We start from the raw sequence: 57671 nt of genomic DNA, 5'->3' as shown, positions 1-57671 counted from the left end.
TGAAAAAAGCCCAGCGTCTGGCGGCCGAGCTGGTTCAGTTCGGAAAACCCGTCTGGATCGTTCAGGCGGAAATCAAGCCAGGTCTCCATATCTACGCCGGCCAGCATGAAGCCCGTATTGGCAGAATGGTGGACGTCACCTTCCTCGATATCGTCCTCGTATTCGCCGCCGGCGCGGGCAAAGACGTCACCGTCGCCGGTGCAATCTACCACGGCCTTGGCGAGCAGCGCCTGGCGGCCCTCCTTCGACTCGAAGGCCACACCCTTCACGCAGCCATCTTCGACGATCGTGTTGGCCATCCAGGAATGGAAGACCAGCCGCACGCCGGCTTCCAGCAGCATTTCCTGGCTAAGCAGCTTCAGCCTCTCCGGGTCCAGTGTTGGGGCCCAGGTAACGATGCCGTGGAAGGCCGAGGTGCGCAAACGCCAGTACTTGGCCAGCGCTTCGTCCTTCACGCCCCAAAGTTTCCGCTCCGGCCCGGCCACGCCTTCCTTGGGCATTCGGTCGATGACTTCTTTGGCAAAACCGCGGATCACCTGATTTCCTTCCCAGTCGGTCATCCGGTCGATCCAGATAACTACGCCGCCCGTGGAAAGCCCTCCGAGGTGGTTGTAGCGTTCCATGACCACCACGTCGGCGCCAGTTTTGGCCGCGGCAAGTGCCGCCGAGGTTCCGGCGGGGCCGCCACCGACAACAAGAACATCGCAACTGTGATAGACGGGGATGTCGCGCGCCGGTTCCGGGATAGTGCCGGTACCATTGCGCCGGGGCAGAGTGTGACGGCCGCTTTCGAAGATATCCGAACTCAGAAAACGGTCTTCACTCTGCCGGATCTCTCTTACGGCGGGCTTCTGCTCGGACATGCGACTCTCTCCTCCTGCATACCCGCGTCGAAACGCGGGTTTCGGACGAGCCTATTCGCAACGAGGCCTTCAGCGGTAGCCCGTCACGGGACAATGCACTTTTCTCGGATCGAGAGAGGCGGTGAGGTCCTGGCGTCGTGAAACTCCGCGTGGACCTCCAGGTTACAAAGCCCGGGGCGAGTGGAAATCCCGGTGAGATGCACTTTCCGCGGCTCTGACTCTCACCCCCAAATCTGGTGCGTTATCGTCCGGTACCAGGCGCGCGCATAATCTGCTTCCGCGGCGCGAACTTCCGGCGCGGCGCCGGTCGGGCTAACACCGCCGGATCCTTCAACTGAAACCAGTTCACCGCCCACAACTTCGTAAACGCCGGCAACTGAGAACCCGTAATCTGGAGCGGCAAGGCTGTAGCATGTGTTTATGAGTTTTGGCGATTGCAGTGCCTCGCCTCGCAATATCGCGTCGATGGCAGCGGCCACGACCTTGCCCTGAGCATTGGCGGAGAAGCCGGATTTCGGCATCGCTCCGGCAAGGCAGGCATCGCCGATCACGTGAATGCCTGGGACCAGCATCGATTCGAAAGTATCCGGTGCGACTGGGCACCAGCCCGTCCGATCGGTGACACCTGCGGCACGCGCGATGGCCCCTGCGCGCTGCAGCGGGATGATATTGGCCACGTCCGCTTCGAACTGCTCGAAATCAGTGATGATCGTCATTGTGTCGGGGTCGACCTCTACCACGCGACCGCCCCTCGACAGACCGACCCAGTCTATCATCCCGGGGTATAGCGCGGTCCACGCTTCCTCGAACAGTGCCTGTTTGGAGAAGCTGTCCCGTGTGTCCAGGATCAGGATCTTGGACCTCGGTTTTTCGTTCTTCAGATACCATGCGATAAGGCTCGCGCGCTCGTAGGGCCCCGGTGGGCAGCGGAACGGATACTCGGGCGGCGCGATGACGACGGTGCCGCCGTCGTCCATCGCCTCAAGCTGGCTGCGCAGGATTGCTGTCTGCGGACCTGCTTGCCAGGCATGCGGCATGATCTGCGCAGCGGCGTCGTCATAGCCGGGTAGGTCATCGAACTGCATCTCGATGCCGGGGGATAGGACGAGGCGGTCGTAGGGCAGAGAGGAATCACCCGCGAGCTGTAGCTGTCGGTTGTCCGGGTCGACACCCGTGGCTTCCCGCCGGATGACGGTGACGCCCGCAGCCGCGAGCCCCTTCATGTTGAAGGCGATCGCAGACATGTCGTTCAGCCCGCCGAGCACTGTGTTGCTGAACGGGCAGGTGGAAAACGTCGCGTTGCGCTCCACAAGCGTCACGTCATGGCCCGCCACGGCAAGAAACCGCGCCACGGTTCCGCCGCCGAAGCCGCCGCCGACTACGACGATGCGGCCGCGATCCTGTGAGCGGAGGGGTCGGGCCGGGAAAGGCGATACCGCCGCGAGTGCCCCGGCGGAGGCGATGAAATTTCTGCGATCTGGGGTCATCGGTAACCCTCGATCGCGAGCCATCGCGCGATGGCATTGATCTCGGTATCCGTGAAGCCTATTGCGATGCGATCCATCAGAGTTGCGTCCCGTGCTCCGCTCCGGATGTCGGTGATGGCAGCGACGATCTGTTCTGCCGTCATATCTTCCAGTGACAGATCGGTCATTACTGTGGCATCGTGGCATCCGGTACAGGCCAGGGCCCCCGGAGGTGCCGCCTGTGCCGAACCTACAGCGGGCAGCGCGGCCAGCAGCATCGCGATTGCGACGTAGCGGACAAAGATCGTCGCCAATTCGCCAGCCTCCCTACCAGTGAATGAAAATTACGGTAGTGCGAGATCAGGAAACCGGCAAACACTAACGGAAAGCGCTTACCTGCCAGTGCATGGCGGGCGTTTGGGCGCTCGGGCTGTATGAGCGGTGGTATGGAGAGATATTCCTCCCTCAGGATTGAGACTCCCATCCGTCAAGCCGTTACCTCCCGCTCGGAACAGTGCACGAACCTCGTCCCGGCCCCGGCAAAAACGTCCACGAATAGACCTTTGTCCGCCCCCGGCAACACCACCTCGCGCCCTGCGGCCCGGCACAGGACCTCTCCGGCGGCGCAATCCCATAGCCTTGTTCTCCGCTCAACATAGCCGCCAAGCCGGCCAAGGGCGACAAGCGCAAGCGATATCGCGCAGCTCCCCAGGCTCACAATTGTCTGACCGTCTCGCTCGAGCTGCAGTTCCCATGCGGCGCGTTCCGACGGCGACCAGTTGCCGTTGCGGCCAACCGCAACGAGCGCATTGAAGCGGTGCGGGCAGCCGCGCAGCGGACCATGGCATTCCAGCCCTCCGGGTCCACCGCACAGATGCAAGCCCAGTGCGGGGGCCGTAACGGCGCCAAGAACGGGCTGACCTTTTTCCATCAGTGCCAGCGAGACGCCCCAAAAGGGGAGGCCGCTCAGGAAGTTGGTAGTGCCGTCGAGCGGATCGACAAGCCAGTAACGCTCGCCTGGGGTGCCGCCCTGCTCCTCACCGACGACTGGAATGCCCGGACAAGTCGCGGCAAGCCGGTCGCGCGCCAGCCGCTCTGCAGCCATATCCACGTCGGACACGAAGTCGCGGGCCGATTTCACAGACACATTGTAGCTTCCGCCGTCCTGAAAACGGGCCAGGCAGAAAGTACCGACTTCGCCCGCAACCTTCGATGCAGTCTCAAGCAGGTCCGCCGTCATGCAGCGGCCGCTTGCGCGCGGACTTCCGCGAGCTTGAATTCAAGTGCGGAGATACGTTGGTGCGCGCGCTGGTAGAATGCTGCCTCACCCAGCGAATAGCCCATGCCATAGACGCGATAAGGCGTCTCGAAATTCATTGGGGGTTCGTAGGGTGTTGCCGAAATCAGAGAGATCAGGCGGTCCCAGTCAATATTGCCATCGTGCGGCAGCAGGTGATCGTCGCGGACAGAGCGGTTGTCGTGCAGATGCGTCGCGATCAGTCGGTGGCCGTAGTCTTCGAGGATGCGGAAGTTCCCGGGGTCGGCGAGTTCGGCGTGGCCGCAGTCGTAGCAGAGGCCGGCGACTTCCGGCGGGTGCCGGTCGAAGAGTTCGCCGAACATTTCGAGAATGCGCTCGATGGGAGCGGCGGTCAGGTTCTCGACCGCGACCCTCACGCCCGTACGGACGCAGTCCTCGGCGATCTCGTCGAAGGAGCGGTGGAAGCGGTCGTAGAAGGACTTGTGACCTTCGGGCGTGCGCAGTTCGGCTTCGTCGAGATCGACATGCATGACGACATTTGGCGAGCCGATGCGGCGACAGAATTCCAGTCGGTTACGGATCAGGTCCAGCCCGGCCTGCCGCTGCCATTCATGCGGGGACAGAAAATCCTTGCGTGTCTCGTTATGCGGTGCACCGACCTCGGACACGTTGTTCTTGCCGTGCGAGCCGTGGACCGACCAGGCCTTCAGCCCGGCCTCTTCCAGCATCCCGGCGATGTGATCCGTCTCGGACGGCGCGTAGACGTAGGAGTAACCGGCGTCCGGGTTCCAGTTCACATGGGTGAAACCGGCATGGGCGATCTCGGCCAGCGAATGGCGGATGCCCTCGTCGAACCAGCGGGGGTGGTTGGGCAGGTGCCAGCAGGTGATGCAGGTTTCCATGGCAGGTCTCCTTTTGAAGTGGCTCAGACGACGGAGATCGGCGCGCGGCCGAGCCCCAGCTTGTCTGCGAGCATGATGATGACGAAGGACACGCTCATCACGAGCGTGGCGTAGACGAGCCCCTTGGCCAGCGTCTCGGGGTCGTTCGAGACGGCGAAGCCTGCGATGGCGACGCCGAGCGGCTTGTTGTTGGGGTTATAGAGGAAGGCCGAGACGGTGTACTCGTTGACCAGATCGTTGAAGGCCAGGGCGGAGACCAGGATCAGCACCGGCGCCAGCAGCGGCATCGTCACCCGCAGGAAACGGGTCAACGGCCCGGCACCCAGCGACTGCGCCGCGTCTTCGAGGCTGGGATCTATGCCCACCATCGCCGCACCGATCAGGCGGACCATCATCGGCACGATGAGGATGCCATAGGCGATGGGCATGATCGCATAGGATCCCAACAGCACGTTGCCGAAGATCCAGGGGCTCGGAGCGTCATAGGCGAGGATCAGGCCGATGGCGACGAGCGAGGACGGCAGGACCCAGGGAATGAACAGCGAGAATTCGACCACACCGGTCAGCAGCGATTTCGACTTCGCTATGAGACGGCCGGCGAAGAGCGCAAGGCAGAGAACCACGGCGATGGCCATAACCGACATCACGGTCGAGTTCACCAGCGGTTCCAGCGTCTGCTGCGCGGTCAGGACCGAGATGTAGTTGTCGAGGGTCAGGCTGCTTGGCAGCACGTCGGTGGCGATGGACCGCGACGGCGCGAAGGAGAACAGGATCGTGAATACGACCGGAGTCGCGTAGATTACGAAGAGCACCCAGGCGATGATATGGACGGCGGCGTTCGACAAGCGGTTCTTCAGGACGACTTTTTGCATCGGGATCGGTGTCTTGGCGCCGCCGAAATAGGTCTGGCGGCGTTCGATCCAGCGCAGGCCGAGGAACACGATCAGCGAGATCAGGCCGAGAAGCAGGGCGAGGAGAGCCGCCATGTCCTGCCGCCGGACACTGTTCAGGCCCATGATCATCTGGTTGAGCATGCGGAACTCCCGCCCGCCGAGGATCGCGGGAGCGGCGAGGGAAGTCAGGGCAGAGAGCAGGACCAGGAGCGAGACGGCGAAGATCGTCGGGCGGACCACCGGCAGGACGACCTTGAACAGCGCCGAGATCGGGCTGGCGCCGAGCGAGCGGGCAGCCTCGACGGTGGCGAAGTCGACCCGGCGGATGGCGGCGCGCAGGAACAGGAAGTGGTAGTGGGTCATCAGGAAGCTGTGGGCGATCAGCACCGCGACCCAGCCGTGAAACCAGTCGCGGTTCATGCCTGGGAAGAAGCGGGTGAGCAGTTCGGTGACCGCACCGCTGTCGCCGTAGACGAAATTGTAACCGGTGATCGCGGTGACCGAGCCGAAGACCAATGGCGTGGCATAGGCGATCTTGAGGATGCCGGCGCCGCGGACCTTGACGAATTCCAGCACCATCACCTGAAACAGGCCCACGATGTTGACGGTGATCACCGTGGCGCCGGCCATCCAGAAGGTGTTCCAGAGCGCAGAGCGGACGTTTCTTGCGCCGGCGAGGCGGGCGATGGTTTCTGTGGTGACGGAGCCCTCACGGTAAAAGGCGGCGGAAAGGACGGTTCCCAGCGGAACGTAGAGGAAGGCGACGATGGCCCAGGACAGCATCGCGAATCCGGCCCAGAAGGCGAACTTTCGATAGGGCAGATCCGGGCGCGTCAGCTCGGCGCGCGCAAGAACGGTGAGATCGGTCATGGCTGCGCCTCGGGGTAGAGGTGGACGTCCGCCAGGCGGATTGAGACCGGTACGGTGTCGCCGTTTACGTGCTCTGGCTGATCGCTCGGAGCTTCGGCGGTCAGCCGCGTGTCGCCGGCGCGCAGGACGAGGCGTGTACGTGCGCCCTGATAGACCATGCGTTCGAGCGTGGGTTCCAGATTGATCCAGCCGTCTCCGTCGCGTACGCCGAGATGTACGTGCTCGGGGCGGACAAACGCGCGCACCGCGCGGCCGTTGGGCTGGAACGCGGGGTGCGGCGGCAGACACGACGTGTCGCCAATGAAGGAGCACACGAAGGCGGAGGTGGGGGAGGCATAAAGTTCGCGCGGAGTGCCGATCTGGCGGACGGCACCGGATTCCATCACGGCGACCCGGTCCGAGATGGCCAGCGCCTCGTGCTGGTCGTGGGTAACATAGACGGCGGTCAGTCCCATGCGCTGCTGGATGTCGCGGATCTCGTCGCGCATGGCCTCGCGCAGCTTTGCGTCGAGGTTGGAGAGTGGTTCGTCAAGAAGCAGAACTCGCGCGCCGAGGATCAAAGCGCGGGCGATGGCGACGCGCTGTTGCTGGCCGCCGGATAGCTCGGCCGGTTTCTTGGCCGCGTGCTCGGCGACACCTATGCGGTCAAGCGCGTCCTGTACGCGACTGGCGATTTCGGCGCGGTTGGTACGTGCGACGCGCAGGCCGAAGGCGACGTTCTCGAACACGGTCAGGTGGGGAAACAGGGCGTAGTTCTGGAAGACGACACCGATGCCGCGGTCCTCGGGGGCGAGGGCGGTAACGTCCCGGCCCGAAATGTGTACGGAACCGGACGAGGGCGTGACGAAGCCAGAGATGGTGCGAAGCAGCGTGGTTTTTCCGCAACCGGACGGCCCGAGGAGGGTGAAGAACTCACTCTCGCGGACATCGAGCGACAGATCGTGCATGACGGTCGTATCACCGTAGGACACGCTGATCCGTTCTAGGTCTATCATCGTCGTCGTCTCCGGGCAGGGCAGGAGGGAATGCCGCGAGCCTGCCACCGGCAGATGTGAGATTTGCAACAGCCACTGTGTTCGAGTGGCTGTCATCTGTAATTGCCTGAGCTGCCGCAACGGGATGGCTGGGGATCTCGGATTCCCAGCCCATTCACGCGCAATGAAATCAGAGCAAGTCTAGCTGGATTCGCTCCAGCCAGCCGTCGAGCTTTTCGGCCATCAGGTCCCAGTCGATGGGTTGCGGGTCGAGAAGCGTCGCGTTGGAGCGGACATCATCTGGGGACTGCGCGATGGCGTCCGGATGTACCGGGATCACTCCGAAGGTCTCTGCGTTCCAGACCTGGAAATCCACCGACTGGATAAATTCGAGAAAGGCCAGCGCCTCATCCATCTGGTCGGTGCCCTTCAGAATCGCATTGCGCTCGACAACAATCGGGGTGCCGCCGGTCGTGTTGACATACACGTAGTTGTAGCCGCCATCCTCGGCATCACGCTGAACCCCCAGGAAGTGGTTCAGCGAAATGACATTTTTGCCCGACGCCATCATCTCGGCACGGTTCATCCCGTCTTCGTAAATGACGGCATTGTTGTAAAAATCGGCGAACCAGTCCCAGCCGGCATCCGTCATCTCGCCGTTCTCGTCGATCTGGCGAGTGAACAGGCCGGCGAGGATGGCGCGGGTGGTCTGCCAGGTGAGGGCGCCAATCATGAACTTGCCTTCCCATTCCGGGTTGGCGAGATCTTCCCACGCTTTCGGCGCTTCGTCCTCGGACAGCAGGTCGGCGTTGTAAGACACGGTGATTGGGGTCTGCCGGTAGCCGTAGAAATAGCCGTCCGGGTCCTTGTACATGTCGGGCAGCCCGTCCAGCGCCTCGAGCGTGTAGGGCTCGAGCAGGCCCTCGCGCTTCAGGCCGGCGGTCAGGAAATCGATCAGACCGAAGATGACGTCGGCCTGCGGATTGTTGCGCTCGGCCAGAACGCGGTCATAGACGGCGCCGCCGCCCATGTTGACGAATTCGAGCTCGATGCCGAGTTCGGCCTCGGCGAGCTTTTCGATCTCGGCGGTGCGGTCTTCGGCTTGCGGGGTATAGATGACCAACGGTTCGGCCATCACGGTCGTTGCAGCGGCAAGGCCAAAAGTAGCCAGGCCCGCAACCTTGATGGTGCGGAGAGGTGTCATTGGCGAGGTCCTTTGTTTCATGGTCGAACGCCACTGGCGCCCGGTAAGACACGTCATACTCCGATTCTGTGACAACTAATTTACATTGCGCAATTTAATTTTTTAAACCGGGCTCTGGCCCGTATCGGGAATCCTGACTATGAAATCGGAATGATCGACCTGAGCGAGCCTCTGACCTTCAACGAACGGCAGCTTTTCGAAATTGTTCTGCGGGGGCCGAATCCATCGCGCGCGACGATTTCAGAAGCGACTGGGCTAACTCCGACCACTGTGTCTCGCCTGGTGTCCCGGTTCGTGGAACTTGGCATTTTCGCGGAAAAAGCCGAAAGGTCCGGCGGGCTAGGGCAGCCGAGAAAGAACCTGACCGTACGTCCGGGGCAGGTCTACACAGTCGGGGTGAACTTCATGCGCGGCCGGTTCGATCTGGCCGTGGTGGATCTGGCCGGAACAATCGTGTGGGTCGATACTGTGGAGATCGAGCAGATTACCATGGACACGATTGCCGAGCTGACTGCCGAGAGAGTTGAGGCGGCCCTGAAAGCTCGGAATATCTCGCGCCGTAGGCTAGTCGGGGCCGGATTCTCCCTTCCCGGTGGATTTTCCGAGGATGGCGAGGTGTTGCTGGCACACGAGTCGTTTCCGGAACTCGACCAGAGGGCGTTGGGCTCGGATTTTACAAAGGCACTTGGGTTCGGTTGCAGCTTTGACACGGATGGCGCCTGCGCTGCGCTTGGAGAGTTCCTATACGGCTGCGGCTCCGGCTACGACACATTCTTCTTTGTCCATATCGGGCATGGCGTCGGCGGAGGCGCGATCATCAACGGCAAGCTGTACCGTGGCGCGCACGGAAACGCGTCAAAGCCTGGCGTGCTGTTTCCCTACGATCAGCCCCGTCCTTCCGGCCAGGACCTGGTCGAGTTTCTGAAGCGCGAGGGATTCGCGATAACGGATATTGCCGATCTGGCGGAAATGCCGGTCACGGCGGAACCGGCCATCGAGGTCTGGCTGGATCGCGCTGCTGAGCAACTCGCCGATCTCGGTCGCTTTGTCACTGCCTTCCTGGATCCTGAAGCTATAGTCATTGGCGGTCGCCTTCCCGACCGGTTCAACTCCTGCCTTATCGAACGCTTGTCGGGAATTGAACTCCCCGGACCGTCCCGGCATCTTCCGAATGCCCCGTTCCGCGCGTCGCATCTAGGGCCCAGTTCCGGTGTTCTGGGCGCGGCCAGCCTACCCGTATTCGAACGCTTCTTCACCGGCGCCCATGCCTCGGCAGGAAATCCATATAGAAACGGGCGCCGGGCGGTATGACCGGAGGCGGATGTGGTCTGATTATGCATGGGCGACTGTGCTGGCTCCCTGAGGGAACCGCGGAGCCAGTTGCGAAAATCTGTTCTTTGACTTCTCACTCACTCTTCGCCAATGGCAGCGCGGCTGCGTGAAGGGTATTGACCCTGAACGAAAGAGACAAACCAACCGTACAGAATCCATCAATACGGGCGCACGTGGTGGCGAAGGGACTAAGCTAGGTGCCGATTCAGGTCACGGCAACATATTTATCATTAGTATATTGAACAGTTTTTCTGCCCATATGGTACGAAGCAGAGATCGGCGGCATCCGCTCGGTCGGATTGGCGAATGGTCGGATAACTTGACCCCTAATTTGACCAAACTCGGCGGAAGAGACACTTGCCGACATTTGCCGCGTTGTCGGGCCGTATTGTAACAAGCGGTTGAAACAGAACGGGAGTTTTCCGGTTGTGGGGGCCTGGCCCTGCGGATTCGGAGGTCCGTACTCCGATCCTCGGTGTTCCGGTGCAGGCATAAAGCCCGTTATGGGGAGGCTGATCTGGGGCATTTTGCTGGAGTCGCGATTGGTGGAAGCCGTGGACCAGCCTTAGAGTTCCGGGTGAGTGAGAGGCTGCCGTGTTTGTTCCCGGTGATTGGCGAGTCTCGTTGGAGTATTGACCGTGCAGCCTGCGACCACTGGATCGAGGCCGAAGCCCGGCAACCAGAGCCGCCCAGGTTGCCGCAATTGTCGCAGATGCTTTGGACACGCTCGCCGTCATTCAGAGCGAAGACGGGATTTGAACCCTAGGCTCGCAGCCGCGCAGGCTCAAGGTATCGCAGCCACTCTTCTGTTTCCTTGATCCATTGAGCCGTGACATCACTGCCTGAGCCGCCGTCAACGTGCCGTTGACAGTCGGAAACGGTCTCGCATATGCGTCGGTAGCAGCCACGGGCGGCACGGGACACCGCGGATCCACCCCCAGCCAGTAAGTTCGAAGCATTGGCCGGAGGTCTTCTGCCGTGAAACGGATCGCCCGTGTACTCTTGCCGGGAATACTGGTCATCTGGCCGCATCTGGCGGCAGCGCAGCAATGCGACGGCATCTTACTTGATAGCGAGTCGATCTATTCCGCGCCGCTGTGCCTTGAGGAGCCACCGCAGCGCGTGGTTGTGATGGATCCGAGTTTCAGCTTGGGCATCGGCATTGATGTCGGTCTGCCAATTGTCGGCGCTCCGCTGACCGACATGGGGGACGAAGAACTTCTGGGCAAGGCGGAAGAACTGGGCGTCGTCAATCTCGGGTTCGTCACGGATCCGAGCATGGAGCGCCTGGTGGCGTTGCAGCCGGATCTGATCATCGCAATGACCGGCGATGAGGGCCTTGCCTCCACCTACTATCCGATGTTGTCGCAGATCGCGCCGACCATGCTGGAAACCGAGGTGGACTGGCGCGCCTATTACAGGACACTGGCGCGGCTGAGTGGCGCAGAGGCCGAGGTCGACGAGATGCTTGCCGACTTCGACGTGCGGCTGGAGGACGTGCGAAGACGCGTGCCAGACGATGTGAACGTGTCCATCCTTCGCATTACCTCGTGGGATTTCCAAGTGTATCGCGGCGGCCCCGACGGCTACGCGCCCTTTGCGCTTCTTGACGAAGCGGGCGTGCGGCGCAGCGACTACGAGACCGCGCTGGCCCCGATCGGCATGCACCGCCCCGACTGGGAGGAACTGGCGCAGCTTGATGGCGACGTGCTGCTTTACATTATCGGCGGCACCAATACGTCCGACACCGACGGGCGGTACGAAGAGGTGCTGAACCATCCGCTTTGGCAGATGCTGCCAGCTGTAAAGGCGGGCCGTGTCCATCGCATTGATCACGGCACCTGGATGGAATTCAACGGGCTGCGTGCGGCGCACCGGGTCCTGGACGATATCGAGACATATGTCATCGGCACACGCTAAAGCCATCGCACACCGGGGGAGCGGCCGCGGTCTGGTATTGTTGATGTTGGCGTTGGCGCTGGTGGCGCTTTCGCTTTGGTCGTTGACGGTCGGTGCTTCCGCGATCCCGCTGAGAGACCTGATAACCGCGCTGACCGACCCATACGGCGCGTCGCGCGACAGTATTGTTCTGTTCCAGGTGCGGCTGCCGCGGCTTCTGGCAGCACTGTCGGCGGGTTCGGCGCTGGCAGTCGCGGGCGCAATCATGCAGGCGCTGACTGGCAACCCGCTGGCCGACCCGGGACTTCTGGGCGTGAACGCGGGCGCGGCCTTCGCCATCGTCACGGTGTTGTCCCTGACCCGGATCCCGGCGGGTCCCGAGCTGGTCTGGGTTGGCTTCCTGGGCGCGGCGACCGCGGCTCTGGCGGTCTATGCTCTGGGCTCGGTGGGACGGTCTGGAACGACACCGGTCAAGCTGGTACTGGCCGGGGTGGTCGTCGGCAGTTTGTTGATCTCGCTGACCACCACCGTCCTGCTGCACGATTCCGGTACACTGGACGAGGTGCGGTTCTGGACCGCCGGATCGCTCAAGAACCGGCGCATGGCGGATGTATTGCCGATGATGTCCTACCTTCTGGTGGCACTTGCGGTGGCCGTCAGCCTGGCATCGCAGTTCACCTCGCTCAGCCTTGGCGCAGAGATCGCGCGGGGGCTGGGGCAGAACCTGGCGCTGTGGCGCGCGGTTTCGGCGGCGATCGTCGTGGCATTGGCGGGAACGGCCGTGGTGGTAGCCGGCCCGCTGGGATTCGTCGGGCTGGTAGTGCCGCATATTGCGCGCATGTCGGCGGGGCCGGATTATCGCTGGACGATCCCGCTTTGCCTCCTGGGCGGAGCTATGTTGACGCTGCTGGCGGATACGCTGCCGCGGGCTCTCTTGGACCGCGACATTCCCGTCGGTGTGACCATGGCTGTGATAGGGGCGCCGTTCTTCATCCACCTGGCCCGCCGCAGGACCGGGCGCAACAATGCGACGGGGGCAGCGGCGTGACGCGCTTTGCTGTCCTTATCGTGGTGCTGGCCGCAGCGATGGTCGCCAGTGTGGCGATGGGTGAGTTGAACCTCGCGCCGCGCGACGTAATTTCGGCGCTGACTGCGCCCGAGACCGCGCCGCCGTATGTGGCGATGATCGTCAACGATTTGCGCCTGCCGCGTGCGATCATGGCGCTGCTTGTCGGTGCGGCGCTGGCGGTCGCCGGAACGGCGACACAGGCGATCATGCGCAATCCGCTGGCCGAGCCGGGGCTGATCGGCATCAATTCCGGCGCCGCGCTGATGGCAGTGATCGTGATCGTCGAGACCGGCACCCTTCCCGACAGGCTGATGCCTGTGCTCAGCTTTGCCGGTGCGCTGGGGATGTCGGTGCTGATATACGCGCTGGCGTGGCGCGAAGGCACATCCTCGCTGCGGATCATCCTGATCGGCATCGGGCTTGGCGCGCTGGCCGGCGCTGCGGCAACCTTCGTCTCGCTTATGGGAGACGTAGCGGCAGCGCAGCGAGCCATGACCTGGCTGGCTGGTAGCCTCCAGGATAGCCGCTGGCCCAAGGTCGTGACTTTGGCTGCCTGGTCGGTTCTGCCCTTCGCGGTGCTCTGGGGGCTGGCGCGCGAACTGGACCTATTCCGCATGGGAGACGAGGTGGGCCAGGGACTGGGGCAGAATGTGGACCTGATGCGCGGGGTGATCATTCTCGCCTGCGCGGCCCTGGCAGGGGCGGCCGTGGCCGCGACCGGACCGGTCGCATTCGTTGGTCTGGCCGCGCCGCATATTGCACGTAAGATCGTTGGCGCATCCCATCGGCTGCTGATACCGGCCGCGGCGCTGACCGGGGCAATCCTGGTGCTTCTGGCTGATATTGCCGCACGCCGGCTCCTGGCACCGGTGCAATTGCCCGTCGGGGTGATGACGGCGATCCTGGGCGCACCGTTCTTCGGCTGGCTTCTATGGACACGGCGGAATGAATAACTCGGCTGGCGCCATATTGACGGCGCAGGATCTTTGGGCCGGCTATGGCGGCGCGCCGGTGGTGCGCGGTGTTGATTTTGCGGTCGCACCCGGCCGTTTGACCGCGATCCTAGGCCCGAATGGCTGCGGCAAGTCCACGCTGCTGCGCACGCTCGCCGGATTGCAGAAGGCCGAAAGGGGTGAGGTGACACTGGGTGGGCGGCCGATTGCCAGAATGGGCAGTAAGGCGCTGGCGAGAGTTGTGAGCGTGCTGGCTCAGAACTCGGTCGCTCCGGAGCGCCTTACGGTGGGGGATCTGGTCCGGCAGGGACGGTACCCGCATCGCGGTCTGTTTTCCATGTGGTCGAGCTCGGATCAGGCGGCGGTCGACGAAGCGCTGGAGATGACGGGGACAGCGCATCTGGCGGATCGGGCGATGGAAACCCTTTCGGGCGGCCAGCGGCAACGCGCCTGGATCGCAATGACGCTGGCGCAGCAGGGGGAGATCCTGCTGCTTGACGAGCCGACCACGTTCCTCGATCCGGCGCATCAGCTTGAAGTCCTGGGGTTAATCCGCGCGCTGTCTGAAGCGGGCAAGACTGTGGTTACCGTGCTGCACGATCTGAACCTAGCAGCGGAATTCGCAGGGGAGGTAGTGCTGATGCGCGAGGGCGAAATTCGCGCGCGCGGAACGCCCCGTGAAGCGCTTACCGAGGCGACGCTTGCCCAAGTCTTCGGATTGTCTGCGCTGGTGGTGACAAATCCCGAAACCGGTGCACCTGTCTGCCTGCCGCGCGCCCCGCAGTAGCGCAATGCCACATGTGCATTATCCGCAACAGTCGCGGGCGATAACTCGACCATGCGTTCCGTCTCTTGACCCGCTCAAATACCTGACTGAAATTATCAACCAGCCAGCCAGACCGCTAGCAATTGGACGTCATCTAAGGGGGAACGTCATGCGGTCAGTGAAATCGGCTGCCATGCTTTCGTATGGAATTTCGGCGCTTACAACCGGTGCGGCACTTGCTCAGAGCGGGGATGCAGAGTTCCTGGGCGTAGTCTATCTCTACGGCGACCGGTCGGCCAGCGTCATCGAGGACTCGACCGCCTCTGTCGCGGTTCTGGACGAAGAGGCGCTGGACACGCCCGCTCTGTTCACGTTTCAGGACGTCTTTGGCAAGGTCGCCAACGTCATGCCCGGACCGACCGTGGAGAGCGGTTTCGTCATTCGGGGCATCAACTCCGAGGGACAAACCCCGGGCGGAATAGGCGCCCCGCTGGCGACGCTGTATGTCGATGGCGCACCGCAGACTGTGGAATCCGCGCGCCGAGGCTTTCGCGGCCTTTTTGACGTTGAGCAGGTCGAGATCTACCGCGGCCCGACCTCAACGCTCACTGGGCGTGCGGGCCTGGCGGGCGCGGTCTATCTGCGCACGGTCGAGCCGGATTTTGAGAAATCGGGCCACATCCAGCTGACCTACGGCGAAAACAACCACCGCCAGGTCGGCATCGCATTCGGCGACGGTCTTAGTGAAACACTGGCCTACCGGATCAGTGGTGAGTGGTCGGCCAAGGACACTGACATCAACTATCCGTCCTACGAGAAATACGCGCTGTACGACGATTTCTCGACCGACGAGTATTACAATATCCGTGGCCGGCTGCTGTGGCTGCCAACCGGAAGCGAGGCGACCAAGGTGCTGTTAAGCTACGGTCACTCCTTTGACAGTCCCTACAAGAACTCTGTCGTTGGGCCGGCCTGGACGGGCCCATTGTCTGTCAGCTACGACGACATGCGCGGCGACTCCTACGGGGAGCTACTGCCGACATTCTACAACTCGCTAGGTGTTTATCTCCTGCCTCTATTTGCGGAAGTACGTGAAACCACAACAGACTCCGCCAGCATCGAAGTCACGCACGAGGTCAGCGACTTCCTCAAGTTCACCGCCCAGACAGGCTGGACCAGTTCCCTGACCGACCGCCGCTCGATTAACGTCGGCACGGATCCGTCTCTCTATATCGACTTCGGCGAGTTCCTGGAGGGCCAAGGCGAATTCAAGCAAGAGATCTTCTCGCAGGAATTCCGCCTGAACTATGACGACGGCGCAGGAATGCGATGGGTCGCTGGGGTTTATGGCGCGCTCGAGAACAACTCCAGCTGGCGCGACTACCAGCAACTGACCTTCGACCAGTCGCGGAACACCTCGGACGTCACCAACCTGGCCGCCTTCGGCGAGATCACATATGAATTCGCTCCCGGCTGGAGCGTGATCGCCGGCGGCCGGGTCGACTATTACAAGCAGGAGCAGACGGCGCTCTTCTCGTCCGATTTCGTCACGATCACCGATACCGAGACCACGTTCGAAGACACCGTCTTCATTCCCAAGATCGGCCTCGCCTATGAGTTTGCCAACGATCAGACAGTTTCGCTGGTCTACCAGGAAGGGTATCGTCCGGGCGGCGCGGGTGTCCGCGCATCCGACGGCGCCTATTTCAGCTATGATGCGGAAACGGCCCGCAATCTGGAACTGACCCATCGCGGCACGCTCATGGACGGCGCGTTGACCGTGTCAACCTCGGTCTTCTACCAGGACTGGGACAACCAGCAGGTCGAAATCTATGCCGAGTCTGGCAACCCGGTGTCGGGCTATATCGCCAACGCCGGGAAGTCGGAAAGCTTTGGTGCGGAACTGGAACTGGACTATGCCTACAACGATCGGTTGAACCTGTTCGCCTCGGCGGGCCTGCTGCATACAGAGTTCACCGATTTCGTTCTTCCCAGTATCGATTACACCGGCGAAAGCTTCCCGGGCGCGCCGGAACAGTCGTTGACGCTAGGCTATCGCTGGGGCGCCGATACGGGCTGGTTCCACGGCGCCACGGTTACCCATGTCGGTCAGTTCCTGTCGACGCTGTCGCAAGACAGTTTGCCGATCATGAATGACAGCTACACTTTGGTGGATCTGCAGGCCGGCTATGCCTGGGACCAGGCGTCGCTTACGGTCTATGCCAACAACGTGCTGGACGAGGGGTACTTCGTCAACGAGAGCGGTCCCGGCTCTCAGGCTGTGCTGGGCGACCGGCGCGAGATCGGGGTACGGCTGGACTATCGGTTCTGAGGCATCACGCATGGCGGGGATGGAATTCCGGGAATCGGCGCGCCTTGGCGGAATTGCATATGCCGCTCTGGCGGCGGCCGTGCGCCACGGCGCTGGCGTGCGCGGGCTTCAGACGGCTGAGACCAAGGACGGCGGACTTGCTTGTCACACGCCAATGGGCCACTTCAAGATCCACCCGGATGAAGGAGCGGTTCGACTTGAACTGAGTGCCGAGAACGGCGAGTTCCTGCAGACGCTTAAGGAAGGCCTCGTCGATCAGTTCTCTGCTGCAATGCCGGAGCTGGCTAAGAGGATCCAGTGGGACAACCCTGTCGAAGTCGGGGCCTTGCCGCCGAACTTCCGGCTCATGCAGGTGGTGTCGGTGACCCCAATATGCCGGGAATTCCTTCGTGTGCGGCTTGCAGGCAAGAACCTTGAACCGTTCTCGGGCGAGCGCATGCATTTCCGCCTTGCCCTGCCGGCATCGGGCAATCCGGAACCGGACTGGCCCCGGCTCGACGCGAATGGCCGGACGGTCTGGCCGGAAGGCGACAATCGGCTGCACCGCCCGGCCTACACAACTGTCTGGAGCGATGCCGGCAACGGGCTGCTGGATTTCGACGTGTTCATCCATGAAGGCGGTCGCGTGACCGACTGGGCAAGGTCCGCTCAGGCCGGCGCTCGGATCGGAATGATTGGTCCCGGTGGCAGCGCCACTGTTGATGCGACCAAGATGATCATCGCTGGTGACGAAACCGCATATCCGGCGATTGCACGCCAACTGGCCCACGTGAATGGCAAAGCGAAGGGAGAGGTAGCGTTGTTTTCAGCAGCGGGGTCGGACTATCCGCTTGAAGCTCCCCCCGGATTCGATGTCGCCCGGATCCCCTCATGCGAAACTGAACAAATCCACGACTGGATCAAGGCGCGGGCGACCGAGGATTGGAACGGATTCCTGTGGGTCGCTTGCGAGAAATCGGTCATTCAGCCGCTGCGCATGTACTATCGCGAGAGGCTCGGCTGGGGCGCCGACCGCACCTACCTCGCGGGCTTCTGGACGGCTATGTGAAGTTTGCACAGCGGCGCTGCCTTCGCCCGTAACAAATTGATTTTGCTTAGTGCTGGATCGGCCTTCGACTATCTCTGCGACATGAGTCTCGCTTTCGGGCAGCGGCAGGAGACGCTCAACCATTGCGTATCTGGAACCCTGCTTTTTTGACATTGACGAAGCCGCTTGTCTCGCGGACGCAGTCTGATCGCATGCCCCTGTGAGCCCTGAACCTTCTGCAGGCAAAGCGCCTTGTAGCCGAATGCAACACTAATTTTGAGCGAGATGATTTGCGGCCAGGAACTGGTCGACAGTCAACTTGACCTATACCCGATGATTAAAAGGATTTTTTGGAGGCGAGTACCGGAATCGAACCGGTGTACACGGATTTGCAATCCGCTGCGTCACCACTCCGCCAACTCGCCAGAGTGGCGTTCTGATTAGGTGGCATTTCGGACCGCGTCAAGGCGCAAACCCGGTACTCGCGGGTCACGGCTCTGTGCCCGTGGTCACTTAAACCAATCTTCATTCCTCAGTTTTAGCAAGTGGCGCGAGTCGTGCTGCCCGGCCATCCCGGCGGCACATGCAAGGAGACTACCTCGATGAGATTTCTGAACAATATCCGGATTACGATTAAGCTTCCGGTGGTCACAGTTCTGCTCGTGTCTGCCGCCGTGATCCTGTTCGGTATCTTTGTGAACCGCTTCCAGGAAACTGCGGTGATCGACGACGCGTCGGATCGTCTCGTAACAGTGCTCGACGCCAATGTGAGTATTATCGAGCGTCAGATCGCCGCGACGCAGCAGGACCTGAAACGCGCCGCAAACGAACGTACGATCATGCGTGCGGTCGCGCGGTTCAAACAGTCATGGGCGGCGCTGAACGATAATGCGGAAACGGAACTGCGCCGCCTTTACGTGGACAACAATCCGAACCCGCCGGGCGAGCGCCAGAATCTGGACAAGGCTGCGGACGACTCTCTCTATTCCACGACACATGCCGAGTTTCACGCCTATTTCCGCGACCGCCTGAATGACTTCGGGTATCACGACATCCTGATTCTCGATGAGGCCGGCAACGTCCTCTACTCTGTTCAGAAGAACGATGATTTCGGCAGCAATGTGCTGGAAGGACCGCTCGGCGACTCCTCTCTCTCGCGCGCATTTCGCGAAACCATGGAAAGTGAAGTAGGCCAGCAGGTCTTCGAGGATTTTGAAGTGTTCGCGCCCGGCGGTGACGCTCCCGTCGCTTTTCTTGCGCAGCAAGTTCTGCTGTTCGGCAAACCTATCGGGGTGATCGCGTACGAGCTTTCCAGCGACGGACTCGATGCAATAACGCAGTCCGGCCAGGGCCTCGGTGAAACCGGGGAAATCGTGCTCGTCGGGCCGGACATGTTGTTGCGTACGAACCGGTCCGGAAGCACGTCAGAGGCGATCCTGATGGAAAGCTTCGATGGCCCTGGTGTCCAGGCTGCGCTAGCCGGCCAGTCCGGTGCCGAGTTGACAGAGAACCGGTTCGGTGTGCCGGTGGTTCGCGCATTTCGGCCGTTGGAGTTCACCGGCGCGCGCTGGGCTGCGGTGGCGGAGATGTCGCAGAGCGAGGCGCTCGCGGGCTTGGGCCGACTGCATCAGATGCTTTTTTGGGGCTGTCTTGCCGCGATCGCCACGGCCTCTGTCGCCGCTATTGCCTTCTCTGCCAGTCTCGCACGGCCCTTGCGACGGGTGACCGGTGCCATCGGCCGTATCTCAGGCGGAGATTTCGGCGTCGAGATCATCGATGCCGACCGCCACGACGAGATAGGGCATATCGCCGAAAAGCTCGATGGCTTTCGGCGAAAGCTGCGTGATGCCGAAGAGGAACGCGTGAACAGCACATTTCGTGGCGCCGCTTTCTCGGCGAGTACGGCTTGCATATTGATGCTCGATCGATCGAAAAAGGTGCGTCACGCGAACCGTGCCGTCCGAGCGTTGTTCGTTGAGAAACAAGCCGAATTCAAGCGGGGCAACGATGCATTCGATCCGGAAGCCATTCGCGGCAATCTGATTGAGAGTATTCTACCGGCCGATACTGTCGAACGGATCTCTGCCTGCTTCGAGCGGCCCGAGAGCCTGCCGGCGAAACTGAACCTTGCGCTGGGCAATCTGCGGCTAACGCTCGATCTGGCCGAGGTGCGCACCGATGCCGGCGAAGCAATCGGTTTCGTTATCGAAATGCAAGACGTGACTGCGAGCTTCCTGAACCAAGCCGTGCTGGATTCCATTGACGGTTATCAGGTTCGGGCGGAATTCTCGCTCGATCATAAGGTTTTGGATGCGAACACTGCATTCTGCGCGGTCGTCGGAAAGCCACGGGATGAAATCATGGGCCGGAACCAGGATGATTTCCTGCGGTTTGCCGGAGGCGATGACGATCTTCAGCGCCTGCGCACAGGCGAAGCGGTCTTCGGCCGTTTTTTCCTTTCCGGACCTGACGGTCGTGAGTCGATTGTCGACGGTAGCGCGAACCCCGTTAAGGACAGTGACGGCGCTATGCTGCGCTATATCCTGATCGCGACGGATGTGACCGAAGCGCAGGCCGCTATCGCGGCTGCCGACGAAGAGCGCAAGCGCCGCGCTGCGCAGCAGGCGACCGTCGTCGAGAACCTCCGCGGTGGCTTGGGAAAGCTTGCCGAAGGAGACCTGACCGCCCAGATCGCAACAACATTCTCCGAGGAGTACGAGCAGTTGCGCTCTGATTTCAACAGAGCCGTAGATCAGTTGTTGAACGCCATGCGCACCGTTGCCGAGAATGCCGAACAGATTCAGGGCGGGGCCTCGGAGATCTCCTCGGCAGCCGATGACATGTCGGCGCGCACGGAACGGCAGGCAGCGACGCTGGAGGAAACCGCTGCCGCGCTCGACCAGTTGACCACGTCGGTGCGGACCGCCGCCGAAGGTGCTGCAGAGGCAAACCGGATCGTTGAAACGGCGCGCGGGAATGCCGAAAACTCGGGTGAAGTCGTGCGGCAGGCCGTGGATGCGATGAGCGAACTGGAGGCGTCCTCCAAACAGATCTCGAAGATCACTGAAGTAATCGACGACATTGCTTATCAGACCAACCTGCTCGCACTGAACGCGGGCGTCGAGGCCGCGCGGGCCGGCGAGGCGGGCCGTGGCTTTGCCGTGGTCGCTTCCGAAGTCAGAGCCCTGGCGCAGCGGTCCTCAGAGGCCGCGCGTGAGATCAACGAACTGATCTCTTCCTCCGGCCGGCAGGTAAAACGTGGTGTCGATCTCGTCGGTCAGGCGGGCGAGGCGTTGAAGAGTATCGTAGTGGGTGTCGTCGAGATCGCGCGCCATGTCTCGGAAATCGCCGAAAGCTCTCGCGAACAGAGCGGCGGACTTGCGGAGATCAACGAAGCCGTCGGGCAACTCGACCAGGTCACGCAGCAGAACGCGGCGATGTTCGAAGAGACGACAGCCGCCGGACACTCGCTGAAGCGAGAAGCGGAAATGCTGACGACGTCAATGGCGCGGTTCAGGACCGGGACGGAAAAGCCCGCAGAGCAATCTTCCAAACCTCCTGCCGAGTTAACGGCTGCGATAGGAAAGACCCAACGCGATGTACCAGCCAAGGTATCGACAGGAGTCGAAAAGCCTGGGTCTGACGACACGCATACTTCTACGCCTCCGGGAAACAGGGCCTTGCCGAACACGGCGGCGAGTGCCCCCCGGCCAGCTGGGCGAAGGACGGTTGCCGCCGTCGCAGTGCAGGAGCCGGAGGTCGACTTCGATGACGCGGACGGCTGGAGCCATTTCTGACTGTGGCGCTTGGGTGAGATGCCGGAGCAGGGACGTCAGCACGCTAGCAGAGGCAGTCTTGCGCCAAGCGGTAGGTTGCCGGCAGCTGCTTGGTACCAGCCCGCATATAGCGGGTTTTCCGGCTGAGATTTTTTGGCCAGATCCGAACGCGACGGTGTCAAAGGGTGATTCGCTACTGTGGCATCGCTGCAAGCCTCGCCGAAGCGAAACAGACCCGGCACCCCGGTAAACCGGGCCGTGTCAGTTGTTTGCCGGAAAGACTTGTGGCAACATCCAATCGGCAGCTAAACCGAAGAGTTCAGTTAAATGACCGATGCAGGCACTAGCCGTAGGATGATGGTGGACAGTCAGGTCCGCCCGTCGGACGTGACAAAGTATCCGATAATCGAGGCAATGCTAGCAGTTCCCAGAGAACGCTTCGTGCCTGATGCGGCCCGCCAGACGGCCTACAGGGACGAGAATATTCCGCTTGCGCCCGGCCGTGTCGTATTGGCGCCGCGGACGTTGGCAAAAATGCTGGACGCGCTGGATATCCGCCCGGAAGAACTGGTGCTCGATCTGGGTTGCGGCCTTGGCTACTCCGCTGCAGTGATCGCCCGGCTGGCCCAGGCCGTGGTGGCGGTCGAGGAAGACTCTGCAATGGCAGTCGAGGCGCAGGATCTGCTGTCGGAGGCCGATGTGGACAATGTCGCGGTCGTCGAGGCCGAATTGAGCGAGGGGGCGCCGAAACACGGGCCCTATGACGTAGTTTTCGTCGAAGGGGCGGTGGAAAACATGCCGGTTAGCATTACGGATCAATTGAAAGAGGGCGGCCGCATCGCAGCGCTGTTCTCCGACGGCGGACTTGCTCAGGCCAGGCTTGGTATCAAGGCTGACGGTGCCGTTAGCTGGCGCTGGGCATTCGACGCCAGCGCTCCGGTTCTGCCCGGTTTTGCCCGCAAAGCGGAGTTCGTGCTGTGAGCTACAATACCGTGTCCCGTCGTGCCGCCTCGGCGATCCCGTTGAAACGCTTGCTCCTGGCCGCCGTCGCCGGCTGTGCCATGTTTGCAGCAACCGCGTCGGCGCGGGCAGAGACACTGACCGATGCCCTTATCGCCGCCTATAACAATTCGAACCTGCTGGAACAAAACCGCGCCCTATTGCGGGCCGCCGACGAAGATGTCGCGCAGGCCGTGGCCGAATTGCGGCCGATCCTGTCCTGGGCTCTGAGCGGTTCTTACAATGACCCGCGACCGGCATCCGACAACTACACCGCGGCGCTGCAGCTGACGGCGCAGATGACGCTGTATGATTTCGGTCGCACGCCGCTCGCAATCGAAGCGGCGAAGGAGTCTGTGTTGGCCACTCGCCATGCGCTGGTGAATGTCGAGCAGAGCGTGCTGCTGACTGCGGTCGATTCATACATGGAAGTGATCCGGGCGGCGCAGTTTGTCGATTTGCGGCGCAACAACGTGCGCCTGATCAACAGCGAGCTGGATGCGGCCCGCGAACGGTTTGAAGTGGGCGAGGTGACACGCACCGACGTCTCCATTGCAGAAGCCCGCCTGGCGGCCGCTCGGTCATCGCTGACTTCGGCCGAAGGCGACTACAACGTCGCGCGCGAAGCCTACAAGGCTGCGATCGGTCATTATCCGAACAACCTGGTCCGTCCGGCGGTTCCCCCGAAGGTGGCGAACACCCTGAATGAAGCGGAAGCGATCGCTGTGCGGGGCCACCCGCTGATCCTGCAGCGCCAGCGCGAAGTCACAGTGTCCGAGCTGAACATCGCCCGCGCCCGGGCAGAGCTGCGCCCGACCCTGGGTATCAGCGGAACGGCCTCGATCACACATGAGGACGAAGCCTCGAACAGTGCCTCGCTAAGCCTGAGCCAGACGATCTATGCCGGTGGTGCGCTCAGTTCCGCGTTGCGCCAGGCAATTGCTGTGGCCGATGGCGACCGGGCGGAACTGCTGCAATCGGTTGTCACCATCAGGCAGAATGTCGCCAATGCCTGGTCCGCGCTGAGCGTCGCCATCGCCGGTACCGCCGCCGGCCAGCGCCAGGTAACGGCAAGCCGTGTGGCATATGAAGGCGTACGGGAGGAGGCTTCGCTAGGGGCCCGCACGACGCTCGATGTGCTGGACGCCGAGCAGGAGCTTCTCGACGCCCGCGCGACACTGATCGAAGCGGAAATCCAGCAATTTGTGGCTGTCTACTCTCTGTTGTCGACGATGGGTCTTCTGACCGTCGACCATCTCAATCTGGGCATCATGACCTACGATCCAGAGGGCTATTACAACGCGGTCAAAAACGGGCCGACCCGCTATGTCAGCCCGCAGGGTGAGAAGTTGGACCGGGTCATTAAAAGCCTCGGCAAATAGTCCACACACCTCTGATAGTTGTGCGCTACCCTGTGAGCGGTTAGTATCGCTCAGAGCAGTAAAAAGGGAACGACGCATGGCAGATCCTGTGTCCAATGCCGAAATCGAGGATGTGTTGTCGTCGATCCGGAGGCTGGTTTCCGAAGAACCGTCCGGAACGAAGCGCAGGCCGACGAGTGAAGAGTTGAACGATCGGCTCGTTCTGACACCCGCGCATCGGGTGGCGGGGCGTGAGGAGGCGCCGGAAGCGGATCAATCTGAGGTTGCAAACCCCACGCCCGAGCCGGCGGCTGAGGCACCTAAATTTGCGGACCAGACGGCGGATTCGACCGCGCACCGTCAGAGGTGGGAGCCGGAAGCCGGCGACGAACCGGACCTGTCCGAGATTGCAAAGCTGGATTCCCCAGATTCGGACAAACTCGACGACGAATCCACTGACGAAGCGGATGTCGACAGCGCAGTGTCGCAGGAGCAGGCAAAAGGGTCGCTCGAGACCCGCGTCGCTGAGATCGAGGCGGCGTTGTTCCAATCCGATGACGAATGGGAACCGGACGGCAGCGAAGACGGGCTGAGCGACGAAACCCGCCCTCTGAGCCTCGACGCAAATTTCGACATGGCCGAGGCCTGGAAGCGCGAAGCGGAAGCCGACGCGGCGGATGACGCAAGCGAAGAGCAGGCGGCTGCCAGCGAGATGGGCGAGAGTGATCCCGCAGAGACAGAAGCGAATTCCGACGAAGTCGCGGACATGTCGCTTTTGAAGCTGCCGGAGTCCGACAGCATGCAGGAACAGGCCACCGAAATCGTGGATATCGATGCGCCGGAAACCGGGGCCGACGTCCACGAAACCGAAGATGCACTTGCAGAGTCTGAGACTGAGCCTGACCTAGCCGAGCATTTCGACGATAGTGAGTCCCCTGAGGCCGCAGCGGATGCGCAGGAAAGCGATGCGGACGAGACCCTGGAAAAGCCAGGTGTTGTGGCGCAGACCGAAGAGGCTGCAGAGGAAGACCTGACAGAGACCCTGACGCTTGAATCGGCCGTCGAGGATCCCGGTGCCCTGGACTGGGAAGAATGGGAGCCGGAAGAGGACAAGCCGGGACGTGTGGCTGCCGTTGGCCTGGAATCAGTCGCCAACGATCTCATTCCGGATGCCGACGAGGTTGAAGACAGCGATGCAACCGCGGAAGTAACAGATGATCCGATCGGAGCCGGCCCCGAGGCGGCAGTCGAAGACGACGAAGAAGGCGACGCATTCAGCCTCTATGGCGACGAAGCACTTCTGGATGAAGACGCTTTGCGCGACATGGTGGCCGAGATGGTCCGCGAAGAGTTGCAGGGCGAGCTAGGAGAGCGAATTACCCGCAATGTGCGGCGGCTGGTTCGGCGCGAGATCGAGCGTGCGCTGGCAATGAGGGATCTGGGTTAGGAGGCAGTCGGCACAGGGGCCGCCAGCGCCAGCAGGCGGTCAAGGTCCACCCACTTTTCCAGATGATCCGCCATGGCGTCGAGTGTCTCGTCGACGCCCGCCTCGTAGTTCAGCCCGGATCCCGCCATGCCCAATTCGGCCAGATACGTGGCGCGAAACCCGTCGGCGGCAAATATTCCATGTAGGTAGCAGCCGCGTATCCGGCCATCTGAACTCGCTGCGCCCTCCTGGCGGCCATCAATGGTCAGCCAGGCTCGTGCGCAGTCTGGCCCTTCCGTCCGGCCCAGGTGGATCTCGTAACCGTAGAGGCTGTCACCCGTATCAGTGTAAACGGCATCAACGCGCGACAGTTGCTTCTCGGGATGCATTTCGGTCGTCACATCCAGCAGGCCAAGACCTGGATAACTGCCTTGATGACCTTCAATGCCTTTCGGGTCGCGGATCTCGCGCCCAAGCATCTGATATCCACCGCAGAGGCCCAGCACATGCCCGCCGCGCCTCACATGGGCGGCAAGGTCGATATCCCAGCCCTGCGCACGAAACTGTTCGAGGTCGGCAATCGTCGACTTCGATCCGGGCAACATCACCAGTGCTGCGTCGCCGGGTAGGGCACGTCCGGGCTCGACAATCTCTACACTGAGACCGGGTTCCGCCTTCAATGGGTCGAGGTCGTCGAAATTGGCCAACCTGCCCAGGCGAGGTACGGCGACCTTCATGTTGCCGGACATACGGGAACGGATGTCCATGATGTCCTCCGCAGGCAGACGCCAGGCATCTTGGAACCAGGGGAGCACGCCCAAAGACGCCCAGCCTGTACGTTTAGAGATCTGACGCAGGCCTTCATCAAAAAGTTCAATATCGCCACGGAACTTGTTGATCATGAAGGCGGAAATCTTTTTACGATCCGCTTCGGACAAAACCGTATGCGTGCCAACGAGTTGGGCGATAACACCGCCCCGGTCGATATCGCCTATCAGAACCACGGGTACCCCGGCTGCTTCTGCAAATCCCATATTGGCGATGTCGCCTGCCCGCAGATTGATTTCGGCGGGACTTCCCGCGCCCTCGACCAGTACGAGATCGGCACTGGAGGCAATGCGATGATAGCTTTGCAATACCTTCGGCAGCAGGCTGCCCTTGGCCTTCCCATAATCGCCTGCGCGCAAAGTGGTAAAGAGCTTACCCTGAACGATCACCTGAGCGCCGGTATCGGTTTCCGGCTTCAGGAGTACAGGGTTCATGTCGCTGACCGCGTCCCGCCCTGCGGCTCGTGCTTGCAGTGCCTGGGCGCGGCCGATCTCGCCGCCGTCAGCGGTGACGGCAGCATTGTTGGACATGTTCTGCGGCTTGAATGGGGCCACTGACATGCCACGGCGTGAAAACGCCCGTGCCAGCCCGGCGACGATCAGAGACTTGCCCACATTGGAGCCCGCCCCCTGGATCATGATGGCCCTCGTCACTCTCCGTTTTTCCTTTTCCTGTCGTGCCTTTAGCGCATTCAGTTAATTCGTGGGAGGGCAGGGTAAACGTACCCCGGAAATGAAAAACGCGCGCCTACCCGGGCGCGCGTTTTTCTGGGACCTGTACGTCTGCTGTGGATCAGGCGGCTTCGGCCTGCTCCGCCAGCAACGCGGCGTTGCGACGCTCAGACTCCTCGCGGCTCAGCGCTACGGAAGTCCGCACACCCTTGGCCACGAAAGTCATCAGACCCTGAACAACACGTTCGTTCGGGTCGATACCGGCACAGCTCAGAACCTCACGCCCGTCGCGCGAACGCGCCCAACGAGCAATCTGGTCCGGACCATTGCCGTATTTCTTGTCGTCGGCGATCGCATCGTCTAGGGCTGCCAGCACGACCGCTGCGAAGAGTTTCCGCGCGCGCTGACCCTGTTCGTAGTTGAATGCGGTCCCGTCAACGAAATCAGTCATTCGTCGTCCTTCTTTTTTATTGGTCTTGTGTTTTCCGGCGTGGCGGCCACTATGGCCAGTTATATGCGATTCGGTATTTCCGATTTGGAATGCCTCCTATGCATTTGGTGCATAGCTCAGCATAGTCGGGCACAGCATTTAGTCGGCTTGTCACCCGAACATCCCGCAGATATAGGGTGCGCCGGAATGCGATCAAGTTTCTGCCATGGTTAATCCACATGCCAAAGATCAACGGTAATGAAATCCGCTCGGGAAACGTTCTGGAGCATAATGGCGGCCTCTGGGCCGCGGTCAAAGTTGACCACGTAAAGCCCGGAAAAGGCGGCGCTTTTGCGCAGGTCGAGCTGCGCAATCTGCGTAATGGTTCCAAACTGAACGAGCGGTTCCGGTCGGCCGACAAGGTCGAGCGGGTGCGGCTGGAGCAGAAAGATCAGCAGTTTCTTTACGAATCCGACGGCATGCTGGTCTTTATGGACAGTGAATCCTACGAGCAGATCGAGCTTCCGGCCGAGATTCTGGGGGAACGGCGTCCATTCCTCCAGGACGGCATGATGGTGCAGATCGAGTACTACGAGGCCGAGGCGCTCAACGCGACGCTTCCGCAAAAGGTCACCTGCAAGATCGTCGAGACCGAACCGGTGGTGAAGGGCCAGACGGCAGCCAACTCTTTCAAGCCCGCTGTCCTGGACAACGGCGTGCGGGTCATGGTGCCGCCATTCGTCGGACCGGATGAGGACATCATCGTCAACACCGAAACGATGGAATACTCCGAACGCGCCTGATTTCAGGCGCCCGCGGCGGCCAACAAGTTCTCCACCATTGGGCGGTAGCCTGCGCCGAAGAGGCGCAGGTGAACTAGGGCGGGCCAGAGCTGGTAGATGGGCAGGCGGTCCGCCTCTCCTGATGCCGGCGGACCGTACGCATCACGAAACCCGTCTCCGATCCGGCCGAACAGCCGGAGCATCGCAAGGTCGACCTCTGCGTCACCGTGGTAGCAGGCCGGATCGATAACGCCGCTGAAACCGGCACCACCCCAAAGCACATTACCGGACCACAGGTCGCCGTGGAGAAGGGACGGCGCGGGCGCTTTGGGCAATCTGTCGGGCAGGCGATCGGCGAGCTTTTCCAGCCTGTGCCGCAGATCCGCAGGAAGCATCGCCGCGTCAGCAAGCAATCGTCGCTCCGCCCAGAAGGTGGGCCAATCGGCACAAGGCGCGTTTCGGATCGGAACATGCCCAAAGGCATGATCGCGGTGCCAGCCATGTAAGGTCCCGCGATTGTCGTGCAGGAGTCGGAGATGGACGCCAAACTCCGCCCATGCGGCGGAACCGGGAAGGCCGCCGGTATCGAGCTCGGTCATCAGCAGCAGGTCATTTCCGAAAGAGACCACTTCCGGACAGCGGCACCCGGTTGCCGCGATGGCCGCCAGCATCTCGCTTTCCGCAGGCGCCGTGGCGCCGGTCTTCGCGATAAGCTGACGGCCATCTGCCAGACATAAAGAGTAGACATTTGAAAGGTCGCCGCCCTGCATCTGACGCAGCCGATCAACCTCGCTGCCGGTGAGACGGCCGATCTGATTGCGCAGATCCTCGATCAAACCTCTTCGAACCGGACCGACGCGTCTCCGGCCGTCAACGGACCCGACGCGCGGTCGAAGCGCAGATAGGCGATGCCGTGTCCGCCAGCTTGGGTGTAGAGCGTCCCAGCGGGCTTGCCGTCCGCCTCGATGCCGGTACCGACGGGCGCGCTGCCGTCGACGGTCACCTTCGCAAGCCCTTTCCGCAACTCGGTCTTATGCTTCATCCTTGCGGTGACCTCCTGGCCGACATAGCAGCCCTTGCGGAAATCCACGCCCTGCAGGCGCTCGAAGCCCGTCTCCAGCAGGTAGCTGTCATTCGGGATCAGCTCCACGCCGCTTTCCGGCACGCAGGCGGACACGCGCAGGGCATCCCAGTCGATTCCGGCGTGCTCGGCTTCCAGCGCACCGTAGAAGCGCCAGCCGAGAGAGGGATCGCGGGGATCGGCAAAGGCGCCCTCAGGCGCCTCGCCAAGCCCGCGCCAGACCGGCAGGCTGCTATCCTCCAGTGCCACCTTGGAGCGGAGCTTGTACATCGACAGCCGCTGCATCAGGCCGGGGGCGAGGTCGGACTTCACGTCGAGCAGGATCGACTCACCCGCCGGGACGAGGAAGAAATCGGCCAGGTATTTGCCCTGAGGCGACAGAAGCGCGGCGTAAACAAGCCCGTTCTTCAGGCGTGTGACGTCGTTGGAGACGAGGCCCTGCAGGAATTCCTCGCGATCTCCTCCTGAGATGGCGATGACTTGCCGATCTTTACATGCGTCTGCCTGCATTTGTCGTTCCACCTGCTGCCTCTTCGGCTAATATAGGGGGTGAGGAGCCAAGCGAAAGAACCATGCGCGCGCCGGTTTCGATCATCATCCCGACCCTGGAGGCAGCGGCGGATCTGCCGGGAACCCTCGCCAGCCTTGGCGAGGGGCTGGAAGCCGGGCTGATCCGCGAGCTGATCCTGAGCGACGGCGGGTCGGAGGACGGGACGCGGGCGCTGGCGGAGGAGGCGGGAGCCTACCTGGTCAGCGGGGCTCCGGGGCGCGGGGGCCAGCTGGGCCGTGGCGCGGGCCAGTCGCAGGGTGAATGGCTTCTCTTCCTTCATGCCGATACCTGGCTGGGGCAGGGCTGGTCGCGGGCGGTGCTGGATCATATCCGCGACCATCCGGGGAAGGCGGGGTATTTCCGGCTGGGCTTCCGGGCGTCGGGCAGCGCGCCGCGGTTCGTGGCGGGCTGGGCCAACCTGAGGGCGCGGGCGCTGGGGCTGCCGTATGGCGATCAGGGGCTGCTTGTCAGGCGGGATCTGTACGACGAGGTCGGCGGCTATCAGGACATCCCCCTGATGGAGGACGTGGCCCTGGCCAGGGCTCTGGCGGGGCGGCTGGTGGTACTGGGGGGCACCGCTTGGACCAGCGCGGAGAAGTATCGAAGGCAGGGCTGGATGCGGCGGGGCGGGCGGAACCTGCTGACCCTGACGCGGTATCTGATGGGGGCCGATCCGGAGAGGCTGGCCGAGGGGTATTCGAGGCACTGACGGGGGGCGTCCCCATGGGGACGGGGGGTCAAGTTATTGATTTCAGGCATGTTAGCGCAAACGTCTGTGTGGGGACGCATCGCGGAACAGAGCGTAATGCGAGGCAGTGGCGGGCTCATATGGAGTGACGGCGCCGTCCCGACTCAAGTGCTGTTCCAATGGTGCGACGCCTAAAGCCGGCAGGATCGCGAGGCGACCCGAAATCCCGGCTATTCCGCGAATTGCAGCCGGTAGAGATCCGCATAGATCCCGCCGCGCGCGATCAGTTCTTCATGCGTGCCCTGATCCACGACCTGACCGGCATCCATCACCACGATCTTGTCCGCCTCGCGGATCGTCGACAGCCGGTGTGCGATCACAAGCGTGGTACGGCCCGTGGAGAGGCGCTCCAGCGCCTGCTGGACAACCGCCTCCGAGGCGGCGTCGAGGGCCGAGGTGGCCTCGTCGAGCAGCAGGATCGGCGCATCGCGGTGCAGCGCGCGGGCGATGGCGACGCGCTGGCGCTGGCCACCGGACAGGGCGGAGCCGCGCGGCCCGGCCTTCGACTCGACGCCCGCAGACAGGTTCTGCAGGAAGTCGTCGACATGGGCCGCAGTTAGCGCCGTTTCGAGGGCCGCTCCATCGCGACCCAGAAGGATGTTGTCGCGAATGCTCTCGTCGAACAGCTGAGCATCCTGCGTGACGACCGAGAACAGGCCGCGCAGGTCTTCCAGCGGCAGGTCGGCGACGTCGACGCCGCCGATCCGGGCGTGGCCCGACTGCGGCTCGACCAGCCGCGTCAAGATCCGGAAGACAGTGCTTTTGCCCGCGCCGGAGGCGCCGACCAGCGCGGTGGTCTTGCCAGCCTCGGCGACGAAACTGGCGCCGCGCAGGACCGGCTGATCGCCATAGGCCAGCGCCACGTCGGAAAATTCCAGATCCGCGGATTCCGCCGCCACCGGCAGGCGTTTCGGTTCGGCGGGAGAGGTGATCGTCGGCTTCGCATCGAAGATGTCGTGCAGCCGTTCAAGACTGGCCAGCGCCGCCTGCCATGCGCCGCTGACATTGCCTATCCGGCGCAGCGGTTCGAAAACCAGCGCCATGGCAGTAAAGAAGGACATGAATTCGCCCACGGTCTTGGCGCCGTCGATGATCTGCAGCCCGCCATAGGTCAGCACACCGAAGAAGCCGACACCGGCAACGATATCCATCATCGCGGGAATGCCGGCCTGTCCGGCCTCTGACCGGATCTGCGCGTCGACGAACCCGCCCAGCTCGTCCGAGAACCGGTCGGCCTCGCGCGCTTCTATGGTGTTCAACTTGATCGTGTCGATGCCGTGGAAGGTCTCGTCCAGCCGTGTCGCCAGCACCGCGGCGGCGTGCCGGGCGGTACGGGTGGAACGGCGCACCCAGCGCTGCAGCAGGACCATCGGCCCCATCAGCACCGGCGCGCCGGCGACGGCGATCAGCGTCCAGACCCAGTCGATGGACAGGGCCACGGCGAAAAGCGAGATAAGCGCCACCACGTCGCGCCCGAGCGCCGAGAAAACGGTCGACCAGATGCTGCCGGCCGCGAGGGTATCGCCGCGCACGCGTTCAATCAGGATGCCGGGCGAATTCTCCTGAAAGAAGGCGCTGTCCAGCCGCAGCATGTGCCGCACCATGTCGGCCTGCAGCGCGGCCGACACCTTCTGACCCACGGTTTTCATGATGACGCGCTGACCGAACCCGGCGACAGCGCGGATCAAGAAGACGCCGAATACGCCCGCCGCGACCCATGTGATGGCGTCGCGGTTCCCGGCCACGAAGATCTGGTCGAACATCGGCTTGATGAGATAGCTGAGCGCCCCCATCATCCCGCCTTCGATGGACATCAGGATGACCGCCACGACGATCAGCCAGATGTGCCGGCGCAGGTAGTCGCGCCACAGCCAGCGGGTCAGATCGCGTGTCTCGGTCATGCAGCCTCGGCGCTGGCGCGGCCGCTCTGGACCTGAAAGTCCTCGAAAAGTGTCTTTGCGTCGTAGCGTTCCGCGAACCACTGGCGGATACTCATCGGCGTTTCCGCATTGTCGGTCTCGTACCGCTCCAGCAGATAATCCATCAGCCCGGTCTTGGTGCGCTTCAGGTGGGCGTATTTCAGCGACAGCATCTTCTTCGCCTCGGCGATGGACGCGCCTTCCTTGTCGAGCAGCCACAGGGCCGAGACCAGCCCGGCGCGGTCGGCGCCGGATTTGCAATGCAGCACGAAAGGCTTCTCGATCCGGTCGAAGATCTCGAACAGCTCCATGAAGCGTTCCTGCGGCACGAGCGAGCGCGCACGCATGCGGATGTCGATCATTTCCAGCCCGAGCGCTTCGCAGGCTTCCTTCTCGAACAGGTAGAAGCTGAACTTGTCCTCGCCGCGCAGGTTCAGGACAGTGCGGATTCCCTGTTCCTTGAGCTTCTTCAGGCGCGCGAAAGAGGGCTGGTTCGAGCGCCAGACGCCCGGCGCGATCTGATACATGTTGGTCCACAGACCCCGCAGGATGCCGTGGTCGAACATGTAGAAGTGCCACTTTGCCTGCCGCCGTCCGCGCGGGGTGGAGATGTCCGTGCCGAAGGACCGCATGAAGCGGCGTTCGGCCTCGTGGATCCGGTTGAACAGCTTGCTGAGCATGCGCAGGGCTTGTTTCGGTTGCAAAGGCGGCATGTAACGGCAAAGGGGGGCTGCGACAAGGCATGAGGCCGATTGACGGCACCGGCAGGCCGGACTAACGCGGACGGGTTCTTTGATTCCGGAGCTTCCCCATGTCGCTTGCCAACGGCCGTGAATACCTTGCCATCCCCGGACCGTCGGTGATGCCCGACCGCGTTCTGCGCGCCATGCACCGCGCCGCGCCGAACATCTATGAAGGCGCCATCGTGGAAGAGACCGCCGGGATCGCGCGGGACCTGAAGGCGGTGGCAAAGACGGACGGTAACGTGGCGTTCTACATCGCCAACGGGCACGGGGCGTGGGAGGCGGCGATTTCCAACACGCATTCGCGCGGCGACCTTTGCCTTGTGCTGGCGACGGGGCGGTTCGCGCTTGGCTGGTCGATGCATGCGGAACGGCTTGGCGTGGAGCTGGACATCCTCGATTTCGGCAAGGCGTCGGACGTGGATCTGGGCCGCGTCGCGGAGCGGCTGGCGGCGGATACCGAGCACCGGATCAAGTCGGTGCTGGTGGTGCAGGTGGATACCGCGACCTCTGTGAAGAACGACATCGCGGGGATCCGGCGGGTGCTGGACGAGGCCGGGCATCCGGCGCTGTTCATGGTGGACTGCATCGCGTCGCTGGCCTGCGACCGGTTCGAGATGGACGCCTGGGGCGTCGACCTGATGGTCGCGGCCAGCCAGAAGGGGCTGATGACGCCGCCGGGGCTGTCCTTCGTGTTCTTCAACGACAAGGCGGATGCGGCGCGGGAGAAGGCGGGGCTGGTGACCGGCTACTGGGACTGGCGGCCGCGCGCGTTTCCGCAGGAATTCTACCAGTATTTCGGCGGCACGGCCCCGACGCATCACCTGTTCGGCCTGCGCGAGGCGCTGAACATGATCGCGGAGGAGGGGCTGGAGAACGTGTTCGCGCGGCACGAGGTGCTGGCGCGGGCGGTCTGGGAGGCGTTCGACGTCTGGGCCGAGGACGGGCCGCTGCGGATGAACATCGACGATCCGTCGAAGCGGTCGGTGGCGGTGACGTCGCTGAGCATCGGCGCGCCTTATGGCAACGAGCTGCGGCAGTGGGTGGCGGCGAATGCCGGGCTGACGCTTGGGCTGGGGATCGGGATGGTGGACCGGTCGAACCCGTCCTCGCACGGGTTCTTCCGCATCGCGCATATGGGGCATGTCAACAGCCACATGGTGCTGGGCGCGCTGGGCGGGATCGAGGCGGGGCTGTGCGCCCTGCAGGTGCCGCATGGGGCGGGTGCGCTGGAGGCGGCGGCGCAGGTCTGCGCGGGGGGCTAGGCCCTGCGCAGCAGCCAGTCGGCGGCTGTGGCGGCGATCAGGACGAGCGGCATGCCATAGGCGGCCCAGAGCGCGACGAGGGCGAAGAAGCACAGGACGCCGCTGGTGACGAAGAAGGGCAGGCTGTAGTCGGGCAGGATGCCGTTGCCGGGGAGCGGCGGGCGTGTGTCGCTGTGGCGGTTCGCGGGCATGGGCAGGTGCTCCAGATGCAGGCGCGCGCGCGGGGGCGCTGACGACCTCCCTGATCCGATGGTAGCACAGTCCGGCGGCCGGGCGAGAGCCCGTTCTCAGGACATCGCGTCACTTTTCGCGCGGGCGGCGTCGAGGGCGGCGGGGAATTCGCGTTCGAGTATATCGAGGTCGGCTTCGGTGCCTGCGGATATGCGGATGCAGCGGTCCTGCGGCGCGACGAAGGGCATGCGGACGAAGACGTCGCGGGCGGTGAGCTCGGCGAGGACGGCGCGGGCGAAGGCGCCGTCGCGGCCGCAGTCGACGGCGACGAAATTGGCGGCGGAGGGTAGGGCGGTCAGGCCGTTCTGCGCGGCGATGTCGGCGATGCGGGCGCGGGCTTTTGCGACACTGGCGATGACCTCCGCCAGATAGGGCGCGTCCTGCAGGGCGGCGAGGGCGCCGGCCTGGCTAATCCGGCACATGCCGAAATGGTTGCGAACCTTGTTGAAGGCGGTGATCAGGTCCGCGGCGCCGATGCCGTAGCCGACGCGCGCGCCGGCCATGCCGTAGGCCTTGGAGAAGGTGCGGAAGCGGATCACGCGCGGGTTGTCCGGGTTGATCTTCGGCAGCGCGCCATCGGGCAGGAACTGCGCGTAGGCCTCGTCGAGGATCAGGAGGGTTCCGTCCGGCACGCTGGCGACGGCTTCCTCGATGATCCCGGCGGCATGCCAGCTTCCCATCGGGTTGTCGGGATTGGCGAGGTAGATCAGCCGGGCATCGGTTTCCCGCGCCTTCGCCAGCAGCGCCCCGGGGTCCTCGCGGTCGTCGCGGTAGGGAACCTTGTGGAGCGTGCCGCCGAAACCCGCGACATGGTAGTTGAAGGTCGGATAGGCGCCGTCGGAGGTGACCACGGCATCGCCGGGTCCGACGGTCAGGCGGACAAGGTAGCCGAGGAGGCCGTCGATCCCCTCGCCGATGATGACGTTCCCGGGCCGGACGCCTTCGTGGCTCGCAAGGGCCTGGCGCAGGTCGTGGCTTTCCGGGTCGCCGTACATCCATGTCGCGGCGGCGGCCTGTTCCATCGCGGCGATGGCTTTGGGGGACGGGCCGAAGACGGATTCGTTGGCGCCGATCCGTACGCGGAACAGGCTGCCGCGCGCGCGTTCCTGTGCTTCCGGCCCGACGAAGGGGACGGTGGCGGGCAGCGAGGCGGCGAGGTCGGTGTAGCGTGGTCCCGGCATGGCGGGCATCAAGCGCAAAACGTGGTTGTGGGGCAATAGGGAAACGTCGCTGCGGCTGCATGGTCCGGGAGCGAGGGGCCAGCCCCTCGCGCTCCCCGGGATATTTTCAACCAGAAGAAGGCGCGGTTTCTTTTCAGAGGGTTAGAGTCGGGTCCTGAAGCGGTTCTGCGCCTAGTACTTCATGAATTTGCGGCGTGCTTCCTGCGCGATCGCGAGCTTCAGTTCCAGATCGGCCAGCTTGCGCATTGCCGCCTTGCGCTCATCCGGATCGGTGAGACCGGCCAGCACCTGCTTTTGCGCCGCGACCTGACGCTTGATCAGGATCTCTTCGGGCAGGGCGCCGGCCTCGGCCATCATGCGGTGGGCGGCGGCTTCGCCGGCGTCGAGATGAGCCTCGCCGCTGCGGTCCGGCAGGGGTTTGCCCTGGCCTTCGAGATTGTCCAGCTGCCCCTCGGCCTGGGCCTTGAAGATCTGTCGTTCGATCAGGCTGCGGAAGCTTCTGGACATGGGACTACGAGACCTCGGCTAGGCGCTCCAGGGCGGTCTTCAGTTTGGCGGCTTCGTCTTCGCGGGCGGCGAGGTTTTCTTTGGTTTCCTCAACCACTTCCGGCGGCGCGCTTTCTGCGAATTTGGGGTTGGAAAGACGACCGCGCAAGCCGCCGAGTTCCTTTTCCAGCTTCTGCAGCGATTTTTCCAGCCGGGTCTTTTCCTCGGCGACGTCGATGATGTCGGCGAGCGGCAGGCAGAACAGGCCGCCCTCGACCGCGACCGTGATAGCGCCCTTCGGCATCTCGCTGATTTCGCTTAATGAATCGATTCTGGCCAGGCGCCGGATCAGGGTCTCGTTCTTGTCCCATGCGGCGCGGCCGGCGGCGTCGAGTTCGAGCTGCAGCATCGGGATGTGCAGCCCGGCGGGAACGTGCATCTGGGCCCGGGCGGAGCGGATCTCGTCGATCAGATTGATGACCCAGTTCATCTCGCGATCCGCGGCTTCGTCAACGAGATCGGCGGCCCCGTAGGTGGGCCAGTCCGCGTGGACGAGCATACCGTCGCGGGTCTTCGTGGTTTCCCACAGTTCCTCTGTCACGAAGGGGATGATCGGGTGCAGCAGGATCAGGCACTGATCCAGCACCCAGCCCATCGTGGCGCGGGTTTCCTCGACGATCTCGGCGTCTTTCGAGTCGAGGAGCGGTTTGGCGAATTCGACATACCAGTCGCAGACCTTGCCCCAGGTGAAGGCGTAGAGCGCGTTGGCGGCGTCGTTGAACCGGAAGGCATCGAGCGCGGCATCGACGGTTTCGCGGACCTTGGCGGTTTCGCCGATGATCCAGCGGTTCGCGGTGCTATTGACGTACACGGCCTGAACGCCGTCCGTGCAGGGGGCGTGCGTGCCCTCGTAGACGCCGTTCATCTCGGCGAAACGGGTGGCGTTCCAGAGTTTGGTGGTGAAGTTGCGGTAGCCCTGGATGCGGCTGGTCGACAGCTTCAGGTCGCGGCCCATGGCGGCCATCGAGGTCAGCGTGAAGCGGACGGCGTCGGCGCCGAATTCGTCGATCAGTTCCAGCGGGTCGAGGACGTTGCCCAGCGATTTCGACATCTTCTTGCCCTTCTCGTCGCGGACGAGGGCGTGGACATAGACTGTGTCGAAGGGCCGCTGACCGACCACGGCATATTGCATCATCATCATCCGGGCGACCCAGAAGAAGATGATGTCGAATCCGGTGACGAGGACGGAAGTCGGGAAGTATCTGTGCAGTTCCGGCGTGTCCTCGGGCCAGCCAAGCGTGCCGATGGGCCAGAGGCCGGAGGAGAACCAGGTGTCAAGCACGTCTGGGTCGCGCCAGATCGGGTAGACCAGATGGGTCGGGTCCTGGCTGACATTATAGTCGGCGAGGCTGGACGCGATCATGTGCAGCGCGGCGTCGCGATCCTCGACCTCGACGATGCGGGCGTGGTTGAGCGGCGTCGGCATTGTGCCGAGAACGTCGTAGAACTGGCCGGAGACGTGGTCGAAATCGGGGCCGCAATGGTGGTGCTCGTCGCCTTTGAGCAGGCGCTGGGCGTTCAGCAGGCGGCCGATTTCCACCTCGTCCAGCGCGCCATCGTTTTCGTCGTCGCGGAAGCCTTCGCCGGACAGGTCAAACCCGTACCAGACCGGGATCTGGTGGCCCCACCAGAGCTGGCGCGAGATGCACCACGGCTCGATGTTTTCCAGCCAGTTGAAATAGACCTTCTTGTCCTGCTCGGGCAGGATCTCGACCTCGCCGGAACGGACGGCGTCGATGGCGGGGCCGACGATCTTTTCGGCGTCGACGAACCACTGGTCGGTGAGCATCGGCTCGATGATGACCTTCGAGCGGTCGCCGAAGGGCTGCATGATCGGTTTCGATTCCACCAGCGGGACGGCGTAGTTCGCGTCGTCCGCGTCGGGTTTGACCGCCTTCTTGCCGAGGCGCGTATCGGAGGCGGTGGTCATCACCGCGAGCCCCTCGCCGGTGATCTGGTCGACGACCATCGCGCGGGCGTCGAAGCGGTCGAGGCCGCGCAGGTCGTCGGGGACGAGGTTCAGCGTGTCGACCTCGGCCTCTGTGAAATCGGCGCCGTTGGCGATCTCCTGCGCGCGGATGGCGCAGGTTTCGTAATCGGCGCCGTCGTCGCGCATATGGCCCTTGGTGTCCATCAGGCGGTACATCGGGATGTTTCCGCGCTGCGCGACGGCGTAGTCGTTGAAGTCGTGGGCGCCGGTGATCTTGACCGCGCCGGAGCCGAAGGCGGGGTCCGGGTACATGTCGGTGATGATCGGGATCAGGCGGCGATGTTCCTTCGGGCCGACCGGGATTTCGCAGAGTTTCCCGACGATTGGGGCGTAGCGTTCATCCGACGGGTGAACCGCGACGGCGCCGTCGCCCAGCATCGTCTCGGGGCGCGTGGTGGCGATGGAGATGTAGTCGCGGGTCTCGCGGAGAGTGACGTTGCCGTCCTCGTCCTTCTCGACGTATTCATAGGTTTCGCCGCCGGCCAGCGGGTACTTGAAGTGCCACATGTGGCCGGGATTCTCGTGGTTCTCGACCTCGAGATCGGAGATCGCGGTTTCGAAATGCGGATCCCAGTTCACGAGGCGCTTGCCGCGGTAGATCAGGCCCTTGTCGTACATGTCGACGAAGACCTTGATCACGGCGTCGTGGAAGTTCTGTTTCGTCGGTTCCGGGTCGCCGGGGGCGCCGCCCATGGTGAAGGCTTCGCGATCCCAGTCGCAGGAGGCGCCGAGGCGCTTGAGCTGGCCGGTGATGTTGCCGCGCGACTTGACCTTCTGCTGCCAGACGCGTTCGAGGAACTTCTCGCGGCCCATCTCGCGGCGGCCTTCGTTGCCCTCGGCGGCGAGTTCACGCTCGACGACCATCTGGGTGGCGATGCCGGCGTGGTCGGTGCCGGGCTGCCACAGGGTGTCGAAGCCGCGCATGCGGTGCCAGCGGATCAGGATGTCCTGCAGGGTATTGTTGAAGGCGTGGCCCATGTGCAGCGCGCCGGTCACGTTCGGCGGCGGGATCACGATGGAAAAGGTTTCCGGGCGCGAGGCGTTGGCGCCGGCGGCGAAGGCCTTGGCCTTTTCCCAGGCGGCGTAGATCCGCGGTTCCGCCTCGGCGGCGTCGAAGGTCTTTTCCATGGGCATGGCTTTGCGTCCAGTCGTGCGAAATCGGTGCTTCCCATAACGCGAGCGGGGTCCGAGTGGAAGGGGCGGCGGGAAACCCGCATGCAAGGCTGCTGCAATGCTGGACACGGCGGCGTCAGCGGATAAGGTTCGCCGGAAAGCCATTCAGCCAATTCACGGAGCCCCTTATGGAAAAGTTCGGAAAGAGCCAGCCGGTCAAACGCGTCGAGGATCTGCGACTGGTGACGGGGCATGGCCGGTATGTCGATGACATCGTTCCCGACGGCGCGCTGTTCGCCTATTACTTCCGTTCGCCCGTAGCGCATGCCGAGATCGTCTCTATCGACGTGTCGGAGGCGAAGGCGGCCGAGGGCGTGGCCTGCGTTCTGACCTCGGAAGATCTGGAATCGCACGGCATGGATATCGGCATGGCGGGCAGCCAGGCGCCGAACCGGGACGGTTCGCAGGGGGCCGCGCCGTTGCGGCCGATGCTGGCGAAGGGCCGGGTACGGTTCGTCGGCGAGCCGGTGGTCTGCATCGTCGCCGAGACGCTGGCGCAGGCGAAGGATGCCGCCGAACTGATCGAGTTCGATTACAACGAGCTGCCGGCGAAGATCGATCTGGCCGAAGGCGGCGAGGATCTGCACCCGAAAGAAGCGCCGGGCAACCTGGCCTACGATTTCTGCGAGGGCGACGCCGAGAAGGTCGAGAAAGCCTTTGCCGGCGCGGCGCATGTTGTGAAGCTGGACGTGGGCGACAACCGGATCATCGTGAACTCGATGGAGCCGCGCGGCGCCTTTGCCGAATGGGTCGGCGACCGACTGCATGTCTGCTACGGCGGACAAGGTGTCTGGGGCTTCAAGGGCGAACTGGCCGGGGCCTACAAGATGGAAGCCGAGGATATCCGCGTGACCACGCCGGATGTCGGCGGCGGCTTCGGCATGAAGGGCTTTACCTATCCGGAATATTTCCCGTTGCCGCTGGCGGCGAAGCTGACCGGCAAGCCGGTGCGCTGGATGTCGGACCGGACCGAAGCGATGCTGACCGACAATGGCGGGCGGGCGCTGACCTCGACGACCGAGCTGGCCTTCGACGCGGATTACAAGATCGTCGGCTACAAGGTGAAGACGCTGAGCGACCTTGGCGCCTACAACTCCGGCTTCGCGCAGATGATCCAGTCGTTCCTGTTCGCGCGGGTGCTGACCGGGACCTATGACATCCAGGATACGCTGCTGGAGGTGAAGGGGATCTATACCAACACCGTGCCGGTGGATGCCTATCGCGGGGCCGGACGGCCCGAGGCGATCTATGCGCTGGAACGGTCGATGGACAATGCCGCGCGGGAGCTGGGCGTCGATCCGCTGGAGCTGCGGCGGAAGAACTTCATCCCGGTGAACAAGTTCCCTTATACCACCGCGACGGGCGAGAATTATGACGTCGGCGACTTCAACAAGGTGCTGAGCCGGGCGGAGCAGGAGGCGGATCTTGCCGGCTTCGCGGCACGTCGCGAGAAATCGGCGGCGGAAGGCAAGCTGCGCGGCATCGGGCTGAGCTATTACATCGAGTCGATCCTCGGGAACCCGAGCGAGCATGTGCAGGTCGACTTCAACGACGACGGCACCGCGACGATCTATGTCGGTACGCAGTCGAACGGGCAGGGGCACGAGACGGTGTTCGCGCAGTTCCTGTCGGACCAGACCGGCATTCCGCTGGACAAGATCAGCTTCGTTCAGGGGGACAGCGACCGGATCGCCGAAGGCGGCGGAACCGGTGGCTCGCGCTCTGTCACGACACAGAATAACGCGACCTTGCACACTGTTGAAGTGATGGTGAAGGCGTACTCGTCCTTCCTCGCCGAGGAGATGGGCGTGAAGCCGGAAGACGTGAAGTTCGACGACGAGCGGTTCCGGGCCGATGGCTCGAACCTGACGCCGACCTTCCTGGAGGCCGCCGAGATGGCGCGGGCGAAGGGGCGGAAAGACCTGCTGACCTTCCGCGAGAAGGCGACGATCCCGGGCCGGTCCTATCCCAACGGGGCGCATTTCGCCGAGGTGGAGATCGATCCGGATACCGGCGTGACCAAGGTGGTCAAGTATACAGTCGTCGACGATTTCGGCAACCTTATCAACCCGATGCTGGCCGAAGGTCAGGTGCATGGCGGAGTCGCCCAAGGGCTTGGTCAGGCGATCACGGAACGGGTGGTCTATGACGAGGACGGGCAGCTTCTGACCGCGACCTTCATGGATTACGCGATGCCGCGCGCCTATGACATGCCGTGGGTGGCCTTCAACTCGGAACCGGTGCCGTCGACGGCGAACGCGATGGGGATGAAGGGCTGCGGCGAGGCCGGCACGGTCGGCGCGCTGGCTGCCGTCACCAACGCGGCTCTGGACGCGATGTGGGACCGCGGCGTCCGCCATGTTGACATGCCCTTTACCCCCCTGCGGGTATGGGAGATGCTTAACGCTGCCTGAGCGATGACCCGACCGCGGACATGACCAATGCGCCTACGCGACCGCATCCTTGGCTGGCTGCGGTTGCGACCGCGGTTCGGCCGCGCACCGACCGGACCGGCACGGGGGCGGGTGGATCACGTGGTGATCCTGGACGGCACGGCATCCACGCTTGAGGACGGACTGGAGACCAATGCGGGGCGGCTTTACAAGCTGCTCTGCGAGGTCGCGCCGGAACACCGGCTGAACCTGCGTTACGAGGCGGGCATCCAGTGGCAGAGCTGGCGCAATTCCCGCGACGTGATCGAGGGGCGCGGCATCAACCGGCAGATCCGGCGGGTCTATGGGGTGATCGCCTCGCGCTATCATCCGGGGGACCGGATCTTCCTTTTCGGCTATTCGCGGGGCGCCTACGCGGTACGCTCGCTGGCGGGGCTGATCGACCGCGTCGGGCTGTTGCAGTCGGAGCATGCGACGGAGCGGAACATCCGGCTGGCCTACCGCTATTACGAGCAATCCTCTGAAAGCGAGATCGCGCGGCTGTTCCGGCGCCGATGCTGCCATCATCCGGGCGTGCAGATCGAGATGGTCGGCGTCTGGGATACGGTAAAGGCGCTGGGGCTGCGGCTGCCGGTGGTCTGGCAATGGACCGAGAAGGCGCACCTGTTCCATAACCACGAGCTGGGCGCGCATATCAAGCACGGCTACCACGCGCTGGCGATGGACGAGACGCGGGAAGCCTTCGACCCGGTAATCTGGACGACGATGCCGGGGCACGAGGGCGAGGTGGAGCAGGTCTGGTTCCGCGGCGCGCATGGCGATATCGGCGGCCAGCTTGCGGGATTCGAAGACGCGCGGCCGCTGGCGAACATCCCGCTGGTCTGGATGCTGGAAAAGGCGGAAGGTTGCGGTCTGCCGCTGCCGGAGGGCTGGCGGGAGCGGTTTCCCTGCGATCCGTCGGCGCCCTCGGTCGGCACCATGCGCGGCTGGGGCAAGCTGTTCATCGCGCGCAGGCGGCGCGTGGTGGGCCGGGATCCGTCGGAGCATGTGCACGGCACGGCGCTGAACGCGGCGGTCTATTCGCCCAGCAGTCTCGACGCCGCTTCCTCGTAGGCCGCCATCGTTTCGGGGTGGTTGAAGACGGCGCGGATCTCGTCCAGCGCGGAGGCGACGGTCCGGCCACTGGCCTGAAGCTCGGCGAGATGGCGCTGTGCCGCGTCCTGCTCTCCGGCTTCGGCGGCTGCCAGGGCCGCGAGAATGCGGCCGCGCTCGTCGCCCGAGACCAGCATCAGCACCGCCTGGGTCCGGGCGGCGTGGAAGTCGCCCTTGGTGAAGGCGTCGATCGACAGCGGGATCCGGAACCAGCCGGGCGGGTTCAGCGTCAGCGCGGTGCCGGCGCGGACATTCGCCAGCCCCTCGTCCCACTCGCCGGACAGCATCTGCTGCCAGCCGCGCGCCACGTGGATATCCGGTTTCGACGGGTTCAGCTCCCAGGCGGCATCGTAGGCGTCCGCCGCGGCGGCCGTGTCGCCACGGGCGAGCAGGATGCCGGCGAGGTATTCGAAGCCCTCGGCCCCGAGCGGATCGAGCGTGGTGGCGCGGTGGACGGCGTCTTCGGCCCGGGCCATCAGCGGGTGATCGGTGCCGGCGCCGGTCTTTGTCCAGTCGAGGAAGGACATGAAGGCATAGGCGGCCCAGATGCGCCCGTCAGTCGTGCCCCGTTCGATCAGCGCCTCCAGACAGACCCGTGCGAGCCGTTCATGCCGTGAATCCTTGGTCAGGTCATAGGCGTGCCATTTGAGATAGCAGAGGTATTCCCAGTCCTCCGATGCCTCGGCCTTCAGGCGATCCTCGAGCCTGCGCATTTCTTCTGCCGGGATCGCGCCGCCGGGGGCGGCGATGCTGACGACCGCTTCCTGTATCCAGTTCTGCAGGCTCGCGGCGAGTTCGGGATCGTCGGTGTCGATCGGCAGACGGTCGCTCCACAGCACGGTGTCGGTCGCGTCGTCGGTCAGGACCAGTTCCAGATCGGTTCCACCCGTGCCCGGCGCGAGCACGCCGCTGAGCACGAAATCGGTGCCGGGCCGTCCGGGAACGGTGACGTTCGGGGCGTCCGGGCCGGCACTGCGGACGCGGAGGGTGCGGAAATGCGACAGCTCGCGGGTCAGGACGGATTGCAGGGCGGGGCCGACATAGGCGAGGTCCGGGTCGCCGACGGCGTCGTGGATCGAGCGGACCTCGAGGATCGGGGTGTCGGTGCGGACGATCTGTTCCGGCTCGCTCAGGCGGCGATAGACCCAATAGCCGCCGCCCGCGAAGCCGGCGGCAAGGATCACGACCGCGGCGAGCGCCAGCAGGAGCCGGTTGCGCATGGGAGCCGGCGGCGGCTTTTCCTCCGGTTCCGGCCCGGCGTCCTGCGGCACGACCTCTACCCGGGAACTACCACTGGGAATGCGGAACTGCAGCAGGTCCGCGCTGCCATCGGTGGAGTAGTAATTGTCGAGCAGTCGGCGCAGGCGCCCGACTTCGACCCGCACGATACTGTCTTCCTGCGGGTCGAAATCCTCGCCGCGGTCCAGCACGTCCACGGCGATCGCATATGCCTTGACCTCGTCGCCGCGGCCCTCGGTCTCCGCCGCGAGAAGATAAGTGAGCAGCCGGTGCATCCGCGAGCCGGGCTTGAGATGGCCGCTGGCCTCGAGCCGTTCAACGGCGCGGTTCAGGTCCTGGTCCGGGATGCCGGGCTGCATGAAGGCCTTCCCTGGTTCACTCGTCTGCACGTGAAAGCATAGCCGATTCCTGCCCTTGGACGGCAAGGGTTGTGCGGCGGAGGCCGGATTTTCCCGGAAATGTACCCGTACATACTTCCGAAACCGGGTCCAAAGCGGTTTGAGAGAGCGCAAGTTACGAACGCCGCGACGGGGGCCGGCACGGGGCCGATACGGGCCAGCACGAGGCCGGAGACGAGGGCGACGAAATGCAGAACGACCTGGCGCATGTCGGGCGCAGGAAGAACCGGTCCACCGCCGGAAGCGGGCGGCGGATCGAAAGAATGGTCGCGACGCTGGCGAATGCCGGCGGACCATGTGGACCGGACGGGCCGCGTAACAAGTGGGTCTTCGAGGTACTTCTCGACCTGTCGCGATACGCGCGGGGCGAGGGGCTCGTCCGGTTCGAACACGATCTTGAAGAGACGGCAGAGCGACTACTCACGGAACTGCTCGCCGGCTGCGGCGGAAGGATGGCCGGCAATTAGCCGGACGTCCTTCCGCTTGCTCCGCTGCGGCGGCTCGGGTATTGCATGATCCCTGCCTGACCCCTGCCAGAGGACCCAACCGCCGTGCGCGCCGAGACTCAGAATGCCGTCGAAACAATCCGCAAGTCGCTGGCGCTGCTGCGCCAGAGGATGGATTACGACACCGCGCAACACCGGCTGGAGGAGTTCAACGCGCGGGTCGAGGACCCCACGCTGTGGGACGATCCGGAGAATGCGCAGAAGCTGATGCGCGACCGGCAGGCGCTGGTCGACAAGATCGCGGATGCGGACGGGATCGCGCAGGAGCTTGACGACAATATCGAGCTGATCGAGCTGGGCGAGATGGAGGACGATGCCGAGGTCGTGGCCGATGCCGAGGCGGCGCTGAAGGCGTTGCAGGAGAAGGCGGCGGCGAAGGAGTTGGAGGCCCTGCTGAACGGCGAGGCCGATGGCAACGACACCTTCCTGGAGATCAACGCGGGCGCCGGCGGCACCGAGGCCTGCGACTGGGCGCAGATGCTGCAGCGGATGTATGTGCGCTGGGCCGAGCGGCGCGGCTACAAGGTGGAGCTGCAGTCGGAGGAACCGGGCACCGAGGCGGGGATCAAGTCGGTTTCCTACAAGATCTCGGGTCCGAACGCCTATGGCTGGCTGAAATCGGAAAGCGGAGTTCACCGGCTGGTGCGGATTTCGCCGTTCGGCAAGGGGACGCGCGAGACCTCTTTCGCGAGCGTCTGGGTCTATCCGGTGGTTGACGACAATATCGAGATCGAGGTGAACCCGGCGGATATCCGGATCGACACCTACCGCTCCTCGGGGGCGGGCGGGCAGCACGTGAACACCACCGACTCGGCGGTGCGGATCACCCACGCGCCGACCGGGATCGTCGTGACCTCGTCGGAGAAGTCGCAGCACCAGAACCGGGACATCGCGATGAAGGCGCTGAAGTCGCGGCTGTACCAGATGGAGCTGGACAAGCGGAATGCGGCGATCAACGAGGCGCACGAGAACAAAGGATCGGCCGGCTGGGGCAACCAGATCCGGTCTTACGTGCTGCAGCCCTACCAGATGGTGAAGGACCTGCGGACGAGTTTCGAGACCTCGGACACGCAGGGGGTGCTGGACGGCGACCTCGACGGGTTCATGGCCGCGACGCTGGCGATGGACGTCTCGGGCAAGAGCCGCGCGGAGGCGACGGCGGAGGAGTGAGCGCCGTCTCGGAAACCGTCCAGTGGACGGTTTCAGGCGCGAACGGGCGGCGCCCTGGCGCCCCGGTATCTGCGTATTCAAATGTGCGCTGCCGCGCGCGGCTTTTTCTGACATCGGAGCCGTGACGCCCGCTCCCGGCGGCGGTGCGAACGGCAGCTGCGGGAGCCTCCGGCGGGGATATTTTCAACCAGAAGAAGCGGGCGGGGCTGTGCTTTGACGGCTTGCCGGGGCGCGGGTTTTGCGGCTTTCTGCGTGGGAAAGGGGAGCCGTATGAGTGAATTGCTGGAACTGTCGGCGAGGGCGCTGTCCGGGAAGCTGGCGGCGCGGGAGGTGTCGGCCGAGGAGCTGATGCGCGCGACGCTGGCCCGGGTCGAGGCGGTCAACGGGAGCGTCAACGCCGTGGTGGCCCTGCGGGACGGCGACGCGCTGCTGGCCGAGGCGCGGGCGGCGGACGCGGGCGAGCGCAGGGGCTGGCTGCACGGGGTGCCGGTGGCGGTGAAGGATCTGGTGGCGGTGGCCGGGGTGGTTTCGAGCTCCGGCTCGCCGGTCTACCGCGATTTCGTGCCGGAAAAGGACGATCTGCTGGCAGCGCGGCTGCGGGCGGCGGGGGCCATCGTCATCGGCAAGACCAACGTGCCGGAATTCGGGCTGGGCTCGCATTCCTACAACCCGGTCTACGGGGTGACGCGGAACCCCTATGACCCGTCGCGCTCGGCGGGCGGATCGTCGGGCGGGGCGGCGGCGGCGCTGTCCATGCGGATGGTCTGCGTCGCGGACGGGTCGGACATGATGGGGAGCCTGCGGAACCCGGCGGGATGGAACAACGTCTACGGGCACCGGCCGACCCACGGGCTGGTGCCCGGGGAGCCGGCGGGGGAGATGTTCCTGCATCCCCTGTCGACGCTGGGGCCGATGGCGCGGTGTCCCTCGGACATGGCGGCATTGCTGGAGGTGCTGGCGGGGCCGGACCCGCGGCAGCCGTCCGGAGCCGTGTTCGAGGCCGGGGACCTGGCGGTGGACGTGCGCGGGCGGCGGATCGGCTGGCTTGGCGACTGGGGCGGCGCGTGGCCGATGGAGCCGGGCGTGCTGGACCTGGCGGAAAGCGCGCTGGATGTGTTCCGCGATCTGGGCTGCACGGTGGAGGCGGTGGAACCGCCGTTCCCGGCGGAGGATCTGTGGGAGGCATGGATCGCGCTGCGGAGCTGGGCGGTCGCGGGAAAGCAGGGGGCGCTGATGGACGATCCCGCGACGCGCGACCTGCTGAAGCCGGCGCTGGTCTGGGAGATCGAGCGGGGGCGGGCGCTGCCCAATGCGGAGATCCTGGCGGCGAGTGCGCTGCGCTCTGACTGGTACCGGACGGCGGCGCGGATGTTCGGGGATTTCGAAGCGGTGGTGATGCCCTCGGCGCAGGTCTGGCCGTTCCCGGCGGAGTGGGACTGGCCGAAGGAGATCGCCGGCCAGACGATGGACACCTATCACCGCTGGATGGAATGCGTGGTGCCGGTGAGCCTGATCGGGCTGCCCTGCACGGCGCTGCCGGCCGGGTTCGGCGCGGCCGGGCTGCCGGGAGGCATCCAGCTGGCGGGGCCGCGCGGATCCGACCGGGCGCTCTTGCAGCTGGCAGAGGCCTATCACGGCGCGACCGACTGGCCGGGGCGCGTCCCTCCGCCGCTTTGACATTGGCGTGATGCCGGGGAAATCTGGCAGGCGGGAGGATCAGGGGAGGAGCGTATGGCGGAGGAGATGGCGGCGGCATCGCCGCTGCCCGAGATCGGGCGGCTGACACTGTCTGAACTGCTGGTGGTGCTGGAGCGCGGCTGGCAGGATTTCCGCACCGCACCGGGATACGGGCTGTTCTTCGGCGGGTTCTATGCGCTGGCGGGGCTGGTGCTGGTGATGCTGGGCGCCGGCAACTGGACCTGGACGCTGATGCTGTCGCTGGGCTTTCCGCTGGTGGCGCCCTTCGCGGCGGTCGGGCTTTACGAGGTGTCGCGGCGGCTTGAGGACGGCGAGGGGCTGGAGCTGAGGGCGGTGCTGGGCGTCGTGATGCGCGAGAAGGACCGGCAGATCCCCTGGGCCGGGGCGATCATCGTGATCTACTTCCTGTTCTGGTCCTTCCTGGCGCATATGCTGTTTGCGCTGTTCATGGGACCCTCGGCCCTGATCAACGTATCGACCTCCTGGGAGATGTTCCTGACGCCCAAGGGGCTGACGATGATCGCGGTGGAGCTGGCGGTGGGCGGCGTCGCGGCCTTCGTTCTGTTCGCGCTGACGGTGGTGAGCCTGCCGCTGCTGCTGGAGAAGGAAGTGGATTTCGTCTCGGCCATGCTGCTGAGTTTCCGCGCGACGGTGGCGAACCTCTGGGTGATGCTGGTCTGGGCGGCGATCATTGCGGCGCTGCTGTTTCTGGGCATGCTGCCCTGGTTCCTGGGGCTGTTCGTCGTGCTGCCGGTGCTGGGGCATGCGACATGGCACCTGTACCGGCGGGTTCTTTACGATCCGGTGTGAGCCGTCGTGCAGCGCCCGGCCTCGCGCTGGCGGCTGCTGCGGGAGCCTCCGGCGGGGATATTTTCAACCAGAAGAAGCGGGCGGATCGGTATTGCGGTCAGGCGGTGCGCCTGCGTCGGTCGAGCCCGAGCCAGGCGATCAGGGCGGAGGCGGTGGCGAGGAGCGCGGTGATGAGCGCCACGGCGGCGAAGGCGCCGTTGCTGGCGGCGAGGTGGGCCGGGTCGGTTCCGGGCGCGCCGAAACTGCCGGGACCGGCATAGTCGGGCGGGGCCACCGCGACCATGACGGTGGCATAGGCGACAGAGGCGACGGTGCCCATCGCCGCGACCGCGACGAGGCCGGCGATGCGGGCGACGGCGTTGTTCACGCCCGAGGCGGCGCCGGTGCGGTGTTCGGCTATCCCCTGCATCACGGCGGCGGAGAGCGGCGCGACCACGAGCGACATGCCGAGGCCCATCAGGCACATCAGCGGCACGACAATGTCCCAGAAGCGCATCAGATGCGTGGTCAGGCCGAGGCCGGCATAGGCGAGGGCGACCAGCGCGGACCCCGCCGCGATGGGCGGGCCGGGGCCGAAGCGGTCGGAGAGCCTGCCGGCGGTGCTGGACAGGGATGCGATAAAAACGGAGAGCGGGGCGAAGGCGGCGGTCGCCTCGAGTTCGGTGACGCCCCAGGCGGCGATCACGGTCATCGGCAGGAAGAACAGGATCGCCGAGAGCGCGAAGTAAAGGCAGAAGGTCAGCAGGTTCGCGGCGGAGAAGCTGCGGTTGCGGAACAGGGTGAGGTCGAGCATCGGGGCGGGGGCGCGGCGTTCGGTCCGGACGAACAGCGTCAGCGCGGCGAGGCCGGAGGCGGCAAAAGCGAGGCGCTGCGCGGCGCTGCCGCCGGCGGAGAGCGACCAGGCGAGAAGGCCGAGGCCGAGGACGGCGAGAACGGAGCCGGCATAGTCGATCGGCTGGCCGGGCTGGCCGGTATCCTCGTTCACCGCGCGCCGGATCAGCCAGAGCGCGGCGATACCGATGGGCAGGTTCACCGCGAAGATGGCGCGCCACATCTCGGGGCCGCCGAAGGACAGGACGGCGCCGCCGATCACCGGGCCGAGCGCTGTGGTCAGCGACGACGCCGCCGCCCAGATTCCGATGGCGCGGCCGCGCTCCGCCTCGGGATAGGCTCGGGCGATCAGCGCCAGCGAGCCGGGGACCATCAGGGCCGCGCCGAAGCCCTGAACGGCCCGCGCGGCGATCAGGAAACCGGAGCTGGGCGCGGCGGCGCAGGCGAGGGAAGCGGCCATGAAGACGGCGATGCCGATGGAGAAGACGCGGGCGAGACCGAAGCGGTCGCCCGCCGCGCCGCCGCTGAGGATCAGTGCCGAGAGCGTCAGCATGTAGGCGTTGGAGATCCATTGCGCCTGCGCCAGCGTGGCGCCCAGCGTCTCGCGCATCGCGGGCATGGCGATGGCGACGACGGTGCCGTCGATGAACCCCATCGCCGAGGCGAGGATCGCGGCGATCAGCAGCAGGCGGCGCCGCGCGGGATCGCAGAAGCCGGAAATGAAATCGGGCACCGCAGTGGTCTGCGATGCCCGGTCAACGAGTCCGGTCTCTGGCGCCTGCGCCAAGCCCTCAGCTGCTGGCGGAGGCCGGTTTCGGCGACGGGGCCGACGAAGCGGACGACGAAGACGCTGCCGGAGCGGCGGGCTTGCTGCCGTCCTTGGTCAGCGGGTCGTCGCGACGCTGCACCGAGCCCTCGAAATGGGCGCCGGATTCTATTGCGATGGTCTTGTGGATGATGTCGCCTTCCACCCGGGCGGTGGAGGTCAGGCGCACCTTGAGGCCGCGCACGCGGCCGATGATGCGGCCGTTGACCACGACGTCATCGGCGACCACCTCTCCCTTTACCGTGGCGCCTTCGCCGACGGTCAGGAGGTGGGCGCGGATGTCGCCCTCGACATTGCCTTCGACCTGGATGTCGCCGGTGGTCCGGATGTTGCCGACGATGGTCAGGTCCGCGGACAGCGCCGATGCCGGCGGCTTGGCCTTGGGCGTCGGGCTGGGCGAATAGTCGCCGGAAGAGGACGGGCGGGGCGGGGAAGCGGGTTCGGTCATGGTTTTGCTACTCGGCTGCTCTTCGGCAGGCTTCGCTCCGGGCTCGTTGATTCGGCTCTTAGAAAACATCTCTGGCTGCCTTGATATAGGTCATCGGGTTCACAGGCTTTCCGCCGATCCGCACTTCGTAGTGAAGGTGAGTGCCGGTCGACCGGCCAGTATTTCCCATATCACCGATACGATCGCCGCGCGAGACCCTATCGCCCACCTTCACGCGCACCTTGCTCATATGCGCGTAGCGGGTTTCGATTCCGAACTCGTGCTTGATCTTCACGAGGTTGCCGTAACCGGACAGCCAGCCGGCATGGATGACGGTGCCATCGGCGGTGGCGTAGATCGGAGTGCCGTGCGCGGCGGCGAAATCGGTGCCTTCATGCATCCGACCCCAGCGCATGCCGAAGGGCGAGGTGAAGCGGAAGGCGGCCTTGACCGGGATCGCGAAAGGGGTCTTCTGCAGCGCGATCCGGTAGAGGTTCATGCGGTCCAGCTTTTCCAGGACCGAATTGGCGCGCAGGCTGTCGGGATCCTCCGCCTCGCCCTTGGTCGAGAAGGTGAGCGGGGTCAGCGGGCCGCCCTGGCCGGAATAGCCGCGGCGGATCGTGTCGAGGATCGAGTCGGCGTCGAGGCCGGCGGAGTCGAAGATGCCGTTCAGCGGCTCGATGGAGATCGAGACGGCATCCTCGAGCTGGGTGAAGATCCGGTCGTTCCGCTCTTCCATCAGCAGGCGCTCGTGATCCATCTCTTCGGCGCGCGTCTTCGCCTCTGCCGCGATCAGTGCCATGGTGTCGCGCTCTGCGGCCGCGACCTGCAGCGCGTCGGTCAGGAAGTCGAGCGTGGTCTCGGCATCGGCATGCGAGGCGGAGTTGTTTTCCGCGACCACGCCGTCGAGCTGGGCAAGCGCCGTTTCCGTTTCGGCCCGGGCGGTGTCGCGTTCCTTCATGGTGTGGCGCAGCGTGGTCTGGATCACCTCGATCCCGGTTTCCAGTTCGCGGCGGCGATCCTCGGATTCAAGCAGAGCCGACTGCATCTCGGAGATCTGCTCAAGCGCGGCGTTGAAGCGCTCCTGTGCGGCCAGCGCCTCTTCGGCGCGGAGGTCGCGTTCGGAGGAGAGGGTTGCGAGGCGATCCTCGTAAAGCGTGCGCTCCCGCTCCGCCTGGTCGCGCAGCGAGCCGGAGCCGATGCTGTCCATCAGCAGGATGGCGGTGGCGACGATGGCCCAGCCGACGAAAAGCGCGGTGCCGGTTACGGCGATGATCTGGGTAGCGGGGCTTAAGCGGATGAAACGGGTGTCGTTGTCGGATCTGAGAAAGATCCGACGGTCCGGGAAGGTGCGTTCCAAAAAGTTATGAATCCGATGCCTCATTCCGTAGGTCGAAAGCACTGTCCCTGGTCCCCATTCTTATTTCGCACGGCGCAAATCCCCAGACGCCGCACGGGGGAGTGCTTAGCGTTCGAAGGCACTTACAGCAACAACCGTGAACATGCGCATAAAATCGCGGGACAATATTGCCGAGCATTGGCGGAAATCCGCCGATAACCCTGCGGAAAATGTCGGTCGCCGTCAGAAAGTGAACAAGAATTGTGTTTAGCGCGGCAGATCAGGCCGCTAAGTCGCGAACCGCATCCAGAACTTCGGCAGCATGTCCCTTTACCTTCACCTTGTGCCAGACACGCGCGATCGTACCGTCCGCGTCGATCAGGAACGTCGTGCGTTCGATGCCCATGAACTTGCGGCCGTACATGCTTTTCTCGACCCAGGTGCCGTAATCCTCGCAGACGAAAGTCTCGGTATCGGACAGCAGCGCCACGGCGAGGTCGTGCTTGTCGCGGAACTTGTCGTGCTTGGCGACGGTGTCCTTGCTGATGCCGAGGACGGTGGCATCGAGGGACCCGAACTTGTCCGCTGCGGCGGAAAAATCGAGTGCTTCGGCGGTACAGCCGGTGGTGTCGTCCTTGGGGTAGAAGTAGAGAACGACCGGGCCGCCGCGGAGGTCGGAGAGGGTGATCTCGCCGCCGCCGTCGCGCGGCAGTGTGAAATCGGGAGCGACTTGGCCTTTTTCGGGCATGAGCAGAAAGCTCCTTTCCGTGAGGTATTTGCGGGTTGCGCTCTGGGTTCAGTTCTAGCCCGGATGCCGTCAAGATAAACCCCGATGAGTGAAACAGGTTCCAGAGAAAAGTTATCAAAACGACAGCGGGGCCGTCGCGTCGGTCTGCTGACGCTGTTGAGCGTGGCGGTGATATTGGTCGCCGCCGCGCTGGGGTTCATGGCGCTGATCGGTACCCCGGTAACGGCGCCGGACTGGGTGACGAAAAAGGTTGAGCGGCGCCTGAACGCGGAGATCGGCGGCGGGCGGGTTTCGGTCGGCGGGCTGGAAGTGGCGGTCGACGAGACTTTCGTTCCGCGGGTCCGGCTGCGCAATGTCGGGATACAGGATGGCGGCGGCGCCGAAGTGGCGCGGCTGAACGAGGTGGGTATCCGCGTGGCCGCGCCGGCGCTGATGCGCGGCGACATGGAGATGCGCTCGCTGCGGGTCAGCGGGGCGCAGATCACTGTGCGGCGCCTGTCGGACGGCACGTTCGACCTGAGTTTCGGTGCGGGCGGCGGCACCAGCGGCACGCTTGCGGGTGTGCTGGATCTGATCGAGGGCGCTTTCGCCAAAGAGCCGCTGACGCACCTGGAACGGATCATTGCCAGCCAGCTGACGATCACGCTGGAGGACGCCCGGTCGGGGCGGCTGTGGCAGGTGACCGAGGGACGGATTGAGCTGGAGAACGCAGCCGACGCGATCCGCATGACGGTGACCGCAGACGTCTTCAACGGGACAGAGGACCTGGCCAGCACCGTGCTGGAATTCGCCACCGACAAGGGATCGCCCGAGGCGAGTCTGCGCGCCGAGTTCCAGAACGCCGCCGCCGGGGATATCGCCGCGCAATCGCCGGCGCTGGCGTTCCTCGAAGTGCTGGACGCGCCGATATCGGGCAGCCTGGAGGCGGCGATCGGAGCGGATGGCGACCTGCGCGGGCTGGAGGGCACGCTGAATGTCGGTGAGGGCGTGCTGCAGCCGACGCCGGAGACCAGGCCGATCCGGATCGACACCGCTTCCGCCCGCGTGAGCTACGACCCGGATGCGAACCGCCTCGATTTCGAAACGCTGTCGCTGCAGACCGCCGCGGCGCGGGGCCAGGCACAGGGACAGGCGTTCCTGCGCGACTTCGTCGGCGGCTGGCCGGAAACGCTGGTCGGCCAGTTCCATCTGAGCGACGTGGTGGTTCAGCCCGAGGGGCTGTTCGAGGAGCCGGTGACATTTTCCGAGGGCGCCACGGACTTCCGGCTGCGGATAGATCCGTTCTCTGTCGAGATCGGCCAGCTGTCGCTGATCGACGGGGAGCGGCGCCTGCTGACACGCGGCAAGGTTTCGGCGGCGCAGGGCTGGGACGTGGCGCTGGACATGTCGATGAATTCTGTCTCGCTGAAGCGCCTGCTGGCGATGTGGCCGGTGGCGCTGGCCAGGGGCACGCGGGACTGGCTGGAGAAGAACGTGTCCTCCGGCCGCCTGTCGGACCTGTCGGGCGCGTTCCGGCTGAACCCGGAGCAGCCGCTGGGCATGCTGTCGCTGAGTTACGTGTTCGAGGGCGGGACAGTGCAGCCGATCGACACGCTGCCGCCGATCACCGGGGCCGCGGGATATTCGAGCCTGGTCGGCAACAGCTTTACCGCGGTGATCGAGGAGGGCCGGATGCAGGCGCCGCTGGGCGGCGCGATCGACATGGCGGGGTCCTACTTTACGGTCGCCGATGTCACGCGGAAGCCGGGGCGCGCCGACCTGACGCTGAAGACCGACAGCACGATCACCGCGGCGCTGTCGCTGCTGGATCTTGAACCGTTCAACGTGCTGTCGAAGGCGGAGCTTGAGGCGGATGTCGCCGAGGGCCGCGCCCGCATGGAGGCGGCGGTGGGCTTTGACCTGGTGAAACGGCTGCAGTTCGAGGAGATCGAGTTCGACGTGGCCGGCACGCTGGAAGGGCTGCAATCCGACCGGCTGGTGAAGGACCGCGAGGTGCGGGCCGATATGCTGGACCTGCGCGCCAATCCGGCGGGAATTGCGATTTCCGGCGAGGGGTACCTGGGGCAGGTGCCGGTGAACGTGGTGTGGAGCCAGGAGTTCGGACCGGACAGCGGCGGGCAGTCGCGGATCGAAGGGACGGTTGCGCTAAGCGAGGCGTTCCTGGACGAGTTCAACATCGGTCTGCCTGCGGGCTCGGTGACGGGCGAAGGGGTCGGCACGATCACGGTGACGTTGCCGCGCGGCGAGCCGCCCGAGTTCGAACTGGTATCGGATCTGAACCGGATGGGGCTGCGCCTGTCGGCGGTGAACTGGGCCAAGGCGCAGAATCAGACCGGGCGGCTGGAGGTTGCCGGACGGCTGGGCGAGACGCCCGCGATCGACCGGCTGGAGATCGAGGCGCCGGGCCTTTCGGCGAGCGGCATCATCGACCTTGGCCAGGACGGCGCCATGGAGCGGGCGGATTTCGCGCGGGTCACCGTGGGCGGCTGGCTGGACGGGCCGGTGACCCTGATCGGGCGCGGTCCGGGACAGTCGCCAGCGGTCCGGGTGAACGGCGGCACGGTGGATCTGCGGCAGGCCAGCTTTGGCGGGTCTGGCGGAGGAGGTGGCGGTGGCGGCGGCGGGCCGATGTCGCTGCGGCTCGACCGGCTGATCGTGTCGGAAGGGATCGCGTTCACCGGGTTCAACGGCGAATTCGCCGGCGGCAGAGGGCTGCAGGGCCGGTTCAATGCGAAGGTGAACGGGGTCACCCCGATTGCCGGGTCGGTCGTGCCGACGCCGGTGGGTTCCGCGGTGCGGCTGATCAGCGACGATGCCGGCGGCGTGCTGGCCTCGGCCGGGGTGCTGAAGAACGTGCGCGGCGGGTCGTTCGACTTGACGCTGAATCCCACCGGAGGCGAGGGCGTCTATGACGGCAAGCTGCTGGTGAAGCGGGCGAAGATCGTCGAGGCCCCGGCAATGACGGACCTGCTGAACGCGATTTCCATCGTCGGGCTGCTGGACCAGATGAATTCCGGCGGCATCACCATGTCGGAGGTGGAGGCGGACTTCCGGCTGTCGCCGTCGCGGCTGACGCTGCTGCGGTCGAGCGGGATCGGGCCGTCTCTTGGCATCTCGCTCGACGGGATCTATGACCTGCGCTCCGGTCAAATGGATATGCGTGGCGTGGTGTCTCCGGTCTACTTTCTCAACGGCATCGGACAGGTGTTTTCCCGCAAGGGCGAGGGTCTGTTCGGGTTCAACTTCCGCATGGGCGGCACGGCGGGCAACCCGGACGTGTCGGTCAACCCGCTGTCGATCCTGACGCCGGGCATGTTCCGCGAGATCTTTCGGGGTGCGCCCCCGGCGGTGACACAGTGAAGCTGTCGGATTTCGATTTCGAGCTGCCGGAGGAGCTGATCGCGACACGGCCGGCGCGGCCGCGGTCTTCGGCGCGGATGCTGGTGGCGGGGGACGACTGGCAGGAGGACTGCCATGTGTCCGACCTGTTGCGTTGGCTGCGGCACGGCGACCGGCTGGTCCTGAACGACACCAAGGTGATCCCGGCGCGGCTGAACGGTGTTCGCGTGCGCGAGACCGGGCAGGGGGAGGTGAACGCGGGGATCGAGGTGACGCTTCTGAGCCCGCGCGCCGATGGCTGCTGGGCGGCGCTGCTGAAACCGCTCCGCAAGGTGAAGGACGGCGAGACGATCCGGTTTGGCGGGTTCTCTGCCACCGTGGAAGGGCGCGGTGACGGGCAGGCATGGCTGCGCTTCGACGTGGAAGGTGACGCGCTGCAGGCGGCGCTGGAGCGGGAAGGGGCGATGCCCCTGCCGCCCTACATCGCGGCGAAGCGGGCGGCGGATGCGAAGGACCGCGAGGATTACCAGACGGTCTGGGCCGAGAAGACCGGCGCGGTGGCGGCGCCGACGGCTTCGCTGCATTTCGACGAGGCCCTGCTGGACGCGCTGCGCGAACGAGGCGTGGAGTTCACCCACGTGACGCTGCATGTGGGGGCGGGGACGTTCCTGCCGGTAAAGGTGGACGACGTTTCGCAGCACAGGATGCATGCGGAATGGGGAGAGGTGACCGCCGCTGCCGCCGCCGGGATCGCGGCGACGAAGGCGGCGGGCGGGCGCGTGATCCCGGTCGGCACGACGGCGCTGCGGCTGATCGAGACGGCGGCGCGCGAAACGGGGGAGGTCGTGCCGTGGACCGGCGAGACGGACATCTTCATCACGCCCGGCTTCGAGTTCCGCGCCACGGATGCGCTTATGACCAACTTCCATCTGCCGAAGTCGACCCTGCTGATGCTGGTTTCGGCGCTGATGGGGCGTGAGCGGATGCTTGCTCTTTACGACCACGCCGTAAGAAATCGTTATCGCTTCTTCTCTTACGGAGATGCCTCGCTTTTGTTACCCGGCGGCGGGAAACGACAGCAGTAGGTCGCGGACAGGCAGGACCCCGCCATGCGCCCCCGTGTTAGGGCGGAACAGGCGGGACCGCGCGACCGGAACGATAAGAGGCGAACACATGCGACAGGTTCTGGCAAGCTCCTGGGCTTTGCTGCTCGGCATCGGGCTGCTGATGATCGGCAACGGTCTGCAGGCCTCTCTGATGGGTGTGCGCGGGTCACTGGAAGGATTC

General features: G+C 64.3%; 46 protein-coding genes and 1 tRNA gene (2 of these 47 cut by a window edge). 23 read left to right on the top strand and 24 right to left on the bottom strand.

The genetic code is table 11. The features are described 5' to 3' along the window. From HCO70_RS11585 to HCO70_RS11550, 8 genes are all read right to left on the bottom strand, one after another. Positions 1–863, bottom strand: the 5' portion of a protein-coding gene (locus tag HCO70_RS11585; protein WP_172296006.1) for an FAD-dependent oxidoreductase. It extends 616 nt beyond the left edge of the window; the window shows 863 of its 1479 coding nt (coding positions 1–863); it begins with the start codon at positions 861–863; its stop codon lies beyond the left edge, outside the window. 221 nt (positions 864–1084) lie between these two features. Continuing rightward, positions 1085–2350 carry an NAD(P)/FAD-dependent oxidoreductase gene (locus HCO70_RS11580; protein ID WP_172296004.1) on the bottom strand — a complete coding sequence of 422 codons (1266 nt, stop codon included), beginning with the start codon at positions 2348–2350 and terminating at the stop codon, positions 1085–1087. Further along, complete coding sequence (locus HCO70_RS11575) at positions 2347–2643, bottom strand: hypothetical protein (RefSeq protein WP_216665336.1); 297 nt, start codon at positions 2641–2643, stop codon at positions 2347–2349. Before HCO70_RS11575 ends, HCO70_RS11580 begins: the two co-directional genes overlap by 4 nt. A 173-nt stretch (positions 2644–2816) precedes the next feature. Next, positions 2817–3569: an inositol monophosphatase family protein gene (locus tag HCO70_RS11570; protein ID WP_172296002.1), complete on the bottom strand. Its 753-nt coding sequence runs from the start codon at positions 3567–3569 to the stop codon at positions 2817–2819. Further along, a complete protein-coding gene (locus tag HCO70_RS11565) occupies positions 3566–4489 on the bottom strand; it encodes a sugar phosphate isomerase/epimerase (RefSeq protein ID WP_172296000.1) in 924 nt (307 codons plus the stop codon). Before HCO70_RS11565 ends, HCO70_RS11570 begins: the two co-directional genes overlap by 4 nt. A 23-nt stretch (positions 4490–4512) precedes the next feature. Continuing rightward, complete coding sequence (locus HCO70_RS11560) at positions 4513–6252, bottom strand: iron ABC transporter permease (RefSeq protein WP_172295998.1); 1740 nt, start codon at positions 6250–6252, stop codon at positions 4513–4515. After that, positions 6249–7247, bottom strand: coding sequence for an ABC transporter ATP-binding protein (locus HCO70_RS11555; RefSeq protein WP_172295996.1), 999 nt, complete (start codon positions 7245–7247; stop codon positions 6249–6251). Before HCO70_RS11555 ends, HCO70_RS11560 begins: the two co-directional genes overlap by 4 nt. 169 nt (positions 7248–7416) lie before the next feature. Beyond that, complete coding sequence (locus tag HCO70_RS11550; RefSeq protein ID WP_172295994.1) at positions 7417–8430, bottom strand: extracellular solute-binding protein; 1014 nt, start codon at positions 8428–8430, stop codon at positions 7417–7419. Between the two features lie 150 nt (positions 8431–8580). Between HCO70_RS11550 and HCO70_RS11545 the strand changes: the two genes are divergently transcribed. From HCO70_RS11545 to HCO70_RS11515, 7 genes are all read left to right on the top strand, one after another. Further along, complete coding sequence (locus HCO70_RS11545) at positions 8581–9741, top strand: ROK family transcriptional regulator (protein ID WP_172295992.1); 1161 nt, start codon at positions 8581–8583, stop codon at positions 9739–9741. 999 nt (positions 9742–10740) lie between these two features. After that, positions 10741–11682 (top strand): iron-siderophore ABC transporter substrate-binding protein, encoded by a 942-nt coding sequence (locus HCO70_RS11540; protein WP_216665335.1) that lies wholly within the window; start codon positions 10741–10743, stop codon positions 11680–11682. Positions 11683–11743: 61 nt separating this feature from the next. Then, positions 11744–12709, top strand: coding sequence for an iron ABC transporter permease (locus HCO70_RS11535; RefSeq protein WP_216665334.1), 966 nt, complete (start codon positions 11744–11746; stop codon positions 12707–12709). Then, on the top strand, positions 12706–13683 hold the full coding sequence (locus HCO70_RS11530; protein WP_216665333.1) for an iron ABC transporter permease: 978 nt from the start codon (positions 12706–12708) through the stop codon (positions 13681–13683). The genes HCO70_RS11535 and HCO70_RS11530 overlap by 4 nt, the downstream gene beginning before the upstream one ends. Beyond that, positions 13676–14470 carry an ABC transporter ATP-binding protein gene (locus HCO70_RS11525; protein WP_172295988.1) on the top strand — a complete coding sequence of 265 codons (795 nt, stop codon included), beginning with the start codon at positions 13676–13678 and terminating at the stop codon, positions 14468–14470. The genes HCO70_RS11530 and HCO70_RS11525 overlap by 8 nt, the downstream gene beginning before the upstream one ends. Before the next feature lie 172 nt (positions 14471–14642). Further along, on the top strand, positions 14643–16781 hold the full coding sequence (locus HCO70_RS11520; protein WP_216665332.1) for a TonB-dependent receptor: 2139 nt from the start codon (positions 14643–14645) through the stop codon (positions 16779–16781). Between the two features lie 10 nt (positions 16782–16791). Beyond that, complete coding sequence (locus HCO70_RS11515; RefSeq protein ID WP_172295984.1) at positions 16792–17829, top strand: siderophore-interacting protein; 1038 nt, start codon at positions 16792–16794, stop codon at positions 17827–17829. A 330-nt stretch (positions 17830–18159) separates the two neighbouring features. Here HCO70_RS11515 and HCO70_RS11510 read toward each other — a convergent pair. Next, positions 18160–18233: transfer RNA gene (locus tag HCO70_RS11510), tRNA-Cys, on the bottom strand. Between the two features lie 177 nt (positions 18234–18410). On the opposite strand from HCO70_RS11510, the gene HCO70_RS11505 reads away from it, so the two are divergent. The 4 genes from HCO70_RS11505 to HCO70_RS11490 all read left to right on the top strand — a co-directional run bounded on the left by HCO70_RS11505 (position 18411) and on the right by HCO70_RS11490 (position 25391). Then, a complete protein-coding gene (locus HCO70_RS11505; RefSeq protein ID WP_172295982.1) occupies positions 18411–21605 on the top strand; it encodes a methyl-accepting chemotaxis protein in 3195 nt (1064 codons plus the stop codon). 306 nt (positions 21606–21911) lie between these two features. After that, positions 21912–22565 carry a protein-L-isoaspartate O-methyltransferase gene (locus tag HCO70_RS11500; protein WP_172295980.1) on the top strand — a complete coding sequence of 218 codons (654 nt, stop codon included), beginning with the start codon at positions 21912–21914 and terminating at the stop codon, positions 22563–22565. Between the two features lie 41 nt (positions 22566–22606). Further along, positions 22607–23965 carry a TolC family outer membrane protein gene (locus HCO70_RS11495; protein WP_253913248.1) on the top strand — a complete coding sequence of 453 codons (1359 nt, stop codon included), beginning with the start codon at positions 22607–22609 and terminating at the stop codon, positions 23963–23965. A gap of 76 nt (positions 23966–24041) precedes the next feature. Further along, positions 24042–25391 (top strand): hypothetical protein, encoded by a 1350-nt coding sequence (locus tag HCO70_RS11490; protein ID WP_172295978.1) that lies wholly within the window; start codon positions 24042–24044, stop codon positions 25389–25391. Here HCO70_RS11490 and HCO70_RS11485 read toward each other — a convergent pair. Together HCO70_RS11485 and HCO70_RS11480 are read right to left on the bottom strand one after the other, a co-directional pair. Beyond that, positions 25388–26851 (bottom strand): cobyric acid synthase, encoded by a 1464-nt coding sequence (locus tag HCO70_RS11485; RefSeq protein WP_172295976.1) that lies wholly within the window; start codon positions 26849–26851, stop codon positions 25388–25390. The genes HCO70_RS11490 and HCO70_RS11485 overlap by 4 nt on opposite strands. 139 nt (positions 26852–26990) lie before the next feature. Further along, positions 26991–27320: a DUF6280 family protein gene (locus HCO70_RS11480; RefSeq protein ID WP_172295974.1), complete on the bottom strand. Its 330-nt coding sequence runs from the start codon at positions 27318–27320 to the stop codon at positions 26991–26993. 218 nt (positions 27321–27538) lie between these two features. On the opposite strand from HCO70_RS11480, the gene efp reads away from it, so the two are divergent. Next, a complete protein-coding gene (gene efp / locus HCO70_RS11475; protein ID WP_172295972.1) occupies positions 27539–28102 on the top strand; it encodes an elongation factor P in 564 nt (187 codons plus the stop codon). A 2-nt stretch (positions 28103–28104) separates the two neighbouring features. Here the strand turns inward: efp and HCO70_RS11470 are convergent, their stop codons facing one another. Both HCO70_RS11470 and HCO70_RS11465 read right to left on the bottom strand, forming a co-directional pair. Continuing rightward, positions 28105–28917 carry a fructosamine kinase family protein gene (locus HCO70_RS11470; RefSeq protein WP_253913163.1) on the bottom strand — a complete coding sequence of 271 codons (813 nt, stop codon included), beginning with the start codon at positions 28915–28917 and terminating at the stop codon, positions 28105–28107. Continuing rightward, positions 28914–29672, bottom strand: coding sequence for a folate-binding protein YgfZ (locus tag HCO70_RS11465; protein WP_172296276.1), 759 nt, complete (start codon positions 29670–29672; stop codon positions 28914–28916). Before HCO70_RS11465 ends, HCO70_RS11470 begins: the two co-directional genes overlap by 4 nt. Before the next feature lie 62 nt (positions 29673–29734). Here HCO70_RS11465 and HCO70_RS11460 point away from each other — a divergent pair, with 62 nt between their 5' ends. Next, entirely contained in the window at positions 29735–30421 is a 687-nt protein-coding gene (locus HCO70_RS11460; RefSeq protein WP_172295970.1) for a TIGR04283 family arsenosugar biosynthesis glycosyltransferase, read from the top strand. Positions 30422–30630: 209 nt separating this feature from the next. Here HCO70_RS11460 and HCO70_RS11455 read toward each other — a convergent pair whose 3' ends face one another. Further along, positions 30631–32361 (bottom strand): ABC transporter ATP-binding protein, encoded by a 1731-nt coding sequence (locus HCO70_RS11455; RefSeq protein WP_172295968.1) that lies wholly within the window; start codon positions 32359–32361, stop codon positions 30631–30633. Further along, complete coding sequence (locus HCO70_RS11450; protein ID WP_253913162.1) at positions 32358–33059, bottom strand: tyrosine-protein phosphatase; 702 nt, start codon at positions 33057–33059, stop codon at positions 32358–32360. The genes HCO70_RS11455 and HCO70_RS11450 overlap by 4 nt, the downstream gene beginning before the upstream one ends. Before the next feature lie 131 nt (positions 33060–33190). Between HCO70_RS11450 and HCO70_RS11445 the strand changes: the two genes are divergently transcribed. Next, positions 33191–34387, top strand: a complete 1197-nt coding sequence (locus HCO70_RS11445) for an alanine--glyoxylate aminotransferase family protein (RefSeq protein WP_172295966.1) — start codon at positions 33191–33193, stop codon at positions 34385–34387. Here HCO70_RS11445 and HCO70_RS11440 read toward each other — a convergent pair. From HCO70_RS11440 to HCO70_RS11425, 4 genes are all read right to left on the bottom strand, one after another. Further along, a complete protein-coding gene (locus HCO70_RS11440) occupies positions 34384–34578 on the bottom strand; it encodes a hypothetical protein (RefSeq protein WP_172295964.1) in 195 nt (64 codons plus the stop codon). The two genes, HCO70_RS11445 and HCO70_RS11440, sit on opposite strands and share 4 nt — an antisense overlap. Positions 34579–34674: 96 nt before the next feature. Then, positions 34675–35799, bottom strand: coding sequence for a pyridoxal phosphate-dependent aminotransferase (locus HCO70_RS11435; RefSeq protein WP_172295962.1), 1125 nt, complete (start codon positions 35797–35799; stop codon positions 34675–34677). Between the two features lie 171 nt (positions 35800–35970). Continuing rightward, positions 35971–36306 (bottom strand): DUF1992 domain-containing protein, encoded by a 336-nt coding sequence (locus HCO70_RS11430; RefSeq protein ID WP_172295960.1) that lies wholly within the window; start codon positions 36304–36306, stop codon positions 35971–35973. A gap of 4 nt (positions 36307–36310) precedes the next feature. Further along, complete coding sequence (locus tag HCO70_RS11425; RefSeq protein WP_172295958.1) at positions 36311–39469, bottom strand: valine--tRNA ligase; 3159 nt, start codon at positions 39467–39469, stop codon at positions 36311–36313. Between the two features lie 167 nt (positions 39470–39636). Here HCO70_RS11425 and HCO70_RS11420 point away from each other — a divergent pair, with 167 nt between their 5' ends. Together HCO70_RS11420 and HCO70_RS11415 are read left to right on the top strand one after the other, a co-directional pair. After that, complete coding sequence (locus HCO70_RS11420; protein ID WP_172295956.1) at positions 39637–41922, top strand: xanthine dehydrogenase family protein molybdopterin-binding subunit; 2286 nt, start codon at positions 39637–39639, stop codon at positions 41920–41922. A 27-nt stretch (positions 41923–41949) separates the two neighbouring features. After that, positions 41950–43014, top strand: coding sequence for a DUF2235 domain-containing protein (locus tag HCO70_RS11415; protein ID WP_172295954.1), 1065 nt, complete (start codon positions 41950–41952; stop codon positions 43012–43014). Here HCO70_RS11415 and HCO70_RS11410 read toward each other — a convergent pair. Continuing rightward, a complete protein-coding gene (locus HCO70_RS11410; protein WP_172295952.1) occupies positions 42978–44651 on the bottom strand; it encodes a hypothetical protein in 1674 nt (557 codons plus the stop codon). The two genes, HCO70_RS11415 and HCO70_RS11410, sit on opposite strands and share 37 nt — an antisense overlap. A 227-nt stretch (positions 44652–44878) precedes the next feature. Between HCO70_RS11410 and HCO70_RS11405 the strand changes: the two genes are divergently transcribed. The 4 genes from HCO70_RS11405 to HCO70_RS11390 all read left to right on the top strand — a co-directional run bounded on the left by HCO70_RS11405 (position 44879) and on the right by HCO70_RS11390 (position 48874). Beyond that, entirely contained in the window at positions 44879–45157 is a 279-nt protein-coding gene (locus tag HCO70_RS11405; RefSeq protein ID WP_172295950.1) for a hypothetical protein, read from the top strand. Positions 45158–45241: 84 nt separating this feature from the next. Then, the gene (gene prfB / locus HCO70_RS11400) at positions 45242–46366 is read left to right on the top strand and encodes a peptide chain release factor 2 (RefSeq protein ID WP_172295948.1); all 1125 of its coding nucleotides are present in this window, start codon (positions 45242–45244) and stop codon (positions 46364–46366) included. Positions 46367–46636: 270 nt separating this feature from the next. Further along, on the top strand, positions 46637–48043 hold the full coding sequence (locus HCO70_RS11395; protein WP_172295946.1) for an amidase: 1407 nt from the start codon (positions 46637–46639) through the stop codon (positions 48041–48043). Between the two features lie 54 nt (positions 48044–48097). Then, the gene (locus tag HCO70_RS11390) at positions 48098–48874 is read left to right on the top strand and encodes a DUF2189 domain-containing protein (RefSeq protein ID WP_172295944.1); all 777 of its coding nucleotides are present in this window, start codon (positions 48098–48100) and stop codon (positions 48872–48874) included. A gap of 97 nt (positions 48875–48971) precedes the next feature. Here the strand turns inward: HCO70_RS11390 and HCO70_RS11385 are convergent, their stop codons facing one another. The 4 genes from HCO70_RS11385 to bcp form a co-directional block, all read right to left on the bottom strand. After that, entirely contained in the window at positions 48972–50492 is a 1521-nt protein-coding gene (locus tag HCO70_RS11385) for an MFS transporter (RefSeq protein WP_253913161.1), read from the bottom strand. A 4-nt stretch (positions 50493–50496) separates the two neighbouring features. After that, positions 50497–51048 (bottom strand): polymer-forming cytoskeletal protein, encoded by a 552-nt coding sequence (locus HCO70_RS11380; RefSeq protein ID WP_172295942.1) that lies wholly within the window; start codon positions 51046–51048, stop codon positions 50497–50499. Then, entirely contained in the window at positions 51038–52342 is a 1305-nt protein-coding gene (locus tag HCO70_RS11375) for a M23 family metallopeptidase (protein ID WP_172295940.1), read from the bottom strand. Before HCO70_RS11375 ends, HCO70_RS11380 begins: the two co-directional genes overlap by 11 nt. 235 nt (positions 52343–52577) lie before the next feature. Beyond that, entirely contained in the window at positions 52578–53045 is a 468-nt protein-coding gene (bcp, locus tag HCO70_RS11370) for a thioredoxin-dependent thiol peroxidase (RefSeq protein ID WP_172295938.1), read from the bottom strand. An 84-nt stretch (positions 53046–53129) separates the two neighbouring features. On the opposite strand from bcp, the gene HCO70_RS11365 reads away from it, so the two are divergent. The 3 genes from HCO70_RS11365 to HCO70_RS11355 all read left to right on the top strand — a co-directional run. After that, the gene (locus HCO70_RS11365; protein WP_172295936.1) at positions 53130–56405 is read left to right on the top strand and encodes an AsmA family protein; all 3276 of its coding nucleotides are present in this window, start codon (positions 53130–53132) and stop codon (positions 56403–56405) included. Further along, a complete protein-coding gene (queA, locus tag HCO70_RS11360; protein ID WP_172295934.1) occupies positions 56402–57469 on the top strand; it encodes a tRNA preQ1(34) S-adenosylmethionine ribosyltransferase-isomerase QueA in 1068 nt (355 codons plus the stop codon). The genes HCO70_RS11365 and queA overlap by 4 nt, the downstream gene beginning before the upstream one ends. Before the next feature lie 88 nt (positions 57470–57557). Further along, a protein-coding gene (locus HCO70_RS11355; RefSeq protein ID WP_172295932.1) for an MFS transporter crosses the window boundary here: on the top strand, positions 57558–57671 show its 5' portion. Its footprint extends 1149 nt past the window's final position; 114 of the gene's 1263 nt are visible here — the first part of the coding sequence; its start codon is at positions 57558–57560; the stop codon falls past the right edge of the window.

The sequence above is a fragment of the Pseudoruegeria sp. HB172150 genome, from assembly GCF_013184805.1.
Classification (GTDB): domain Bacteria; phylum Pseudomonadota; class Alphaproteobacteria; order Rhodobacterales; family Rhodobacteraceae; genus Psychromarinibacter.
This window is presented reverse-complemented; position numbering and strand designations above follow the sequence as displayed.

Bases quoted from the DNA above. Each gene is read 5' to 3' on its own strand.
- HCO70_RS11490 (WP_172295978.1), top strand. From the start codon at position 24,042: ATGGCAGATCCTGTGTCCAATGCCGAAATCGAGGATGTGTTGTCGTCG.
- HCO70_RS11425 (WP_172295958.1), bottom strand. From the start codon at position 39,469: ATGCCCATGGAAAAGACCTTCGACGCCGCCGAGGCGGAACCGCGGATC.
- HCO70_RS11405 (WP_172295950.1), top strand. From the start codon at position 44,879: ATGCAGAACGACCTGGCGCATGTCGGGCGCAGGAAGAACCGGTCCACC.
- HCO70_RS11560 (WP_172295998.1), bottom strand. From the start codon at position 6,252: ATGACCGATCTCACCGTTCTTGCGCGCGCCGAGCTGACGCGCCCGGAT.
- HCO70_RS11550 (WP_172295994.1), bottom strand. From the start codon at position 8,430: ATGACACCTCTCCGCACCATCAAGGTTGCGGGCCTGGCTACTTTTGGC.
- HCO70_RS11545 (WP_172295992.1), top strand. From the start codon at position 8,581: ATGATCGACCTGAGCGAGCCTCTGACCTTCAACGAACGGCAGCTTTTC.
- HCO70_RS11500 (WP_172295980.1), top strand. From the start codon at position 21,912: ATGACCGATGCAGGCACTAGCCGTAGGATGATGGTGGACAGTCAGGTC.
- HCO70_RS11525 (WP_172295988.1), top strand. From the start codon at position 13,676: ATGAATAACTCGGCTGGCGCCATATTGACGGCGCAGGATCTTTGGGCC.
- HCO70_RS11380 (WP_172295942.1), bottom strand. From the start codon at position 51,048: ATGTTTTCTAAGAGCCGAATCAACGAGCCCGGAGCGAAGCCTGCCGAA.
- HCO70_RS11435 (WP_172295962.1), bottom strand. From the start codon at position 35,799: ATGCCGGGACCACGCTACACCGACCTCGCCGCCTCGCTGCCCGCCACC.
- HCO70_RS11450 (WP_253913162.1), bottom strand. From the start codon at position 33,059: ATGCTCAGCAAGCTGTTCAACCGGATCCACGAGGCCGAACGCCGCTTC.
- HCO70_RS11415 (WP_172295954.1), top strand. From the start codon at position 41,950: ATGCGCCTACGCGACCGCATCCTTGGCTGGCTGCGGTTGCGACCGCGG.
- HCO70_RS11465 (WP_172296276.1), bottom strand. From the start codon at position 29,672: ATGCAGGCAGACGCATGTAAAGATCGGCAAGTCATCGCCATCTCAGGA.
- HCO70_RS11445 (WP_172295966.1), top strand. From the start codon at position 33,191: ATGTCGCTTGCCAACGGCCGTGAATACCTTGCCATCCCCGGACCGTCG.
- HCO70_RS11505 (WP_172295982.1), top strand. From the start codon at position 18,411: ATGAGATTTCTGAACAATATCCGGATTACGATTAAGCTTCCGGTGGTC.
- HCO70_RS11440 (WP_172295964.1), bottom strand. From the start codon at position 34,578: ATGCCCGCGAACCGCCACAGCGACACACGCCCGCCGCTCCCCGGCAAC.
- HCO70_RS11430 (WP_172295960.1), bottom strand. From the start codon at position 36,306: ATGTCCAGAAGCTTCCGCAGCCTGATCGAACGACAGATCTTCAAGGCC.
- HCO70_RS11570 (WP_172296002.1), bottom strand. From the start codon at position 3,569: ATGACGGCGGACCTGCTTGAGACTGCATCGAAGGTTGCGGGCGAAGTC.
- HCO70_RS11410 (WP_172295952.1), bottom strand. From the start codon at position 44,651: ATGCAGCCCGGCATCCCGGACCAGGACCTGAACCGCGCCGTTGAACGG.
- HCO70_RS11420 (WP_172295956.1), top strand. From the start codon at position 39,637: ATGGAAAAGTTCGGAAAGAGCCAGCCGGTCAAACGCGTCGAGGATCTG.
- HCO70_RS11580 (WP_172296004.1), bottom strand. From the start codon at position 2,350: ATGACCCCAGATCGCAGAAATTTCATCGCCTCCGCCGGGGCACTCGCG.
- bcp (WP_172295938.1), bottom strand. From the start codon at position 53,045: ATGCCCGAAAAAGGCCAAGTCGCTCCCGATTTCACACTGCCGCGCGAC.
- HCO70_RS11515 (WP_172295984.1), top strand. From the start codon at position 16,792: ATGGCGGGGATGGAATTCCGGGAATCGGCGCGCCTTGGCGGAATTGCA.
- HCO70_RS11555 (WP_172295996.1), bottom strand. From the start codon at position 7,247: ATGATAGACCTAGAACGGATCAGCGTGTCCTACGGTGATACGACCGTC.
- HCO70_RS11375 (WP_172295940.1), bottom strand. From the start codon at position 52,342: ATGAGGCATCGGATTCATAACTTTTTGGAACGCACCTTCCCGGACCGT.
- HCO70_RS11395 (WP_172295946.1), top strand. From the start codon at position 46,637: ATGAGTGAATTGCTGGAACTGTCGGCGAGGGCGCTGTCCGGGAAGCTG.
- HCO70_RS11365 (WP_172295936.1), top strand. From the start codon at position 53,130: ATGAGTGAAACAGGTTCCAGAGAAAAGTTATCAAAACGACAGCGGGGC.
- HCO70_RS11520 (WP_216665332.1), top strand. From the start codon at position 14,643: ATGCTTTCGTATGGAATTTCGGCGCTTACAACCGGTGCGGCACTTGCT.
- HCO70_RS11480 (WP_172295974.1), bottom strand. From the start codon at position 27,320: ATGACTGATTTCGTTGACGGGACCGCATTCAACTACGAACAGGGTCAG.
- HCO70_RS11390 (WP_172295944.1), top strand. From the start codon at position 48,098: ATGGCGGAGGAGATGGCGGCGGCATCGCCGCTGCCCGAGATCGGGCGG.
- HCO70_RS11565 (WP_172296000.1), bottom strand. From the start codon at position 4,489: ATGGAAACCTGCATCACCTGCTGGCACCTGCCCAACCACCCCCGCTGG.
- efp (WP_172295972.1), top strand. From the start codon at position 27,539: ATGCCAAAGATCAACGGTAATGAAATCCGCTCGGGAAACGTTCTGGAG.
- HCO70_RS11460 (WP_172295970.1), top strand. From the start codon at position 29,735: ATGCGCGCGCCGGTTTCGATCATCATCCCGACCCTGGAGGCAGCGGCG.
- HCO70_RS11455 (WP_172295968.1), bottom strand. From the start codon at position 32,361: ATGACCGAGACACGCGATCTGACCCGCTGGCTGTGGCGCGACTACCTG.